The 56331-nt window shown below is 57.3% G+C and carries 59 protein-coding genes, 1 tRNA gene and 1 riboswitch; of the genes, 33 read left to right on the forward strand and 27 right to left on the reverse strand.

Annotated features, from left to right (window positions below; translation table 11 throughout):
• Window positions 1-42: 42 nt before the first annotated feature.
• The 13 genes from TX82_RS03890 to TX82_RS03960 all read right to left on the reverse strand — a co-directional run bounded on the left by TX82_RS03890 (window position 43) and on the right by TX82_RS03960 (window position 13196).
• Entirely contained in the window at window positions 43-1638 is a 1596-nt protein-coding gene (locus tag TX82_RS03890) for a caspase family protein (RefSeq protein ID WP_005007245.1), read from the reverse strand.
• A gap of 53 nt (window positions 1639-1691) precedes the next feature.
• The gene (locus TX82_RS03895) at window positions 1692-2060 is read right to left on the reverse strand and encodes a hypothetical protein (RefSeq protein WP_005007248.1); all 369 of its coding nucleotides are present in this window, start codon (window positions 2058-2060) and stop codon (window positions 1692-1694) included.
• A 328-nt stretch (window positions 2061-2388) separates the two neighbouring features.
• A complete protein-coding gene (gene ispF / locus TX82_RS03905; RefSeq protein ID WP_005007250.1) occupies window positions 2389-2865 on the reverse strand; it encodes a 2-C-methyl-D-erythritol 2,4-cyclodiphosphate synthase in 477 nt (158 codons plus the stop codon).
• An 87-nt stretch (window positions 2866-2952) separates the two neighbouring features.
• Window positions 2953-4107, reverse strand: coding sequence for a 1-deoxy-D-xylulose-5-phosphate reductoisomerase (locus tag TX82_RS03910; RefSeq protein ID WP_005007252.1), 1155 nt, complete (start codon window positions 4105-4107; stop codon window positions 2953-2955).
• Between the two features lie 77 nt (window positions 4108-4184).
• On the reverse strand, window positions 4185-4985 hold the full coding sequence (locus TX82_RS03915) for a phosphatidate cytidylyltransferase (protein WP_005007254.1): 801 nt from the start codon (window positions 4983-4985) through the stop codon (window positions 4185-4187).
• A 162-nt stretch (window positions 4986-5147) separates the two neighbouring features.
• Window positions 5148-5885: an undecaprenyl pyrophosphate synthase gene (gene uppS / locus TX82_RS03920; protein ID WP_042250497.1), complete on the reverse strand. Its 738-nt coding sequence runs from the start codon at window positions 5883-5885 to the stop codon at window positions 5148-5150.
• Window positions 5886-5988: 103 nt separating this feature from the next.
• Complete coding sequence (gene frr, locus TX82_RS03925; RefSeq protein WP_005007257.1) at window positions 5989-6543, reverse strand: ribosome recycling factor; 555 nt, start codon at window positions 6541-6543, stop codon at window positions 5989-5991.
• A gap of 3 nt (window positions 6544-6546) precedes the next feature.
• Window positions 6547-7284 (reverse strand): UMP kinase, encoded by a 738-nt coding sequence (gene pyrH / locus TX82_RS03930; RefSeq protein WP_005007259.1) that lies wholly within the window; start codon window positions 7282-7284, stop codon window positions 6547-6549.
• Window positions 7281-7874, reverse strand: coding sequence for a translation elongation factor Ts (gene tsf / locus TX82_RS03935; protein ID WP_005007260.1), 594 nt, complete (start codon window positions 7872-7874; stop codon window positions 7281-7283). Before tsf ends, pyrH begins: the two co-directional genes overlap by 4 nt.
• Before the next feature lie 197 nt (window positions 7875-8071).
• Complete coding sequence (gene rpsB / locus TX82_RS03940; protein ID WP_005007262.1) at window positions 8072-8914, reverse strand: 30S ribosomal protein S2; 843 nt, start codon at window positions 8912-8914, stop codon at window positions 8072-8074.
• Between the two features lie 1027 nt (window positions 8915-9941).
• Window positions 9942-11036 (reverse strand): 6-phosphofructokinase, encoded by a 1095-nt coding sequence (locus TX82_RS03950; RefSeq protein ID WP_005007272.1) that lies wholly within the window; start codon window positions 11034-11036, stop codon window positions 9942-9944.
• A gap of 74 nt (window positions 11037-11110) precedes the next feature.
• Window positions 11111-12442: a 30S ribosomal protein S12 methylthiotransferase RimO gene (gene rimO, locus TX82_RS03955; RefSeq protein WP_005007274.1), complete on the reverse strand. Its 1332-nt coding sequence runs from the start codon at window positions 12440-12442 to the stop codon at window positions 11111-11113.
• Between the two features lie 91 nt (window positions 12443-12533).
• A complete protein-coding gene (locus TX82_RS03960) occupies window positions 12534-13196 on the reverse strand; it encodes an MlaC/ttg2D family ABC transporter substrate-binding protein (protein WP_187291902.1) in 663 nt (220 codons plus the stop codon).
• A 222-nt stretch (window positions 13197-13418) separates the two neighbouring features.
• On the opposite strand from TX82_RS03960, the gene TX82_RS03965 reads away from it, so the two are divergent.
• Both TX82_RS03965 and recN read left to right on the forward strand, forming a co-directional pair.
• Window positions 13419-14105 carry a TRAP transporter TatT component family protein gene (locus TX82_RS03965; RefSeq protein WP_187291903.1) on the forward strand — a complete coding sequence of 229 codons (687 nt, stop codon included), beginning with the start codon at window positions 13419-13421 and terminating at the stop codon, window positions 14103-14105.
• 8 nt (window positions 14106-14113) lie between these two features.
• The gene (gene recN / locus TX82_RS03970; RefSeq protein ID WP_005007280.1) at window positions 14114-15835 is read left to right on the forward strand and encodes a DNA repair protein RecN; all 1722 of its coding nucleotides are present in this window, start codon (window positions 14114-14116) and stop codon (window positions 15833-15835) included.
• Window positions 15836-16033: 198 nt separating this feature from the next.
• Here the strand turns inward: recN and TX82_RS03975 are convergent, their stop codons facing one another.
• Window positions 16034-16753, reverse strand: a complete 720-nt coding sequence (locus tag TX82_RS03975; protein WP_005007282.1) for a tetratricopeptide repeat protein — start codon at window positions 16751-16753, stop codon at window positions 16034-16036.
• A 462-nt stretch (window positions 16754-17215) separates the two neighbouring features.
• On the opposite strand from TX82_RS03975, the gene TX82_RS03980 reads away from it, so the two are divergent.
• Together TX82_RS03980 and TX82_RS03985 are read left to right on the forward strand one after the other, a co-directional pair.
• Window positions 17216-19129, forward strand: a complete 1914-nt coding sequence (locus TX82_RS03980; RefSeq protein ID WP_005007295.1) for a histidine kinase dimerization/phospho-acceptor domain-containing protein — start codon at window positions 17216-17218, stop codon at window positions 19127-19129.
• Complete coding sequence (locus tag TX82_RS03985) at window positions 19042-19914, forward strand: response regulator (RefSeq protein WP_371828206.1); 873 nt, start codon at window positions 19042-19044, stop codon at window positions 19912-19914. The genes TX82_RS03980 and TX82_RS03985 overlap by 88 nt, the downstream gene beginning before the upstream one ends.
• 123 nt (window positions 19915-20037) lie before the next feature.
• Here the strand turns inward: TX82_RS03985 and TX82_RS03990 are convergent, their stop codons facing one another.
• Window positions 20038-20985, reverse strand: coding sequence for a MerR family transcriptional regulator (locus TX82_RS03990; protein ID WP_005007301.1), 948 nt, complete (start codon window positions 20983-20985; stop codon window positions 20038-20040).
• A gap of 131 nt (window positions 20986-21116) precedes the next feature.
• Here TX82_RS03990 and TX82_RS03995 point away from each other — a divergent pair, with 131 nt between their 5' ends.
• From TX82_RS03995 to TX82_RS04030, 9 genes are all read left to right on the forward strand, one after another.
• Complete coding sequence (locus TX82_RS03995) at window positions 21117-22172, forward strand: formylglycine-generating enzyme family protein (protein ID WP_222822962.1); 1056 nt, start codon at window positions 21117-21119, stop codon at window positions 22170-22172.
• A 127-nt stretch (window positions 22173-22299) separates the two neighbouring features.
• A complete protein-coding gene (locus tag TX82_RS04000; protein ID WP_005007308.1) occupies window positions 22300-22716 on the forward strand; it encodes a hypothetical protein in 417 nt (138 codons plus the stop codon).
• Window positions 22713-23576, forward strand: a complete 864-nt coding sequence (locus tag TX82_RS04005; protein ID WP_005007311.1) for a formylglycine-generating enzyme family protein — start codon at window positions 22713-22715, stop codon at window positions 23574-23576. The genes TX82_RS04000 and TX82_RS04005 overlap by 4 nt, the downstream gene beginning before the upstream one ends.
• Complete coding sequence (locus tag TX82_RS04010; protein WP_005007312.1) at window positions 23573-23956, forward strand: response regulator; 384 nt, start codon at window positions 23573-23575, stop codon at window positions 23954-23956. Before TX82_RS04005 ends, TX82_RS04010 begins: the two co-directional genes overlap by 4 nt.
• A gap of 34 nt (window positions 23957-23990) precedes the next feature.
• Window positions 23991-24461, forward strand: coding sequence for a hypothetical protein (locus tag TX82_RS04015; protein WP_005007314.1), 471 nt, complete (start codon window positions 23991-23993; stop codon window positions 24459-24461).
• Between the two features lie 48 nt (window positions 24462-24509).
• On the forward strand, window positions 24510-24848 hold the full coding sequence (locus TX82_RS04020; protein WP_005007316.1) for a hypothetical protein: 339 nt from the start codon (window positions 24510-24512) through the stop codon (window positions 24846-24848).
• A gap of 154 nt (window positions 24849-25002) precedes the next feature.
• Entirely contained in the window at window positions 25003-25386 is a 384-nt protein-coding gene (locus tag TX82_RS04025; RefSeq protein ID WP_005007319.1) for a cache domain-containing protein, read from the forward strand.
• Window positions 25386-25547, forward strand: a complete 162-nt coding sequence (locus TX82_RS16155) for a hypothetical protein (protein ID WP_005007320.1) — start codon at window positions 25386-25388, stop codon at window positions 25545-25547. Before TX82_RS04025 ends, TX82_RS16155 begins: the two co-directional genes overlap by 1 nt.
• A 558-nt stretch (window positions 25548-26105) precedes the next feature.
• Complete coding sequence (locus TX82_RS04030) at window positions 26106-28778, forward strand: ATP-binding protein (RefSeq protein ID WP_005007324.1); 2673 nt, start codon at window positions 26106-26108, stop codon at window positions 28776-28778.
• Window positions 28779-28875: 97 nt separating this feature from the next.
• On the opposite strand, the gene thiC is transcribed toward TX82_RS04030, so the two are convergent.
• Genes thiC through thiS form a run of 4 tightly spaced genes read right to left on the reverse strand, consistent with a single transcriptional unit; the run spans window position 28876 to window position 32555 of the window.
• On the reverse strand, window positions 28876-30789 hold the full coding sequence (thiC, locus tag TX82_RS04035; RefSeq protein ID WP_005007327.1) for a phosphomethylpyrimidine synthase ThiC: 1914 nt from the start codon (window positions 30787-30789) through the stop codon (window positions 28876-28878).
• Window positions 30789-31472 carry a thiamine phosphate synthase gene (gene thiE, locus TX82_RS04040; RefSeq protein WP_005007329.1) on the reverse strand — a complete coding sequence of 228 codons (684 nt, stop codon included), beginning with the start codon at window positions 31470-31472 and terminating at the stop codon, window positions 30789-30791. The genes thiC and thiE overlap by 1 nt, the downstream gene beginning before the upstream one ends.
• Before the next feature lie 22 nt (window positions 31473-31494).
• Window positions 31495-32292 (reverse strand): thiazole synthase, encoded by a 798-nt coding sequence (locus tag TX82_RS04045; protein WP_005007332.1) that lies wholly within the window; start codon window positions 32290-32292, stop codon window positions 31495-31497.
• 59 nt (window positions 32293-32351) lie between these two features.
• Window positions 32352-32555 (reverse strand): sulfur carrier protein ThiS, encoded by a 204-nt coding sequence (thiS, locus tag TX82_RS04050; protein WP_005007334.1) that lies wholly within the window; start codon window positions 32553-32555, stop codon window positions 32352-32354.
• Between the two features lie 88 nt (window positions 32556-32643).
• Window positions 32644-32748: riboswitch (TPP riboswitch) on the reverse strand.
• A gap of 72 nt (window positions 32749-32820) precedes the next feature.
• Between thiS and TX82_RS04055 the strand changes: the two genes are divergently transcribed.
• The 6 genes from TX82_RS04055 to TX82_RS04080 all read left to right on the forward strand — a co-directional run bounded on the left by TX82_RS04055 (window position 32821) and on the right by TX82_RS04080 (window position 37227).
• Window positions 32821-34455, forward strand: coding sequence for a tetratricopeptide repeat protein (locus TX82_RS04055; RefSeq protein WP_005007338.1), 1635 nt, complete (start codon window positions 32821-32823; stop codon window positions 34453-34455).
• A 5-nt stretch (window positions 34456-34460) separates the two neighbouring features.
• Complete coding sequence (locus tag TX82_RS04060; RefSeq protein ID WP_005007339.1) at window positions 34461-34718, forward strand: SH3 domain-containing protein; 258 nt, start codon at window positions 34461-34463, stop codon at window positions 34716-34718.
• 29 nt (window positions 34719-34747) lie between these two features.
• On the forward strand, window positions 34748-35494 hold the full coding sequence (locus TX82_RS04065; RefSeq protein WP_005007341.1) for a phosphocholine cytidylyltransferase family protein: 747 nt from the start codon (window positions 34748-34750) through the stop codon (window positions 35492-35494).
• Between the two features lie 345 nt (window positions 35495-35839).
• Window positions 35840-36133, forward strand: a complete 294-nt coding sequence (locus tag TX82_RS04070) for a hypothetical protein (protein ID WP_005007342.1) — start codon at window positions 35840-35842, stop codon at window positions 36131-36133.
• A 26-nt stretch (window positions 36134-36159) separates the two neighbouring features.
• Window positions 36160-36420: a hypothetical protein gene (locus TX82_RS04075; protein ID WP_005007343.1), complete on the forward strand. Its 261-nt coding sequence runs from the start codon at window positions 36160-36162 to the stop codon at window positions 36418-36420.
• Window positions 36421-36528: 108 nt separating this feature from the next.
• Complete coding sequence (locus TX82_RS04080) at window positions 36529-37227, forward strand: HAD-IA family hydrolase (protein WP_005007346.1); 699 nt, start codon at window positions 36529-36531, stop codon at window positions 37225-37227.
• Between the two features lie 146 nt (window positions 37228-37373).
• Here the strand turns inward: TX82_RS04080 and TX82_RS04085 are convergent, their stop codons facing one another.
• Together TX82_RS04085 and TX82_RS04090 are read right to left on the reverse strand one after the other, a co-directional pair.
• The gene (locus tag TX82_RS04085) at window positions 37374-38057 is read right to left on the reverse strand and encodes a DUF6794 domain-containing protein (RefSeq protein ID WP_042250516.1); all 684 of its coding nucleotides are present in this window, start codon (window positions 38055-38057) and stop codon (window positions 37374-37376) included.
• Between the two features lie 113 nt (window positions 38058-38170).
• On the reverse strand, window positions 38171-38569 hold the full coding sequence (locus TX82_RS04090; RefSeq protein ID WP_005007352.1) for a MerR family transcriptional regulator: 399 nt from the start codon (window positions 38567-38569) through the stop codon (window positions 38171-38173).
• 97 nt (window positions 38570-38666) lie between these two features.
• Here TX82_RS04090 and TX82_RS04095 point away from each other — a divergent pair, with 97 nt between their 5' ends.
• From TX82_RS04095 to TX82_RS04105, 3 genes are all read left to right on the forward strand, one after another.
• Complete coding sequence (locus TX82_RS04095) at window positions 38667-39386, forward strand: hypothetical protein (protein ID WP_005007354.1); 720 nt, start codon at window positions 38667-38669, stop codon at window positions 39384-39386.
• A gap of 30 nt (window positions 39387-39416) precedes the next feature.
• Entirely contained in the window at window positions 39417-39680 is a 264-nt protein-coding gene (locus tag TX82_RS04100; RefSeq protein ID WP_005007356.1) for a thioredoxin family protein, read from the forward strand.
• Between the two features lie 146 nt (window positions 39681-39826).
• Window positions 39827-40360 carry a hypothetical protein gene (locus tag TX82_RS04105; protein ID WP_005007357.1) on the forward strand — a complete coding sequence of 178 codons (534 nt, stop codon included), beginning with the start codon at window positions 39827-39829 and terminating at the stop codon, window positions 40358-40360.
• A gap of 15 nt (window positions 40361-40375) precedes the next feature.
• Here TX82_RS04105 and TX82_RS04110 read toward each other — a convergent pair whose 3' ends face one another.
• The 3 genes from TX82_RS04110 to TX82_RS04120 form a co-directional block, all read right to left on the reverse strand.
• Complete coding sequence (locus tag TX82_RS04110; protein ID WP_005007359.1) at window positions 40376-40639, reverse strand: hypothetical protein; 264 nt, start codon at window positions 40637-40639, stop codon at window positions 40376-40378.
• Window positions 40591-41889, reverse strand: a complete 1299-nt coding sequence (locus TX82_RS04115; RefSeq protein ID WP_005007361.1) for a glycosyltransferase family protein — start codon at window positions 41887-41889, stop codon at window positions 40591-40593. Before TX82_RS04115 ends, TX82_RS04110 begins: the two co-directional genes overlap by 49 nt.
• Before the next feature lie 127 nt (window positions 41890-42016).
• On the reverse strand, window positions 42017-43327 hold the full coding sequence (locus TX82_RS04120) for a class I SAM-dependent methyltransferase (protein ID WP_005007365.1): 1311 nt from the start codon (window positions 43325-43327) through the stop codon (window positions 42017-42019).
• 175 nt (window positions 43328-43502) lie between these two features.
• Between TX82_RS04120 and TX82_RS04125 the strand changes: the two genes are divergently transcribed.
• From TX82_RS04125 to TX82_RS04170, 11 genes are all read left to right on the forward strand, one after another.
• Window positions 43503-43841: a TraR/DksA family transcriptional regulator gene (locus TX82_RS04125; RefSeq protein WP_005007368.1), complete on the forward strand. Its 339-nt coding sequence runs from the start codon at window positions 43503-43505 to the stop codon at window positions 43839-43841.
• Window positions 43842-44006: 165 nt separating this feature from the next.
• On the forward strand, window positions 44007-46283 hold the full coding sequence (locus TX82_RS04130) for a DciA family protein (RefSeq protein ID WP_005007372.1): 2277 nt from the start codon (window positions 44007-44009) through the stop codon (window positions 46281-46283).
• 35 nt (window positions 46284-46318) lie between these two features.
• Complete coding sequence (locus TX82_RS04135) at window positions 46319-47104, forward strand: DUF4292 domain-containing protein (protein ID WP_005007374.1); 786 nt, start codon at window positions 46319-46321, stop codon at window positions 47102-47104.
• 14 nt (window positions 47105-47118) lie between these two features.
• Window positions 47119-47790, forward strand: a complete 672-nt coding sequence (gene ispE, locus TX82_RS04140; RefSeq protein WP_052338185.1) for a 4-(cytidine 5'-diphospho)-2-C-methyl-D-erythritol kinase — start codon at window positions 47119-47121, stop codon at window positions 47788-47790.
• Window positions 47772-48017: a 4-(cytidine 5'-diphospho)-2-C-methyl-D-erythritol kinase gene (locus TX82_RS15040; RefSeq protein WP_052338186.1), complete on the forward strand. Its 246-nt coding sequence runs from the start codon at window positions 47772-47774 to the stop codon at window positions 48015-48017. The genes ispE and TX82_RS15040 overlap by 19 nt, the downstream gene beginning before the upstream one ends.
• A gap of 201 nt (window positions 48018-48218) precedes the next feature.
• Window positions 48219-48295, forward strand: a tRNA-Gln gene (locus TX82_RS04145).
• Between the two features lie 33 nt (window positions 48296-48328).
• Window positions 48329-49291, forward strand: a complete 963-nt coding sequence (locus TX82_RS04150; protein ID WP_005007376.1) for a ribose-phosphate diphosphokinase — start codon at window positions 48329-48331, stop codon at window positions 49289-49291.
• A gap of 2 nt (window positions 49292-49293) precedes the next feature.
• A complete protein-coding gene (locus TX82_RS04155; protein WP_005007379.1) occupies window positions 49294-49950 on the forward strand; it encodes a 50S ribosomal protein L25 in 657 nt (218 codons plus the stop codon).
• 23 nt (window positions 49951-49973) lie between these two features.
• Entirely contained in the window at window positions 49974-50543 is a 570-nt protein-coding gene (gene pth, locus TX82_RS04160) for an aminoacyl-tRNA hydrolase (protein WP_005007382.1), read from the forward strand.
• Window positions 50540-52615, forward strand: a complete 2076-nt coding sequence (locus tag TX82_RS04165) for a sodium-translocating pyrophosphatase (RefSeq protein ID WP_005007389.1) — start codon at window positions 50540-50542, stop codon at window positions 52613-52615. The genes pth and TX82_RS04165 overlap by 4 nt, the downstream gene beginning before the upstream one ends.
• 271 nt (window positions 52616-52886) lie before the next feature.
• On the forward strand, window positions 52887-53699 hold the full coding sequence (locus TX82_RS04170; protein WP_187291905.1) for a menaquinone biosynthesis protein: 813 nt from the start codon (window positions 52887-52889) through the stop codon (window positions 53697-53699).
• Window positions 53700-53736: 37 nt separating this feature from the next.
• Here TX82_RS04170 and TX82_RS04175 read toward each other — a convergent pair whose 3' ends face one another.
• Genes TX82_RS04175 through hisI form a run of 3 tightly spaced genes read right to left on the reverse strand, consistent with a single transcriptional unit; the run spans window position 53737 to window position 56324 of the window.
• Window positions 53737-55029 carry a hypothetical protein gene (locus TX82_RS04175; protein WP_005007393.1) on the reverse strand — a complete coding sequence of 431 codons (1293 nt, stop codon included), beginning with the start codon at window positions 55027-55029 and terminating at the stop codon, window positions 53737-53739.
• Window positions 55030-55041: 12 nt separating this feature from the next.
• The gene (hisG, locus tag TX82_RS04180) at window positions 55042-55920 is read right to left on the reverse strand and encodes an ATP phosphoribosyltransferase (RefSeq protein WP_005007394.1); all 879 of its coding nucleotides are present in this window, start codon (window positions 55918-55920) and stop codon (window positions 55042-55044) included.
• A 32-nt stretch (window positions 55921-55952) separates the two neighbouring features.
• A complete protein-coding gene (hisI, locus tag TX82_RS04185) occupies window positions 55953-56324 on the reverse strand; it encodes a phosphoribosyl-AMP cyclohydrolase (protein WP_005007397.1) in 372 nt (123 codons plus the stop codon).
• Between the last annotated feature and the right edge of the window lie 7 nt (window positions 56325-56331).

A 56331-nucleotide genomic window follows, 5' to 3' on the forward strand; every position in this document is an offset into this window, starting at 1 on the left:
AAAGGATCCACCCGTTTCCTCCCCACGTCGTGGGGTGCGGTGTCAGGAGCTGGTGTTGAGGACGGCCATCGGCAGATTGCGGTCGAAGCGGCCGGAGGTGTCCGGGTGCTGGCCGCTCTTGGTGGCGCGGCGCACCTGCTCGGAGGTGTAGTCGATCATCTCGCCCAAGGACACGATGCCGTCGCCGTCGGTGTCCGCGGGACCCTGCAACCCTTCCAGCATGAACCAGGTGAAGGCGCCGTGCCCGCCGCCCCATTCCGGCGACTCATGCGACAGCTCGCCGGACTCCGACGCGGTGAAAATGGCGCGGCCCTTGCCCGCCTTGCTCAATTCCAAAAGGTAACGGTTGATGACGTTCTCGTCGCCGATGTTGCGGGTGGAAATTTCATCCCCGACGCCTGCACTGTGGCAGGCATCGACCAGCACCACTATGCGCTCGGAGGGGATGAACCGCTCCAGCGCCGTCTGCAAATCCCACATGGGGAACGCCGTCGAGCGCATCTGTTCGGGATCGGTGTCGTGCGTCAAAAGAAACAGGTTGCTCGGGTTCAGCGGATCCGGCGCGCCGTGTCCGGCGAAGTACACCACCACGAGGTCTTCGCGGATGGCCTTGCCGAGGAAATCGAACAGCGACCGTTTCAGCTCCGCCAGCGTCGCGTTTTCGTTTTCGAGGAAGATGATGTGGTCGTCGGCAAACCCGCCGCCCTGCGGCGATTTCAGGAATTCATAGAACATGCGCGCATCGGCATCGGCGTAGCGCAGGTTGGGGATGCCCTTCGTTGAATGCTCGTAGCGCGACACGCCCACCACCACCGCCCAGCGTTGGCCCTTGAAGTCCGCCGACAACTCCGCCGGGGCCTGGCCCGGCGCGGTACGGGTGACGTGCATGACGTGCTGTTTCACCTGGCCGGATTCATCGACCGCGTTGATGACGATGATGTTTTTACCTTCCTTCAACTCCACGTTGCGCGAAAACGCACTGCCCTTGGTGCCCTGCACGATGGACAGGTCGCGCGTCTGCGGCAGTTTCTCGCCGTTCAACAGAATCTGCATGTCCTTGATCTCGGCGTTGGCCTCGATGCTTCCCGACAACAGCACGTGATTGTCTTCGGTCTTGAAGTCGAACGGCGGGAATGAAATCCTGATCTTCATCTTGCCGCCGTTGGAAGAGGCCGGGGCCTGCACCACCACGGTGCCGTTGCCGTACTCCTCTTTCACGCGCACCCGCAGGTCTTCCAGCAGGGCTTTCGCTTCGAGGTACGGTTCGCCCTCGATCATCGGATTGCTCTTCTCGGCGGTCATGGAAACGTAGGAGCGGTTGCCGTTCTTGCCGGAGAGGGTCAGCGTGATGTCGGTGTTCGAAGCCACGCCGACCCAGCCGACGGAGTTCCCCGCCAGATCGCCGGTGGTCGTGATTTCATAAACGACGTCACCGCTTTCGAGCGCTTTTTTGGTGAAGGTGTACTGCCGGTCGTTCAGGTGGTGTTCCAGAATCTCGGCCAGCTGGTCCGGGGGCAGAGAGTAATTTTCCTTCAAAGACGTCGCCTTGAACGACGCCGCACAGCCGCCCGCCAGCAGGGCGACGGCGATGCCCAAAATGAAAGCCCATTGCATGCGTTTCCAAACGTTGCCAGTCATGATCCTGCACCTTGAGAACGGTTCATAATCCCGGAAAAAAACCGGGTCGATTATTACGCGTTGAGTTTGACCACCAGTCCCTGCACCGTCACGCAGGACTGGCTCCAGAAATAAAAGAACGGAAGCGGAAAATAGTTCTGCTCCAGGTCAGCCGAAGTCTGGATCAACAGGTCGCCATTGCGCGACTGCACGGCCTGATTCACCGCCTGCTGGTAGGTCTGCTCGCCGGACGGAAACCCGAAGAAGAAATTGGAACAGGCGGTTCCCGTACCCACACCGAGGAGGGTGTAATCCTGTTTGTCCATCTTCAACTGCAATGCGGAACTCGAAGGTTGCGACAACGGCGTGTACAGACTGCACGCCGACAGCATCATCAACATCCCCGACAATACAACCAAAACAGCAAAGCGTTTCGTGTTCATGTTCCCTCTCCCCCTGAAAATTCGTTTGCGGAACGGAGCCACGGTCCGTTCCCATCTCGGTTCCCCTCCGGCATCTTAGCCTTCCGCGCCCGGAAAATAGCGGGCCCGGGGCCATTCGTCCCTCTCTTTAATGTAAAGGCAATTTCCCCGAAAAGGAATAACTCGTTATACCAAATTTCCAACCTTCTGTCTTTGTGATTCGGCGTATCCGCGATACTAAAAAATCAGGATGGAAGCAAGCAGGGTAAAAATGGGAGGCCCGATCGGGCAGCTTTTTCAAAGCGGCTGATTTTGGGGTGATTAAAGGCGCGAAGAGGGATGGGGGAGCTCAGCGCGATTCGATGAGGGCGACGGCGTAGGCGGCGAGGCCTTCCTCGCGTCCGGCGAAACCCAATTTTTCCGTGGTGGTGGCTTTCACGTTCACCTGCGAGATGTCGATGCCCAGTGTGCGCGCGATGTTTTCGCGCATCTGCCCGATGAAGGGTGCGAGCTTGGGTTTCTGCGCAACGAGAGTGGCGTCGGTGTTGACCACGGTGAACCCTTTTTCGTGGAGCGAAGCGTTTACCTTTTCCAGCAGGACCAGGCTGGATATGCCCTTGTACTGGTCGTCGGTGTCGGGGAAGTGATGCCCCAGGTCGCCCAGCCCGGCCGCGCCCAGAAGCGCATCGCAAAGTGCGTGCAGAAGCGCGTCGGCATCCGAGTGGCCGTCGAGGCCGAGCGTGTGCGGAATCTCGACGCCACCCAGGATCAATTTGCGGCCTTCCACCAGGCGGTGCACGTCGTAACCGTTACCGATGCGAAACACAAAAGCCTCCGGAAGAAGCGAGTGGGTTGGGGCAGATCGGCTTTACGTTGGTTTGGATCGGGAAGGAGGGTGCGGCGTTCACAAAGTTCAGTGGGTTACGGTGACCAGCTTGCGGGTTTCTTCGCGCGCCCAGCGGTCCGCTTCCAGGACATCTTCGATGTCGTTCACCGCTGTCGGCTTGTGGTTGTTGAGCGCCATGCGGATGATTTCCGGAATGTCCTTGAACGGAATGAGTTCATCGAGAAACGCCTGCACCGCGATCTCGTTGGCCGCGTTCAGCACGGCGGGCATGGTCTGCGCGATGTCGAGCGCGTCGTGCGCCAGTTGCAGACAGGGAAAGCGCTGGAAGTCCGGCGCTTCGAACGTCAACGTGCCCAACTGCGCGAGATCAAGCGACGGCAGATCGCACTCGATGCGGTCCGGGTACGACAAGGCGTACGAGATGGGCACGCGCATGTCCGGCATGCCGAGTTGCGCCATCACCGACGTGTCCACGAATTCGATGAGCGAATGGATGATGCTCTGCGCGTGGACCAGGATGTCCACCTGCGTCTCCAGCCCGAACAACCACTTGGCCTCGATGTATTCGAGCCCCTTGTTCATCATGGTGGAGGAGTCGATGGTGATCTTCGCGCCCATGTCCCAGTTGGGATGCTTGAGCGCCTGCTCGCGCGTGACGTGTTCGAGTTGTTCGCAGGTGAAGGTGCGGAACGGTCCGCCGGACGCGGTGAGGATGATGCGTTTGATGCGATCGGATTTTTCGCCGTTCAGTGCCTGGAAGATGGCGCTGTGTTCGCTGTCCACGGGAACGATGGGGCAGCCGTGTACTTCCGCCGCTTCCATCATCAGCTTGCCCGCCACCACCAGCGTTTCCTTGTTGGCGAGAGCGAGGGCCTTGCCTGCCTTGAGCGCGCTGTAGGTGGGCACGAGTCCCGCACAACCCACCATGCCGGAGACCACCATGTCCGCTTCCGGCAGAGTGGCGGCCTGGATGGAGCCTTGCTGCCCTTCGACGACTTCGATGTTCAGTCCCTGGAGTTTTTTACGCAGAGCTCCTACCTTGCCGGTGTCGAACAGCGAAACCAGCTTCGGCCGGAATTTGCGCGCCTGCTCGGCGATCACATCCACATTACTGCACGCCGCAAGCGCGATGACCTCGAACCGGTCCGGATTACGCTCAATGACATCAAGTGTGTTGACGCCGATGGAACCTGTCGATCCCAGTATAGAAATTTTTTTCATTCAACAACCCCTGATAATCAACGTGGAGCCGAACGGCAGGGCGAAACGTGGGCCACTCGCTTTGAATAAATAAACGGTCAAACGGGGAGAGGATTGCGTATCAGGATTTCGTAGCAATAGAAAGCCGGTCCGGCGAACATGAGACTGTCCAGCCGGTCCAATACCCCTCCGTGTCCGGGAATCAGCGTGCCCGAATCCTTCACGCCCGCGGCGCGTTTGAACATCGATTCCACGAGATCTCCGAATTGCCCGATGATACCGCAAAATAACGCCATAATCAAACAATGGTTTAAAGCCAACTCGTGCCAGAACCCGTACTTCGCGATGAGCGCGCCGAGCACCCCGCCGAGGAGTCCACCCAAACTCCCCTCCACCGTTTTTCCGGGACTGATCTCGGGCGCAAGCCGGCTTTTTCCAATGCTTCGGCCGACGTAATAGGCCGCGGTGTCGCTTCCCCAGATCACGAGGAACAGGAAGTAGATCATGAAATGACCGGGGTCCAGCGCCCGGATCAGGATGAAAAAGCTCATCAGGCCCGCGACATAACCGACGCCGAGGAAGGTGTAGCCCGTTTGGTCCAGATTGTTCTTCAGGATGGGCCCCTGCGTGAGGGCGTGAAGAAGCAGGACCAGCGGCGCGACCGCCAGCCAGACCAAATAAAACCCGTTGATGTAGAAACACAGGGTGAGAAGCACACACAACGCCAGGCCCAGTTTATGAAAGCCGGGCGTGCCCATGGCGTTCAGCATGCGCGAATATTCGAACCACCCCGCCACCACCGCACCCAGCACCAGGATGGAAAACAGCTCCAGCGATCCGTACTGCACGATGCCCAGTACCACGGGGATCAATACGAGTGCGCTCAGGATGCGTTTCATGGTTGGGGAACTTTCATGAAAAGTTGGACCGTCGAATAAACTTTGGGGAGTAACCTGCGCAAATCAATTTGTTGTTTGGGCCAGCCAGCCATCGTTCGCCGCTAAATGTTTTGGTGTTCGCAGGCTCAAGCGTTGAACACGTTTGCTCCAGGCCTTGCCTGGTCAGGCTTGGACGATCTGGTCGCCGATCATGCCAAATCTGCGTTCGCGTCTCTGGAAGTCGATGATGGCTTTCAGCAGGTCGTCTTCGCGGAACTCCGGCCACAGCACGTCGGTGTAGTGCAACTCCGTGTACGCGATCTGGTAGAGAAGGAAGTTGCTGATGCGCAACTCGCCGCTGGTGCGGATGAGCAGGTCCGGCTCCGGCAGGCCGTGCGTCGCCAGGCTCGCTTCCAGCGCGGGGAAGTCGATGTCCTCGTAACGCAGTTTCCCTTCCTGCACTTGCTTGACGACATTGCGCACCGCATCGAGGATTTCCTGCCGCCCGCCGTAACTCAACGCGAGGGTCAGCACCAGTCCGTCGTTGTCCGCTGTGTAATCCTTCGCGTGCTGGATGAGGTTCTGGATGTCGCCGGGCAGTTCGTACACGCGGCCGATGGTGTTGAAGCGGATGTTCTCGCGCTTCATGCGTTCGAGTTCCTTGTGCAGGTACGTGTCGAGGATTTTCATGAGCGCGTTGATCTCGGTGCGCGGCCGGTTCCAGTTTTCGTCGGAGAAGGAGTAAAGCGTGAGCGCGGGGATGTGCATCTCCGTGCAGAGGGTGACGATGTGGTCCACCGACTTCACACCCTGACGGTGGCCTTCCACGCGGGGCATGTAGTTCTTCTTCGCCCAGCGCCCGTTGCCGTCCATGATGATGGCGATGTGCCGCGGTAGACGGTTAGCGTCAATCTGATCCATGAGTGGGGATTTGTACAAGGACGACAACCTCCGAAGGGTACCGGTTCGCCGGGCGGGCCCTGCCGGTGCGGGCGTCCCCGGTGCGACCATTATACGGCAACGGTCAGTCTTCCATCACATCTTTTTCCTTGGACTCGGCGATCTTGTCCACCTCTTCGACGTACTTGTCCGTCATTTTCTGGATCTGGTCGTGGCCCCGCTTTTCCTCGTCTTTAGAGATGGAACTGTCTTTTTCCATTGCCTTGATCTTGTCGTTGAAGTCGCGGCGGATATTGCGGATGGCGATCTTCGCCTCTTCCGCATACTTGCGCACGATCTTGGTCATTTGCTGGCGGCGCTCGGTGGTGAGCGGCGGGATGTTGAGGCGGATCACCTTGCCGTCGTTCGACGGGTTGAGCCCCAGGTCGGAGGCGGAGATGGCCTTCTCGATCACCGGCAGCATCGTCGGGTCCCACGGTGCTATGGAGATGGTGCGGCTGTCGGGTGTGGACAGCGTTGCGGTCTGGTTCAGCGGCGTCGGGTTGCCGTAAAACTCCACCTTGATGTCCTCGACCAGGGCTACGGAAGCGCGGCCCGTGCGCACCTTGCCGAACTCCTGGTGCAGGTGGTCGATGGTCGCTTTCATTTTGCGTTCGGAATCTTTGAGTAAGTTGTCCATGAATCAGCTTGCCCCCACCCGGGTTCCAATGGATTCGCCCATGATCGCGCGCTTGATCGCATCCGGATTGCTGACGTTGAAAATGACCATGGGCAGTTTGTTGTCCATACACAGGCTGACGGAGGTGGAATCCATCACCTTCAGCCCCTTTTTCAAAACTTCGAGGTACGTCAATTGTTCGAACTTGACCGCGGTGGTGTCGAGCATCGGATCGGCGGAATAGACGCCGTCCACCTTCGTGGCTTTGAAGATGACCTCGGCCTCGACCTCGATGGCGCGCAGGCTGGCGGCGGTGTCTGTGGTGAAGTAGGGATTGCCGGTGCCCGCGGCGAAGATGACGATGCGGTCTTTTTCGAGATGGCGGATGGCGCGTCTTCGGACGTAGGGTTCCGCCACCTGGCGGATGTCCAAAGCCGTCAGCACGCGGGTCGGCACGCCCGCCTGCTCCAGCGCGCTTTGCAAAGCCATGGCGTTGATCACCGTGGCCAGCATGCCCATGTAATCGGCGGTGACGCGCTCCATCCCCAGGTTGCTGGCGGTGGCGCCGCGTAAAATGTTGCCGCCGCCGATGACGATGGCGATCTGCACGCCCAGTTTCCTGGCTTCGGCGATCTCCTCAGCGATGCCTTGCAGGGCTTTTTGATCGATGCCGAAGCCGCCCACCTCCGCCAGGCTTTCTCCGCCCAGTTTCAGCAGGATGCGTTTGTAACGTGCTTTCGCCGGTTCCGTGTCGTCGCTCATTTAGAGATTTCCATGCGGGAAAACCCACCCACGGTGATGTTTTCCCCCAGCGTGGCAATCTTCTGCTTGATCAGCTCCTGAACGCTGATGGACGTGTCTTTCACGAAGGGCTGGTCGAGCAGGCAGTTTTCCTCGAAAAACTTGCTCATCTTGCCGTCCACGATTTTCTCGATCACGTTCTCCGGCTTGCCGGATTCGCGTGCCTGATGGGCGAAGATCTCGCGTTCCTTGTCCAGCACGTCCTGCGTGACGTCCTCGCGGGAGGTGAAGCGCGGCTTGGCGGCGGCGATGTGCATGGCGATGTCCTTCAGCAGAGCCTGGTACTCGTCGTTTTTGGCGACGAAGTCGGTCTCGCAGTTCAACTCCACCAGCACGCCGATCTTGGCACCGGGATGGATGTAGGAACCGATGGCGCCGTCGCCCGTGGTGCGGTCGCCTTTCTTGTCCGCTTTTGCCATGCCCTTCTTGCGCAGAAAGGTGATGGCTTCTTCGATGTCGCCGCTGGTTTCCTTGAGCGCGTTGCGGCACTCCAGAATCCCCGCGCCGGATTTTTCGCGCAGGGTTTTGACCATGTCTGCTGTCACTTCCATTGTGATTGCCTCTCTTGTTGACTGGATCGATTGAGTCCGGGTTTTTGATGTGTGCACGATCCGGGTCCGGGCGCGGACGGGCCACCTTCCCGTGGCTGGCTTTCAGCCGGGGTGTGCGCCGGCCCAGACCGGTCGTTGAATTTCGTTTTCTCTGGTTGACCTCAGGCAGGCCGGAAGGACCCCGAGGCCGGGTCGGTTCAAGCGGGAACGGATTTTTCCGCCTTCGGCTTGGCGTCCGCTTTGGTCTTGGAATCGGCGGCCCCTTCCTTCTTCTTGCCGGAATCGGAACCCGATTTGGAATCGCCCTTCTGGGCGTTTGCCTCCGCCTCTTCCTTCTTGTCCTTCTGCTTGGCCTTGTACACCTCGTGGCCTTCGATGGCGATGTCCGCCAGCCGCTTCGTGAACAGGCTGATCGACCGGATGGCGTCGTCGTTGCCCGGGATCAGGTAATCGATGCCGTCCGGGTCGCAGTTGGTGTCGACGATCGCCACCACGGGAATGCCCAGCTTGTTGGCCTCGGCCAGCGCGATGCGCTCCTTGCGCGTGTCCACGATGAACACCGCATCGGGCAGGTCTTTCATCGTCTTGATGCCCTGCAGGAATTTATTGAGTTTCTCGATTTCCTTGCGCCTCTGCTGAGCTTCTTTTTTGTGAAGCAGGTCGAACTTGCCTTCTTCTTCCATGCGTTCCAGCCCCAGCAGGCGGTCGATGCTCTTGCGGATGGTCTGGAAATTGGTCAGCGTGCCGCCCAGCCAGCGCTGGTTGATGTAAAACATGTTGGCGCGGGAAGCTTCGTCCGCGATCAATTCCTTGGCCTGCGTCTTGGTGGCGACGAAGAGAATCTTCTTGCCCTGCTGGGTCAGGTTCTCCACAAACTTTTCCGCTTCGCGGAATTTGTGGATGGTCTTCTGCAGATCTATAATGTGAATGCCATTTCGGGCAGTAAAAATATAGTCTCTCATTTTGGGATTCCAGCGGGTGGTTTGATGCCCGAAGTGAACCCCGGCTTCCAAAAGTTCTTTGACTGCGATGTTTGCCATGAAACAAAACTCCTAAATTGCGAATGGTTGAGCCTCCGCCTCCTTCTTCCCGTACCAGGAACCCGTCGAGGTATGTTCTGCCTGCCGCCGTAAAATGCGGCCGCGACTGCGAATCCACAAGGCTTCGCCGCCGCCATGTTCGGGCAGGACCCACCGGGTCACCCCTGGTCCAGTCCAGAGACGTGCGAGATAAATGATTACAAACAAACGACTTGCGCCGTTTTCAGGCCTATAGAGGGCTTCCAGATAGAGTATCATACCCCCCTGACCAAGACAAGGTAAAATAGCTTCTAAATGGCCCAGAAACAAGGCTCCGCTGCGGGAAGGCTGCCGGGCATCCGGGCCGGGCCTGTGCGCCGCAAGGCGCCTTCCTAAAGTTCACGGCCGGGTTTTCCCTTGCAGGGGGAGGTGGGTTCTCTTTATAGAGCGTTCCGGTACGAAGCGGGAATCTCGATGCCTGTCTTCGAAGTGAAGTGGGATAGGCGGGAATCGCCGGGTGTTTGGAAAGAAGTCTCGTTCTTCCTTCTATTTTTTTCAAAAATAAAAAGCCGGAAGAGGTGGACCAGGACGCCACCTCCCCGGCTTTCACTTCGCCGTTTAAGCGATTACTTGCCTTTGGACGGTTTCGGTTTTGCCGATTTGCGCTGTTCCGGCTGGCCGGTCTGCTGTTTCGGGTTTTTTTCCATCTGCGGCTTGTTGTTGCGAATGGTCTTGGACATGGGTCTCATTCTCCAGAAAAAATAAAGTTGCCTGTACAGGCGTTTTTAAATTTCTTGACGGAGAGTCCAATTTGGGTTGCCCGCATCCTGGTCGTGCCTTTTAGCGTTCCCATTTTGTCTCGATCAAGCAAAGAAAAGGAACACCAAAAAACCATAGGCGTTTCGGCCTACGTACTTTTGGATAACTTCCCAAAAACCGGGAGGTTATACAGAAAATATAAGATTGTCCGGGGCGGAAAGCAAAACAATTTTTAAAGAATTTTTTGGCCTTTTTTGCAGGGCGGATTCCAGAGGTTTTGGGTGCCCGCTCAGCGCCCCAGGCAGATGCCCACCGACTCGGCGGTGCGGATGAGCTGGGAGTCGAGCGGAACCTGCCGGACGCGTCCGGCCAGTTCCTTGAGCGGCACCAGTTTCAAATCCGGGGTGCGGAGCGCCACCATGGTGCCGAAGCGTCCTTTCAACGCCGAATGCAGGGCGAAACTGCCGAGCTGGGTGCCCAGCACCCGGTCGAAGGCGATGGGGGTGCCGCCGCGCTGGATGTGACCCAGCACCGTGCACCGCACTTCCAGGTCGATGTCCCGTCCCAGCCGGGTGGCAAGATGGTTGCCGATGCCGCCCAACTGCGGCACGCCTTGAAGCCGTGTGGTGGCGGCCTCCTGCGTGATCGGCCGGCAATCCTTCTCCATCGCGCCCTCGGCCACGACCACCAGGCTGAACGGCGCCTGCATGGCCTGGCGTTCCCGGATCTTCGCTGTCACCAGGCCGAAATCGAACGGAATTTCCGGGACCAGGATCACATGCGCGCCGCCGGCGATCCCGGCTTCCAGCGCGATCCACCCGGCACTCCGTCCCATGACTTCCAGGATCATCACCCGGTCGTGACTGCGCCCGGTGGTTTGCAGGCGGTCGATGGCGTCGGTCGCCACCTGCACTGCGGTGTGAAAACCGAAACTGTAGTCGGTGCCTTCGAGGTCGTTGTCGATGGTCTTGGGCACGGCGATGATGGGCAGGCCCATCTCGCTCAGCTTGTAGGCGATCTGCAGCGAGCCGTCGCCGCCGATCACGAACAGGCAGTCGAGCTTGAGGTCGCTGAAGGTCTGCACGGCGCGGGCAGAATAGTCGTGGGTGGTGATGCTTCCGTCTTTATGGAGTTCCTTGAAGGCGAAGGGATCGCCCTTGTTGGAGGTGCCCAAGATGGTGCCGCCCTGCGGCAGGATGTCGCGCACGCTGCGAGGCGTCAGCTCCTGAGAATGATTGAAGATCAGGCCCTCGAACCCTTTTTCGATGCCGATGACGCTCAGGTTGTGGTTGCGGATGGCGGAGAGGGTGATGGCGCGGATGACGGCGTTCAGGCCGGAGCAGTCGCCGCCGCCGGTCAGAATGCCGATGCGCTTTAAGGGCATGTCCACCTCCCTGAATCCCGGCTCAACCGGAGCCATTCTCATGTTAAGGAAAGGAGCGGGTCGGCCCGCAGGGATCAATCGGTGTTGTCGTCCACCGTGGCGACGAGGTCGTAGTCGAGCGATCCGGTGATGCGCATCGGGACGATCTCGCCGGGCTCCACCGGGCTGTTTTCGATGATCACCTGGCCGTCGATGTCCGGTCCCTGAATGGGCAGGCGGCCCATCAAAAGCATGCCCTCGTCATCGAGTCCCTCCACCAGCACCGGGTGTACCTGCCCCACGCGCGCGGCGTTGTTGCGCACCGCGATATCGTGCTGCACGGCCATCAGGCGGTCGCGGCGTTCCTCGCCGATGGCGGGATCGACCTTGCCGGCGTGGTCGTACGCCGTGGTGCCGGGTTCGTCGGAATAGGCGAACACACCCAGGTGATCGAACTCCATCTCGCGCACGAAGGCTTCCATGTGTTCGAAGTGTTCCTGCGTCTCGCCCGGAAAACCGGTGATGAACGTGGTGCGGAGCGCCACGCCGGGGATGCGGTCGCGCAGTTTCTTCAGCATGGCGCGCACGCCCGCTTCGCGTTCCTGACGCTTCATGCTCTGCAACATGACGTCGTGCGTGTGTTGCAGGGGCACGTCGATGTACTTGACCACCTTGTCGAGCCGCGCCACGGCATCGATCAACGCATCGTTGACCACCGTCGGATAGCAGTAGAACAGGCGGATCCACTCGATCCCTTCAATGTCCGACAGCTTTTCCAGCAGTTCGACCAGGCCGTTCTTCATGCGCAGGTCGTAGCCGTAGAGCGTGGTGTCCTGCGACACGAGGTTGATCTCCTTCACTCCCTGTTCGGCCAGCGCCCGCGCTTCTTCAAGAATGGAATCGACAGGGCGGCTCTTGATCGGTCCGCGCAGTTTGGGGATGATGCAGAACGCGCACTGGTTGGAACAGCCTTCCGCGATTTTAATGTACGCCGAGTAAAACGGCGTGGTGACGACGCGGTTATTGTACGCTTCGAAATACTGCGCCGGTTCGTGGATGAGGTTGCGCTGGCCGCCGTTGTTCCGGATCAGGTTTTTGAGCAGGGGGTACTGCTTGGTGCCCAAAAGGTGATCGATCTCCGGGATTTCTTTCAACAGTTCGTCCGGGTGGCGTTCCGCCAGGCAGCCGGTGACGATGAGGCGTTCGCACCTGCCGCCGTTTTGTTTGTGCCGCGCCATCTCGAGGATGGTGTTCACCGATTCTTCCACCGCCGATTGCAGGAAGCCGCAGGTGTTGACGATGAGCACGTCCGCCTCGGCGGAGTTGTCCGTCAGTTCGTAACCGTTCTGTTTGAGGTCGCCCAGCAGGCCTTCGGTGTCCACCAGGTTCTTGGGACAGCCCAGGCTGACCATGCCGATTTTTTTCATGCGGATTGACTGTGTTTTAAGGAATAATAAGGTTCCGCCATCATACCGCAGGGCGGGGGCGCGGGCCTAATTTTTCTGGTGAAAGAGGGGCTCATCCGCCGCCGCGGGCGGTGTCCAGCCGCTCCTGCATGCGGGCCATCAGGCCGGCGAAGTCTTCCTTCTTCAATATCTGGTAAAACTGCGTCCTCAGGTTGTTGCGCATGCTGACGCCGTCGAGGATGACGTCCACCACGCGCCAGCGGCTGGTGGATTCCAGCAGGTCGAAATCGATGCGGATCTCGCCTTCGTCTTTGTGGTGCACTAAAACCGGCACCGTGGCGGCATTGCCGTCTTTCGAATTGCCCTTGTACTCGATCTTCAGTTCGCGGAAGAATTTGGCCGAGTTGGGAAAGGCCACGTAGCGAAACAATTCGCCCAATAGCTGGGTGAACTGCTGGCGTTCTTCCGGTGAGCGCCGTTGCCAGTGTTTGCCAAGGGTTTGTTTGCTCACCTCCGCCACGTCCAGATAGGTCAGCGCCCGGTCCATGTGCCGGCGGTTGGCCTTCGCTTCCTCCGGCGACAGGGACTCGACCTCCTTCACCTGCTGGATGGTGGCGAGCAGGTATTTCACCGCTTCCTGAGGCGACTCCGCTCTTGCCGGAGTGGCAGTGAACAAGGCTGTCAACAGGCACAACCCCAGCGTCATTTTAAAAAGCGGGGAGCGGATTGGTTGCCTGCGGAATTTGCAGTTGTGGTAAATTGTGGGAAATTTCAAAGCGTGCGTAAGTCCTGCCATACAGTTTGCGACGTAATGCTACCGATTATATCGTAAACGCCCTTTCCACGTGGAAATGAAAAACTAAAGGTTGAATATTTCCTTATAGCCCAGCCCGCCAATTGGGCGGGCCCGTATCCTCGTTTAATAATGACATCCATCCCATTCAAAAAAGTTTTGCGAAGCGCGGTTTTCGTTTGCGCGTTCATCCTGGTTCCGCTCGTGGCCCATTCCTCCGTGGTGGAAGCCGCGCCGTGCACCCTGTACCAGGGCGAGGCGGGATGGGATGCGGTTCAGCGCGCCAAGATCGAACTGGTGAAACACTTTCAGTACCAGCCGCTGACGCACCGCGACTTCTGCCAGCTCGCCCACCTCGATTACAAGCTGGCGCAGTGGGAGCCGCAGGTGAAAGCCGAGCACCTGAAGCGGTGCCTGGATAACGTGGACAAGGCCATCGACCACAACCCGCAGGCGGGCATCGCCTACTTCCTGCGCGGCCTGTGCCTGGGAAGGCAGGGGCAGATGCAGGGACTGTGGGCCAGCCTGAACATCATTGATCCCGTCCGCACCAACATGGAACGCGCGCGGCAACTGGACCCGGGCCTCGACGGCGGCGGACCCGACCGCGCGCTCGGCCGCATGCTTTACGAATTGCCTTTCTTTTTGGGCGGCGATCTGGAAAAATCCATAAAGCATCTGGAAACCGCCGTCCAGCTGGGACCGGACAACTGGGAAAACCATTACTACCTGGCCCAGTCGTATTTGGCCGACCGCCGGTACCGCGAGGCACAGCGGGAACTTCAGGATGCCCTCCGGTTGGCCGGGACCGTGAACGAGGAACCCCAGATGGAGGACCACCGCCGGCACATCCGCGAACTTCTGCGCGAAGTCGAGCGCCGCTTGGACTGATCCCTTCCATGTTGCAGGAACTGAGAATCACCAACTTCGCCATCATCGACAACCTGACGGTGACGTTCGGCCCCGGTCTCAACATCCTCACCGGTGAAACCGGCGCCGGCAAATCCATAATCATCGACGCACTGAATTTGATCCTGGGCGGACGCGCCGACACCGACAGCATCCGCTCGTCGGAATCCTCCGCCACCGTCGAAGCCGTGCTTGCGGTGGACGACCCGGCGACGCTCGACGCCATCCGCGAACTCGGCATCGAAGTCGAGGACAACGAAGTCCTCATCAAACGCCTCATCACCCTTGAAGGCAAAAACCGCACCTACCTCAACAACAGCCCGCTCACCGTCTCCGCGCTGGCGACCGTCGGCCAGCGGCTGGTGGACATCCACGGCCAGCACGATCACCAATCCCTGTTGCACGCGGAGCACCATGTCGGCCTGCTCGACCGCTACGGCAAGCTCGGTAAGGAAAAGTCTGCGTACCAGGAAGCGTGGAGCGCGTACCGCAAGAAGGTCGAACAACTCAACCACCTGCTCAATCATCAAAGCGACCGCCTGCAACGGCAAGACCTCCTTCAGTTCCAGGTGAAGGAAATCGACGACGCGGCGTTGAGCGTGGGAGAGGACGAAGAACTGCGTGCGGAAAAACACAAACTCAATCACGCAGAAAAACTGAACGCGGCACTCGAACAGGTGCTCGCCATGCTGAGTGATTCCGATGGCTCCGTGATGGATCTGCTGGGGCGCATCGACCGCGAGCTGGGCAAGCTGCCGGAGATCGACCCGGCGCTGGAGCCGCAGGCGGTGCGCGCGGGCAACGCTTTCATCGAGGCGCAGGAACTGGAAGCGGAACTCCGCGACTACGTGAAGCGCATCGACTTCAGCCCGTCACGGCTGGAGGAGATCGAGGACCGGCTGGCGGAGATCAACGGTCTCAAGCGCAAGTACGGCAACGACATCGCCGTGATCCTCGAACACCGCCGGAAAATCGGGGAAGAACTGGAGTCGCTGTCGCTGGGCGAGGAAGCGGTTGACGGTCTCAAAAAAGAAATCGCCGAACACCAGAAGGACGTGGCCAAACTCGCCGTGGACCTGGCGAAGAAACGCGAGCAGGCGGCGGACACGTTGCAGAAGGCGGTGGAAAAGGAACTGAAAGACCTCAGCATGAAACACGTGCGGTTCGGCGTGCGCTTCGATTATGAACCCGATGCGGACGGGTTCACCACGTACAACAAGAAGACGGTGAAGGCACACGCCGACGGCATTGGCTCCGTCGAGTTCCTGTTCTCGCCCAACCTGGGCGAGGCGTTGAAGCCGCTGGCGCGCATCGCGTCGGGTGGCGAGTTGTCGCGCGTGATGCTGGCGTTGAAGTCGATTTTGAACGAGCAGGACGACATCCCCATCCTCGTGTTCGACGAGGTCGATGCGGGCATCGGCGGCAAGGTGGCGGAGAAGGTGGGCGTGAAGCTCAAGAAGATCGCCGCCACGAAGCAGGTGTTCTGCATCACCCACCTGCCACAGATCGCGGGCATGGCCACGGCGCATTTCCGCGTGCACAAAAGCGTCGCGGGCAAACGCACGCGCTCGACCATCACCGAACTTTCTTATGATGAACGCGTGGAGGAAATCGCGCGCATGTCCGGCGGCGAGACCATCACCGACGCCACCCTCCAGTACGCCCGGGAGATGATCCAGTCCGCCCCCACCGGAAAATCCAGAGCAAGTTAGAAATCATTTTCAACCCCAGATGAACACCGATTCATCCCCTCCTTGAAAAGGAGGGGGAAAAGGGTGGTCTGCGACCACAGATCATCGCCGGAATTGGGGAGCAGTAGCCATCCGCCTCGGACGCAGTCCGCGCCCGCAGACCATCGCAGTTACCGTTGAGCAGTAGCCTGTTCGCTCCCGGCCTGGCCGGGCGGCCCACTATTTTTCGTGCTGGAGGGCCTGGATTTTAGGCTTGAGGTTTTCGACGCCGTCTTCGTCGCCGATTTCTTCGCACAGTGCGAGCGAGCGCCCATAGTAATCGAGCGCTTTGGCGTTGTCACCTTCCGTCTCCCACGCCCAGCCGAGGTTGTGCAGCAGGGCGGCGATGACTTCGCGGTTGTTCCCGCCGTGTTCGTTGTTGAAGGAGAGGGATTTTTCGAACTGGTGGATGGCCTCGCCACTGCGCCCGGTTTCAGTGAGCGCGATGCCGAGGTTGCAGCGCAACTGCGCCGTTTCGGCCGTCTCTTCTGTAGAGTGTTTGAGGTGAAAGCCGAGCGATTTGAGATAGGATTCGGCGGCCTGATTGAAGTGCTTTTCCTCGAAGTACGAATGCGCCACCCCTTCCCAGAAGTTGCGTGCGAGGTCCTCATTGGTCGCATACAGGTCGCGGAAATGCACGCCCTGCGTTTCTTCCAGCTCGGCAAGCGGCCGTAAGAACTCCCGGTGTTCGTCCACGTCCACGCCCAGCACTTCCTCAAAAAATTTGCGGTCTTCGGCGGAGAACTGCGGCTCCGGTTTTCCCGGCTGTAGGGGAACCTCCCACGGCGGCTGTTCGCGGTCCGGTGGCGGCTCGTACTTGCGCGTGCGGAAAACATACACCGCCGCACCGAAAATGAGGATGCCGACAATGATGGAAAGGATGGTGTCGAGGTTGGTCATGACCGGTTTCCTGAGGCGTGTTGGCTCATCCTAACAAAAAGGGGCGGATTTGCGCCAGAATTTGAATGCAAAACATTCACTCCCTTTGGACGTAAGGAGTCTATCAGGATTCGGATATCATTTCGCGATGTTTTTATGGTTGTGGTTTTTGAATCGACCCGAAACTCTCGTATCCATAACTTATTTAATTTTAAACGATCCCAAAGTTTCCCTGGTTTTCAGGCGGCTTTTTTCTGTCATGAACGCATTACAGGGGGCTTGGAACGAATTGGATGGGTTACCTTAAACATGTTGGTTGTCTGGTCTTTAAAATAAGTTCTGAAGGGGAATCATTTTAACCCGGCCCGCCTGATTTCGGAAAAGTACCGCAGTGGGGTTGTTTAACCCCACGCGAGCGCGGGTTGTTTTCAGCACTGTGGTGCCGCAGGTCAACCAGGCACCGCCTTCTGGGGGGAGGCGTGTATGAAACTGGGGCAAAAACTCATTCTGTTTATTTTTTTGATGGGTCTCGGCATTGGAGTTGTCGGGTATTTTCTGTTCAATCATTCCCAGGGTGCCTTCAAAGAGCAAATCGGCACAGAAGCGTACAACCTCACCCGCAATTCCATGGAGATCCTGGAAAAACTCCTGAGGATGCGCATCGAAGCGGTCCAGGAGCTGGCCAGTGACCAAACGATTCTGAAAGATATCGAGAAGTCCAACCGGTTTTTCCAAAAGATGGACAACCGCCAGACGTTCATCGAGGAAATCGATCGCGCCTGGGCCAAGTGGGAGCGGCATTCCTTCATCGACCAGGTGGTGGACAACGCTCTTTCCTACACCCTGTTTCTCAAAACCCGTTTCTTCTGGAAGAAAAACGGCCACCGGGTGTTCAATAAAATGATGGCGGTCAACCGGTTTGGTACGGTTGTCGCCGCCTGGCCCAATCCAAGTGATTATTACCAGGCCGATGAGGAATGGTATAAAAACGGCCTGAATGCTCCCAAGGTCTGGCTGGATAAAGTGAAATTCGATTCCAGCACGAAGCGGGAGACCCTCCCTGTCATCGCCAAAATCCCAAATCTGGCCTACACCCTGGGTTACAAAATGGAAGGCCTGCTCAAGGCGGGGATCGATCTCGAGGAAATCCGGAAAAACCTCGACCATATCCAGCAGGATTCCCAGTACAAAAGTTTTCAGTACTACCTGGTAGACGAAAGGGGCCACCTGATTTTAAGCGGCCTCAACAGTTCCGGCGTCGCTTCCGATAACAACCAGAATAACCGGTTGTCTTTTGGAACGGACCTGTCGGAATGGGAACCGGTCAAGCGGGTCCTGATGGGTGAGAAGGGGGGATACCTTTACGAAAACACCAGCCAGAGGCGGGAACTGGTCGGTTATGTTCACTCCCTGGGTTACCTCGGGTTCGATGGCCTCGACTGGGCCCTTGTCCTGAAACTCGATACCGAGGAAGTTTTGGCTCCGTTGTTTGAACTCAAGCAATTTTTGCACTGGATGTTCGGCAGCAGCGTGCTGGTGTTTCTGGTTCTCGGTGGGCTTTTTGTCCGATCCATCACCCGGCCGGTCTCCGACCTGATGCAACGAACGCGGTCGCTCGGGGACGGCAACTGGAATGTGAAGGTTGCCATGGATACCAAGGACGAGATCGGTGAATTGTCCCGGTCGGTGCAAAATATGGCGATTCGCATTCGGGACCATGCGGTCGAACTGGAAAACCGGGTGAGGGAGAGGACCAAGGAACTGCGTGAGGCAAAGGAGAGCGCAGAACAGGCCAGCCGGGCCAAAAGCACGTTTATATCCAACATGAGCCACGAAATCCGCACCCCGTTGAACGCCATACTGGGCTACGCCCAGATCCTGCGCCGTGTCAAAACCCTGGACCAGGCGCAGATGGATAAAATGCAGGGCATTTACCGTTCCGGCAACCACCTGCTGGGGTTGCTCAACGACATCCTTGATATCTCCAAAATCGAAGCGGACAAGCTGAAATTTGTCGAACAGGATTTCAATCTGAGCGACCTCGTGATTGACCTCAAGCAAATCTACCAGTTGCAGTGCTATGAAAAGGACCTGGAGTTTGTTGTGGAGGGTCTCGATCTCGATGAACGGTTTCTGGTGCGTGGCGATCAGGGCAGGCTCCGTCAGGTTTTAATGAACCTGTTGGGCAATGCGGCCAAGTTCACCGACGAGGGCCGCGTCGTTTTAAAGGTCCAGGCATTGGAAAACCAGCAATTTTTTTCGAGGTGGAGGACACCGGACCGGGTATCCCAACCGATAAACAGGAAACGATTTTCGATCCCTTTGAACAGGATGAGTCGATATCCCGGGGTGGTACCGGACTGGGACTGTCCATCTGCAAGCGGCTTGTTGAGCTGATGAGCGGGGAGTTGAAAATGGATTCCAGGCCGGGCGAAGGATCGCGATTTTACTTCACCCTCACGCTGCCCCCGGCGGAGGGAGCTGTGCCCATTAAGGACCACCGTTTGAAATGGGCGACCCGCCTCGCCGACGGTTTTGACGTCAAGGCCCTGGTGGTGGACGACAATGTATCCAACATCGAGATCCTGGTGGATATGCTCAAACCCCTTGGCATCGACGCCCGGCCTGCAGAGGGCGGAGCCGACGCACTTCGTCTGCTTAAAGACTGGAAGCCGGACATCGTTTTAATGGACTACCGCATGCCGGAGATGAACGGCGTGGAGGCCTCCATCCAGATCCAGGAACGTTTCGGCAGGGACTCCATGAAAATCATCATTGTCACCGCCTCCCCGTTTGAGGCGTTGAGCAAAGTATGCTTCGAAGCCGGCATCCACGGTGTGCTGAAAAAACCCGTGGAGCGGGATGAATTGCTGGGGGTGTTGAAGAATCATTTGAATGTGGAGTACGTTTACGAGGACCCCACAGAGAAAAAGGACAGCCAGCAAAGCGGAAAAAAGGATTTCGACCCCGCCACTCTGGGCATACCGGACGAGTTGCATGCGAAAATCAGCAAGAGCGCCCGCCTGGGCATTCTTTCCCAGCTGGAGGTTCATCTGGATGAGCTGGAGCATTTGAATGCGGAGGCGGCCGAATGGGCTCACAAGCTGAAGGAACATGCCCGTCATTTTGAAATAAAAAAACTCCGGGACGAACTGAAAAAATTGATTGTCCCGAAAGATTAGTGGCCCCCGGCCGCATGCCGTCTCTTCTCGGCCTGAACAAAATCCGCCCGCACCTGGCAATCGGTGCAGGCGGGTTTTTCTTTATTGAGGTATTGAATGTTGGCAGGCGGGATTTGCCGCTTTCTATTCGGATTTCTCCGTATCGGTTTTGATTGTGGGAGGGTGAAGAAACTGGGCGATGCGTTTCAACCGGCTTTCAAGGTGATCCATGTCGTCGAGCACGTCAATGCCCACCGCTTCGAAATGGGAGCGCGCTGTTTTCATGGCCTGCCCTCCGGCCCACATGGGGCAATTCGGCAGGACCTGCTCCTGGTATTCCCGCGCCAGCGCTTTGGCCTCGTCGTCGCTCATCTGGTTGCTGGCGGATAGCAGGACGAGATTGGGATGCACCAGTGTGCAGAACGCGGCCAGTTCCTTGACCGGCAACTGCGCACCCAGGTAATGCGGGTGACAGCCGTGCAGGGCGCACAGGTAAGCCGCGGTCTGGGCCCCCATCTCGTGCAGTTCCTCCGGCGGACAGACGACGACGATCTTCGGCCCGTCTTCGCTGGTTCGCAGGTGATTGAGCACGGCCATGAACTTCTGGCGCACCTGCTGGGTGACAAAGTGCTCCACGCCCACCCCCACGATCCCGTCCGCCCACATGTCCCCCACCCGGTGCTGTAAGGGGATCAGGATTTTGAAGAACACTTCTTCGAAGGGCAGCAGGGCCACCGCTTCATTGAAACGGCGATCGAACTGCTGGCGCTGAAACGGAGACAGGCTGTTTACCAGGTCGTCCAGAATGCGGTCGTGGGCGGCGCTGGAACGTTCCCGATCCTTCTTCTGCGCGGCACGCATGCGGCGTAACAACTCCCCCCGGCCTGCCGCCGCCAGCTCACCGATGCTGTATCCCTGCCCGATCTGCTCATTGAGGTAGATCAACAAATCCACGTCTTCCTGGTCGTAAGCCCGGTAACGGTTCTCGCCCCGTTTGGGCTCCAGGATACCGAACCGCTTTTCCCAGGAACGGATGACGTGCTTGGAAAGTCCCGTCAATTTAGCAACATGATCGATTCGAAAGCTGTCCATAAACGTAAATATAATAGTTATTTCTAAAGTTTGTCAAATTTATTTTGAAAATTTATTTGACAAACTTTAATTACAAGCATATCTTTAGACAAAGATTAAAAAACATTAAACGGGAGGCGGAGATGATTAGGATGCGTTCTTATAAAAGAGCAGTTTTGGCGATGGTGATGGCCGGATTGGTTGGGGCGGGGGCCTCTGGATCCGGGGTTGCGGGCGAGTCGATTGAAATTCCGGAAGCCATGGTCCTGGTCCCGGGTGGTCCGTTTGTGATGGGGGTGGACCGGGAGCCGCAACCCCCGAAGCCCAATATGTCCGCGGCGCAGAAATTGAGGTACCGGGTTTCCCGTGAAGCGTTTCACGATGAAGGTCCGGCGCACCAGGTGATTCTCGATCCTTACTACTTCGACAAGTATGAAGTGTCGAACCGCCAGTATGCCGATTTCCTGAAAGCCACCGGACACCCGGCTCCGGCTTACTGGGACGACCACAAGCGCAACCAGCCGGACCAGCCGGTGAGCGGCGTGAACTGGCATGATGCCGATGCATTCTGCCGCTGGTCGAACAAGCGCCTGCCCACGGAAGCGGAGTGGGAAAATGCCGCGCGCGGGCCGGAGGGTTTGAAGTATCCCTGGGGCAACAAGCTGGATGCCACCAAGGCTAACTTCGGACGTAAAAAGGAGTTCACCGCCAACGTGGGGGACTACCCGGGAGGCAAAAGCCCTTACGGAGCGTACAACATGGCGGGAAACGTCTTCGAATGGGTCTCGGACTGGTATGACCCGCACTACTACAAAAGCAAGGACAACATGATGAATCCGGAGGGGCCGGTCGAAGGCGTCATGCTGGGTTCCACGGGGACCTATGTCGACCGCCTGACCACCGGAAAGAAAAAAGTCATTCGCGGTGGTTCCTGGTACGCCCCGGCGGAAAGCACGACCACGACGCACCGGTTCTGGAACGATCCGATGAACAACAGCTACGGCGTGGGTTTGGGTTTCCGCTGTGCCCGGACGGTGGAAAGTGAAGGCGTGATGCAGGCCCGGACGTTCTACATGGAAGCGCTGATCCAGATGGGAGCTGAGAAATACGGGAAGGCCATGCACTCCATTGGCAGGGCGATCAAGATGGATCCGCAGAACGAGGAGTACCGGACCTTGGAAGGAATGATCAAAAAGCAGGTAAATTGATCAGGTCGGATGAAAGATCTACGGGTTCCAATCTCCCTCTTCGCAAACCCTCCCCTTCGTAAGTTCCCTTGCGGAGACGGGAGGTTGGAACATCCTTCAGACTTTTGTTAATCAGGGGGGCTGCATCATGAAATCCAAAATTCCAAATGAAGCAGAGGCGACCCGCACCCGCGATTTCATCCTGCTGGTTTTCTGGATGATCCTGGGAGTTTTTTTAGCGACGGTGGCGACGTCACCTGCAGAAACTATGCACAAGAACCCGGTGGGAATCGGCGATCCCTGGTCGAACAAGAAAATCATTGAAGCCCGAAACGCGGTGGAATTGGCTTGGGAGGTGTATCACCACGCGGCTCTGGGGGGGACTCTGGCCTCGCCCTCCATTCAGACCCAGTTGGAAAGCAATCTGCACGAATGTCGTCATCTTCTGGCTGAAGCCTACACGGCGGCTGAAAACCGGGATTGGAAACAGGTCGGGAGATTCCACCAACAAATATTAACCCTCAGCCACCACGTTGTGGAGGCCAGCCAGGAACCCAAACGATGAAGCCGGAACGCAACCGACAAATGGTGAAGCCCGCCATTCAACAATGGTGGGCCGTTTTGATCTGGACGATGTGCATGTTCGGAGCGGGCCTGTCGCCTGCCAATGCGGGGCAGGTGGAACTCAGCCGGGATCCGGTAAAAATGGTCTGGGTTCAGGAAGGACCGTTTTTGATGGGCAACGTCGAGGGCTCGGGCCGCGACGACGAGCGGCCCCAGCGGGAGGTATTCGTGGACGGTTTTTACATCGATTCGGTGGAGGTGACCAACACCCGTTACCTCGCCTACATAAAATCCGCTCACCGCAAGGAACCGCCCAATCCTTATGGAGACGGGCCCCTTTCCGGGGAAAAGGACATTGGGAAACGGCCGGTGGTGCAGATCACCTGGTACGACGCGGTGGACTACTGTCTCTGGGCGGGAAAGCGTTTGCCCACCGAAGCGGAGTGGGAAAAAGCGGCACGCGGCACCGATGGCCGCATGTTCCCCTGGGGCGGGGACCCGCGTTTGCAGAATGCCGCCAACTTCGCCCACAACTGGGAGGACCGCAACACCCTGTGGCCGGTGGGATCCCAACCGCAAAACGCTTCTCCCTATGGCGTGCTCGATATGGCGGGCAACGTCCGCGAATGGGTGGCCGACTGGTACAGCCCGGATTATTACAGGTGGGGACCCGTGCGCAATCCCCAGGGGCCCGGGCAGGGCATTCTTAAAGTCATTCGGGGCGGCTCCTGGCACAGCTTTGCGGCAGATATTCGAACGGCAGCGCGCGGCAAGGGCGGGTTCGCGCTCAAAACCGACGGCATCGGATTCCGCTGTGCGCAAAGCGTGAAAGACAAGGAAATGAAGGAGGCCAGACCATGAACATTTTACTCATTGGACCTGACAGGGAGCAGGGAACCATCCTCGAACAATACCTGAAACTGGGACATTACGGAAAGCAACTTGAATTTTCGCATGCCAACACCATGAGAGAGGTGGTGCTGTGCGTGCTCCATGAAACCTTCGACCTGATTGTGGTGGACCCGGATTTTCCCACTTTGGGGGGCCTGGGATTGATCAAGGTCTTGGAGGACAACGTACCGAATACGCCGATTGTGGCGGTCCACCTGAATCCTGTAAATCGATGCGATTTTAAATGCCCCATGTTGTGCGTGGAGTACGGGGCTCAATGGCATTTCAACCGGGTTGCGGACCTGGAAAGGGTCATTGAATGGCTGAACGTGGCTTGCCAATCAAATTGAAAGCGTTTTCTAAGCGGAGGGCAAGGAGAAGGCTTTGGGGGCTTTTGTTCACAATGCAGAAATAGGGCTTCGCAGGGAAACCCATGGCTTCATCGGAGCGGAAGCGAAAGACCTTGAAATGAGAATTCTGATCCTGGATCGAAACAAAGATTACGGAGCCTTGCTGGGTGATTTGCTGGAGATGTCCTGTGAGTCAAGCAGTTTGGAAATTTTACACGCTCATTCGATGGAGGAGGTGATTCTGTCCATCAATGCCTTGAACATTAACTTTGCCGTAATCGAGCCCGAAGTTCCACAAGGGGAAGGGATGAGTCCCATCAAGATCGTGAAAGACCACAAACCGAATGTCCATGTGGCAGCGGTGCATATGAGTGAGAGAAATCCCTGCCTTCCCGGATGCCGGGCCCGGTGCTTGGTGGACGGCGCCACTTGGCATTTTGAATCTCCAAGGGAAGTGAATGAAGTGATACAGGTCATCAAGTTTTGCATTCATTTTGATGTTTGATATCCGGGAAGCCCAGGAATCCGGATTGTACAGGGGGGACACATTACCATGAAGCTGATTTGGAAACTGAATTTGCTTATTTTATTGTTTGGGTTCGGCATTGGAGCGGTTGGATTTTTCCTGTTTGATTCATCGCAGCAGGTTTTCGAGGAGCGCGCAGGGCAGGAAGTGCTCGGTCTTGCTCAAGACCAGATTGAGATCCTGAATCAAATGCTGTCAAACCGGATTGAAGAGGTGGAGAGGATAGCGAGCGGGAAGGATTTGGTTCAGCTGGCTGAAGAATCCAATGCGTTCTTCTCGGCAAGAAAAGATGTAGAGCAGGTCATGGAGGCGAGGGATCAGGCCTGGACGGGCAAGCCCTTTCTGCGTTTTCAAGGAGCGTTCTGAAAAACGACGCTTCAGCAATGTTCCGGAAGTAAGTCGAATATTACCGGAAGAAGCACGGCTTTCCCGTTTTCACCGAGTTCATTGCCGTCGATGCCTTTGCGGGAACCGTTGGAGTGTATCCGAAAAGCAGCGATTACAACCAGGGAGATGAGGCGTGTTTCAGGAATTCATTGAAATCCTGAACACCCGGATTGAGGTTGTAAAGTTCGATTCCAGTACGCAGTCCTATTCCCTCAACGTGATTGCCCAGATCAAGGATGATCTGAATCGGGTCATCGGCCTGCTCAAGGCGGGATTCAACCTGCGTTTCGTCAGCACGGCTCTGGATAATTTGAAGAAGGAATCGAACTATCACAGCCTGCAGTATTACCTGTTGAACGGACAGGGCCACGTGGTCCTGACCAGCCGCCATACGGGCCTGACCCTGGAGGAAAGGTCCGACCCCGAGAGCCCTTACCATCAGGAAATCCGTGAATGGGAACCGGTAAAGCGGGTTCTCAATGGCCGAAATGGATTCCATCCCGCCTGGGAAAGGTGATGGAATTGGAAAATGAACTCAACCAGATTGCAAAGCTGGGAGAGCGCGAAGCGCTTTCTGTGGAGCAATTGAAAAAACATTTGAAGCGGTTCGACAACAGAAAAATAATCGAACTTTTAAGGAGCGTTCAAAACGCCGATGGCGCGATGAGCCAGTCCTGAATGCAATGCGGGTTTCCCCATTCCGGGTGGGATGCATTCACTGAAAGATTTGACGGTCGATGAGGAAAAATCGGTGCCCCGTGGTTCTCAAGCGGGCGAACAGGGCGGTATGCCAGAATGGCTGGGGCAGCTCCCTTCCCGATGTATCCGATTACCAGATCAGCCTAAAGGCTGTAACGGGATACATGGGGATTATTGAAAAAGCGCCGGTTAGGGGTTTTCGCGGCCCTTTTTGAAAAATTAAATTTTAAGAATTATCAATTAAAAAGTAATTGGTTTTGGGTCAAAGCGAATTATACTAAAAAAGGTAATCAAAAAAAATGAATGACCTACCCGGGAAATATTTTGGTGTCCCATCAATGAAAATTTGAGAAACTCTTTACTGCAAGAGTGCAGGTTGGAGACGAAATAATTCCAAAAGCGTGTTTCTCCCTGCTTGGCGAAAAAAGATGCAGGGTATTGAGTGAATACCTTAAAGGGAACCAAAACCGATAATGGTTCGGGCCAATAATATTTTCGGATCCAAAAATGACCCTTTTCCTCAAGGGGAGGGACACAATGAAAATCAAAAATGTATTGGTTTTGGTTGTTGTCATTTTTATTTTATTTATTGGCCTTTTTACCGTAGTGTCCCTTGATAATTTCAAAAAACTCTATGTTGACCAAAACGCACACAATGTTGAACTGTTGAGCCAGGAAATCCTTGAACAAATCGGGGAATTACTCGATCTTCAGGTTCAAAAACTCCAGTCCCTGGCCAGCAACCCCATCCTGGTCCAGCATGCAAATGCTTCCAACAAGCGCTTCAATTCTCCCGATGGAAACGCACTGATTGAAGAGGTTTCCGATTCCTGGAACGGTCGGCAGTTGCACCCCCATATCGGCCGGGTTCTGGATAACAAGGCTTCCGACCTGATATTTCACTTCATCCGGTTTCCCTGGCGGATCTCCGGACACCGCGTTTTCGATTCCATCATCGCCATCAATAACCAGGGCGTTGTTTTTGCCGGGTGGCCCAAACCGGACAAGTTTGTTTACTCACAGGAAGAATGGTTCCAGACCCGCCAAAACTATGGGTACCTGATCAAACCGGAAGTGAGTAATGGGTCCAACCAGGTCGAATCCCTGTCCGTCATCGTCAAAACCCCCTTCCGGTTGGAGCGCAGACTGGGACAGGAGTTTGGAATGCTCAAGGCGGAAATCATGGTGGACGAGTTGGGACAAAACCTGGTGAGGGAACTGAGATCACATTCGTATAAAAACATCGAATTTCTATTAACTTTTGGCCGGGACCTGGTGATCGGTTCCGGTATCAAGGGACCTGATGGTTTTCAAGAGGTGCCGGCGAAAAGAAACCTGGAGTCCATAAAAAGTTTGGAGGAAAAACTCGAGACCCTGCAACATGGCTTTGAGATCAATCTGGATAACCATGTTTTGAGAAGTTATGCTTTGCAACACCTGCAAAATGATTTCGGCGACTTGAGACTGGTGCTTACTTTCGATACCGATGAAATCTTGGCTCCCTATTATCAATTAAAGAAAAACATCTTGTCAGCCATTGGGGTTGCCGCCGTTTTATTGATCGTTTTATGCTTCATCTTGTTCCGCTCGATCACGAACCCCATTCAAAAACTGCTGACGGGGGTGGAAGCCTTTCGGCAAGGCAAGTGGAAGAAGGCGGACTTTGCCCTCGATGCGAACAATGAGATGGGGGAACTGGCTCACGGATTCCAGGGCATGGCGGACGAAATCTCAAACTACACGGCCAACCTTGAAAAAATGGTGGACGAGCGGACCCGTGAATATCTCGAAGCCAAGGAACACGCTGAAAAAGCAAACCGGGCCAAAAGTATATTTTTATCATCCATGAGCCACGAAATCCGGACTCCCCTGAACGCCATCATGGGCTACACCCAGATCCTGAAACAGGATTCACAACTGGACCCGGTCCAAAGGGAGAAAATATCCAACATCTTCCGGGCGGGCAATCATCTTCTGGGTTTGATCAACGACGTTCTGGACATTTCCAGGATCGAGTCCGGCAAGCACATGCTCAATGAAGAAGAGTTCAACCTGGCCAACCTGGTCGGGGACCTCACCATCATGACCAAGTGGAAATGCGATCAGAAAGACCTGGCCTTCGTCGTGGAATTCGACGAAACCCCGGAAAGTTCCCTGGTGACAGGCGATGTCAACAAACTGCGCCAGGTTTTGATCAACCTGCTGGGGAACGCCGTCAAGTTCACGGAAAAGGGCCGGATTGTCTTCCGCGTCAAAACCCGGGACCAGGATCGTTTCTATTTCGAAGTGTCGGATACGGGGGTGGGCATTTCAGAGGATATGAAGGAATCCATCTTCGAGCCTTTTGCCCAGGAAGAGGTTGGTCTGAAAAAGGGAGGAACCGGACTGGGGTTGACCATCAGCCAACGCCTTGTCGAAATACTTGGAGGGAAGCTGGAAATGGAAAGCCGGCCCGGGGAGGGGTCGAAGTTTCACTTCACGCTCACCCTGCCACGGGTGGGTGAGGAAGAATCGGAAAAAAGTACCGATTCCCTGGAACTGGTCAAAGGCCTGGCCCCGGGCGTGCACGTCAAGGCTTTGGTTGTGGAAGACACCGACACCTGCGCCAGGGTTCTGTCGGAAATCCTTTCCGGAATCGGAACGGATGTCAAGGTGGTCAAAAGCGGCAGAAGTGCGCTGGAAATACTCCAGTCTTGGAAGCCGGACATCATCTTTCTCGATTATTACATGCCGGAACTGAATGGTTTGGATGTGTTCGAAAAAATTATGGCCAACCCCGTTTTGAAAGGCATCAAGGTGGTCATGGCCACCACGGCCGCCTTCAACCACTATCATGAAAAGTTTTTTGAAAAAGGGGTTCATGATGTGATCGTCAAACCTCTAAGGCGGGAAAAGGTATTCGACGTATTGAAGAGACTGCTGGGAGTGAGCTTCGAATTCAAAACGGACGAAGAGTTGGCGCAAAACAACCCCGAGTTCATGCCCATCGATTTCGAAAAAATCTACATCGAGGAGTCGATTTTCACTCAAATCGACCGTTCCGTCAGGTTGGGAATCGTTTCGGAAATTGAAAAGAATTTGACCAAGATGGAAACCCTGGGAAGCGAAGCCGCGAAGCTGGCGAAAAAATGGAGGACGCTCGCCAGGAAGTTCAATTTCAAAAAAATAAAGGAAGATTTTGAAAAGGTCTCGGTAGTTATTGGCCGCTGACCCTCCCACCGGTAACTTTTAAATCGAAAGAACCGTCACCGATCAACCCCTTCAGTATCTCCGTCTGAGAAGAAGATACTGAAGGGGTTTTTTGATTTTACATCTGGTGGTAGATTTCCGCGCCCTTCTTCTTGAAGGTTTCGGACATGTCTTCCATGCCCTTCTCCAGCGCTTTTTCTTCTTCCACACCCTGCTGGGCGGCGTAGTCGCGCACATCCTGCGTGATCTTCATCGAGCAGAATTGCGGCCCGCACATCGAGCAGAAGTGCGCCAGCTTGTGGCCTTCCGCCGGCAGCGTCGCGTCGTGGTACTTGAGCGCCGTCTCCGGGTCGAGCGACAGGTTGAACTGGTCGGCCCAGCGGAACTCGAAGCGGGCCTTGCTGAGCGCATCGTCGCGCACCCGGGCGCCCGGATGCCCCTTGGCGATGTCCGCCGCGTGCGCGGAGATCTTGTAGGTGATGACGCCCTGCTTGACGTCGTCGCGGTCGGGCAGGCCGAGGTGTTCCTTCGGCGTCACGTAACACAGCATGGCGCAACCGAACCAGCCGATCATGGCGGCGCCGATGCCGCTGGTGAAATGGTCGTAACCCGGTGCGATGTCCGTGGTCAGCGGCCCCAGGGTGTAGAACGGCGCTTCCTTGCACTCCTTCAACTGCTTGTCCATGTTCTCCTTGATGAGGTGCATGGGTACGTGGCCCGGTCCCTCGATCATGGTCTGCACTTCGTGCTTCCACGCGATCTCGGTCAACTCGCCCAGCGTTTCCAACTCGCCAAATTGCGCCGCGTCGTTGGCGTCCGCCCCGGACCCCGGCCGCAGGCCGTCACCCAGCGAAAAGCTCACGTCGTACGCTTTCATGATTTCGCAGATGTCCTCGAAGTGCGTGTAGAGGAAGTTTTCCTTGTGATGCGCGAGGCACCACTTGGCCATGATGGAGCCGCCGCGCGACACGATGCCGGTGACGCGCTTCGCCGTCCACGGCACGTAACGCAGAAGAACGCCGGCGTGGATGGTGAAGTAATCGACGCCCTGCTCCGCCTGCTCGATGAGGGTGTCGCGGAAAATCTCCCACGTCAGTTCCTCCGCCTTGCCGTCCACCTTCTCCAATGCCTGGTAGATGGGCACGGTGCCGATGGGCACGGCGCTGTTGCGGATGATCCACTCGCGCGTCTCGTGGATGTTCTTGCCGGTGGACAGGTCCATGACCGTGTCGCTGCCCCAGCGCGTCGCCCACACCATCTTCTCGACTTCCTCCTCAATGGACGAAGCGATGGCCGAGTTGCCGATGTTGGCGTTGATCTTCACCAGGAAGTTGCGGCCGATGATCATCGGCTCGATCTCCGGGTGGTTGATGTTGACCGGGATGATGGCGCGGCCGCGTGCCACTTCGTCGCGCACGAATTCCGGGGTGATGACATCCGGAATGGCCGCGCCCCAGCTGTTGCCCGCCAAGCGGCCTTCGCGCTCGGCGTCTTCCAGCAACTGGCGGCGTTTGGCGTTTTCCCGGATGGCGATGTATTCCATCTCCGGGGTGATGATGCCTTTTTTCGCGTAATGCATCTGGCTCACGTTACAGCCCGGCTTGGCGCGGTACACTTTGCGTCCGGCGCGGTCGAAGCGCTCGATGTCCTGCATCTGCTCTTCGGACTTGTAGCCGTTGTCTTCCGGGCGGATGCTGCGGCCCTCGTAGGCTTCCACGTCGCCGCGGTCGAGAATCCATTTCTCCCGCAGAGGCGCGAGGCCCTTGCGCACGTCGATCTGAACATCCGGGTCGGTGTAGGGTCCGGAGGTGTCGTAGAGCAGGATCGGCTCGTTCGGCTCTTCCGTCGGCTGGCCGGGTTGCGGGTTGTGGATGGCGGTGGGCGACAGCGTCACTTCCCGAAACGGCACGCGGAGGTCCGGAAACAGTTTGCCGGTTTCGTATACTTTTCTGCTGTTGGGGGAAATGGGGTCCCGCGTGATGATCAGTTCTTCCTTCTGGGCGGAGCCGGAAGGGCGCTTGGGCATATTCATCAGAACTCTCCTTTGATGGCTTGCATGTATTGCAAAGATGCGTCTTCGATATGTGTGCTGTTCCAGATCCCGCGAATGAGGGCGACGCCATGGGCGCCGCTCCGCATGACTTCCGGGATGCGTTCCAGGTTGATTCCTCCTAAAGCCAGGACGGGAATCTTCATCCCTCCGGCAACTTCTTTCAGCGCGTCCACTCCCTGCGGCGCGCCGTACTCCCGTTTCGACGGCGTATCATAAATGGGGCTGAAGGTGATGTAATCGGCCCCGGCTTCCTCCGCCTGCCGGGCCGCCTCCCACGAATGGGTGGAGACGCCGACCAGAAGGTGCGGATAGCGCGCTTTCACCTCGCCTGCAGGCAGTCCGGATTCCGGCAGGTGCACGCCGTCGGCATCGACCATCAACGCCACGTCCACCCGGTCGTTGATGTAAAGCCGCGCACCGTAGTGCGACGTCAGTTGCCTCAGCACCAGTGCCAGCGAAAACAGGTCGGGCAGAGGCAACTCCTTTTCCCGCAGTTGCAGGTCGCGCACGCCGCCTTTCAGCGCGGCCTCGACCGTATCCAGGTGCCGGTCACGCGGAAACTCCTTCAAGTCCGTGATCAACAGCAACCGCAGTTGGTCTTCTTTCACTTCCGCCACGTCTTTAATGAGCCGCGTTTTCATCGGTTGCTCGTCTTCGGTCATCGTGCCTCCGTTTGCAACCCGGCTACACGTCGATCATGCCGTCCAGGGGACTGCTCGCCGTGGCGTACAGTTTTTTCGGGATGCGCCCGGCCTCGAATGCCAGCCGTCCGCTTTCCACGGCCAGCCGCATGGCCTTGGCCATCTTGAGCGGGTCTTTCGCCTGCGCGATGGCAGTGTTCATCAAAAGGCCATCCACGCCCAGTTCCATGGCGCGTCCCGCGTCGGATGCCGTACCGACGCCGGCGTCGATGATGACCGGCACCTTCACCGCTTCGAGGATCAGTTTCACGTTGTAAGGATTGCGGATGCCGAGACCGGAACCGATGGGCGCGGCCAGCGGCATGACCGCGGCGCAACCCGCGTCTTCCAGCTTCTTGCACAGCACCACGTCGTCCATGCAGTAAGGCAGGACGGTGAAGCCGTCCTTCACCAAGAGCTTGCACGCCTCCAGCGTGGCTTCGTTGTCCGGGAACAGGGTTTTCTCGTCGCCGATGACCTCGACCTTGACGAAGTTGCCGAGCCCCGCCTCGCGCGCCAGCTGGCAGGTCATCACCGCTTCTTTCACGTTGAAGCACCCGGCGGTGTTGGGCAGAAGCTGGTATTTTTCCGGGTCGATGTAGTTGAGGATCGATTCCTTTGTCTTGTCCAGCTCGATGCGGCGCACGGCGACGGTGATCATCTCCGCGCCGGACAGTTCGAGCGCCTGCTTGTTCATCTCAAACGACGGGTATTTGCCTGTGCCGACGATGAGGCGCGAGTTGAACACCTTGTCGCCGATTTTGAGTTGGTTCGTTCCGGATTCAGTGGCTGTGGTTGTCATAATGATATTTTCTCAACAATGCGTTGCGTTACGGGTTATCGGGTGCGTGGGAGAAAGGGTCACGTCCCGCCTCCCACGGCGTGAACGATTTCGATCTTGTCGCCTTCCTTGAGCAGGGTGTCGGCGTAATGGGAGCGCGGAATGACTTCCAGGTTGATGGCCACGGCGATGTGCGGCGCGGTGATGTCCAGTTCCTTCAGCAACTCTTCCAGGTTTCCGCTGGAATCGGTCTGCCTTTCCTCGCCGTTGATGACCAGCCGCACTTTCCGTTTCCTCGATTTCATTAATAAGGATGGACAAACAAAAAAAGCCGCACCCTCGTCGAAGAGAAGGGTACAGCTTAATGACAGTTCATTATGATGGGTGCCTTCCCTTCGCTGGCATTACCCAGATCAGGTTCAGAGGGTTGCCCTTTAAGAGCTCTCAGTTCTGACGAGAACACCCCCGGCAAAATTTCGTCCAGATTACTGAAAATAAAATCTAAGTCAAGAGTTATTGACCTTTCCAAAAAAAGGTTATTCTTTTAAGATGTTCCCTTTAAATAACAAATACATATGGGCCCTTTCGGGCCTGCTGATCCTGTTGGTCGCGGCCTGCGCTCCGAAGCGCCTGACGCCTCATTATGAGACTCCGCCCCCCGATCTCAAGGTCGAGGACAACCGGCTGTATTACAAAGCACTGGATGCTCAGAACCGGGGCCGCCTGAAGGAGGCGGAGGAGTTGTGGCAGGTGTTTCTGAAACGCTACCCCGATTCGGTTCACGGTCATAACAACCTGGGCCGCGTCTATTATCTTGAAGACAAGCTGACGCAGGCCACACAGCAATTCGAACAGGGTCTGGCATTGGAACCGACCGATCCGCGGCTGCGCCAGAACCTGGCCGACGCGCTGAAACTCCAGGCCAACCTTCTGTATGAGGACAAGCGTTTCGACGCCACCATCCAGAAACTCGACCGCCTGCGCGAAATCTCCCCGCAGGAGGAACAGCAGGGCATCCAGATCCGCATCGAAAAGGTGGAGGACAAGATCTACGAACAGGTGCGGAAAGTGGACACGCCTGAGAGCTATCGCGATTTCCTCCAGAAGTACCCGGAAGGCATCAACGCCCAGCGCGCCCGCCAGCGGTTGAAGGAACTGGACGGCGGTGTGGAATCGTCCGGCCTGTCGTCCCTCATACCCGGCATGCCCGACCTGTTCGGTACGGAGCCGAAATCCAAGGAAGTGCCCTCGGGTTCCAAGACTCCGCCCGTGACGCCGGAAACGGTGACCCCGCAACCCGAGGCGAAGCCGAAGGAGGAGGTGGCCATTTTCAAGGACCCGTTTACGGAAGAAACCCTGCCGGAGGTTCCCGTCAGTGGCAAGATGACACCTGAAAATAAGGGGATGATCGAGGAAAAGCCTGTCGCGCCGTCCGGTGATTCCTTTTTCGACTCCGAGAGTTTCGGCAAGGCGGGCGTGCAGAAGCCGGTACAGGAGAAACCGGAATCGACGGAGGTGGCAAAGACCGAACCTGAAAACCCGATTCAGAAAAAAAAGGTGAAGCCGTATGGCTCGGAGGTCACCGACGAGGCGCTGGATGATTTTTTAAAGAGTCTCGACGATCAGGATATCCAGGTTCAGCCATCCGCGCCCAAGCCTGAGGCGGTGGAGCCGATGGACCAGACCAGCGAGGTTCCACTGGTGCCGGAATCCAGGGAAATTCCGGTAACGCAGCTGACCGAGCCCGTGGAAATGCCCGGAAGCGTGCCGCCCTCCAACAGCAACGTGCCGTCGCTTCAAACCGAGGTTCAGGACGTGCCCGAAGAGCTGGAGATGATCGCTCCCTTTGAAGCCCTGGCGAAGCAGGAACCGAAGAAAATGGTTCCGGACAAAACCAAAAAGGTGCCCCTACCCAAACCCAAGCTACCCGTTCAGGTAACGGAGAAAAAGAAAACCGGACCCGGCGACCTGCCGGTGATTTCCTCTGTTGAGGTGGAAACCCAGGCGCCCCCGCAGACCGCCACCCTCGACAAAATAAAGCCCACCCCTCCCCAGACACTGAAAAAAAACCTGAGCCGGTTCCAGGCAAACTCTCCACTTCGAAAGAAAAATCTCTGGCCAAGAAAAAAACCGAAGCCGAAAACAAAAAGCTGGCTAAAAAGGAACCTGCGTCCCCCGCTATAAAAATCATGGTGGAGGTGGACGTTGAGCCCGGCACTTACCTGAACGTGCGCTCCAGGCCTTCGGTGGAAAACGGCAAGCTGATTGGCAAGCTCAAGAACGGCGACACCGTGCCGCTGGTCAGGGAAACCACGCTGTGGTTCCAGGTGGAGTACCAGAAAGGCAAGCAGGGGTGGATCAGCCGTACCTACTCGCACAAGTTGTCCAGTCTTCCAGGAGGCGAACTCATGAATTACAACGACGCCCCCTCGGCCGTTGCATCCTGAACGGTGTCCTAGTACAATTCCCAGTTCTTATGCAAGCCATCATTTTGATTGCCGGCTACGGGTCCCGCCTTGGCCGCGACGACATACCACATAAAAGCCTGTTGCCGTTTGGCGAGGACACCCTGCTGTCGCGTCACTTGCGTATCCTGCAAGACATCGGTCTGGAAAAAGCCGTGCTCGTGGTGGGGCACAACCGCGACGCGGTGAAGGACTACGTCGGCGGCCTCGACCTGACGCTCCCCGTCGAGTTTGTGGACAACCCGGAGTACCGCACCACCGGCAACACGCTGTCGCTGGTTCTGGGACTGCGCGGCCGCGAGGGCGACCTTTTGGTCATGGACGGCGATGTGCTCTACCCGCGCGAAGTGCTGGAAAAGTACGTCTCCAACTGCCCCCCGCCGTCGTTTGCCATTGTGCCGGTGGACATCGACGACACCGAGGCCACCAAGGTGCTCCTCGATGAGACCGGGTACATCCATTCTTTCGTCACCAAGCGTGACCTCACCGACGAAGAAAAATCACGATACCAGTGCGCCGGCGAGGCCATCGGATTTTTCCTGCTGACACAGGAACTGACCCAGCGGCTGATCACGCTCTACGATGCACGGCCCGGGGAATTCATCTCCACCCTGTGGGAGATCCCGTTTTCCGAGGTGGCTCCCGGTGGTGAGATCAAGCCCTTCTTCGTCGTGAGTGAGGGGTGTATGGAAATCGATACACCGGAGGATTACAACGAAGCCCTCTCCCGCTACAACGCGAACCCCGCAATTTACTGAAAAACCCTCATTTAAATACAAAATCCGGTCTTCTGAAGCGAACCGTCCCCCCTGCCACCTGTTCAAAACTTTATAAAAGTAAATATTGTGTATGAAAATTTATTCATTAAGGCAGGGTAGTTGTATAAAATTTAATAATTTCTTCGATCTTAAGTTTTTCCCCCTGCCGATCCTCCCTTCCCCATGAAATTTATAACCTTTTGAAAATATTTTAGTTAATAGGTTCAGACGAAAAACACACGCTACTTTCCCGGCCTTTGGCACATGGCTTGCTCCTTTGCGGGCATAGAACTTCGTTCAAACCTGACTGTATTGGTTTTCTGTTTTTGGGAGATGTTTCAAGCCATGGACGTAATGGTAGAAGTCGCAAAATATCTCAGCCAGTTGAACCTGTCGTTTCCGATGAACCAGCTTGGCCCGATCCTTGCGGTGGTGGGATTGCTCCTGGTATGGGGCAAATACAAAACCGCGGTGTGGATGGGGTTTTTGTCCTGGATGTACCTGGCGGTCACCACCAACAAGCTGACCTTGATTGCCATGTTGCAGTCGCCGCCGACCAGCGTGATCGTGGTGATGTTCCTCACCATGACCACCGGGTTCCTTCTGCTTTTCACTGTCGTGCATCAAGGGCATCGTTGAGCGCGGATAGATTGGAGGGAACGACCATGTGGCCGACGCATTGTGAAGTGACTGTTGAAGGAACCATCATCGTGCTGGGTGTGGTGTCCATCCTCTGGCTGTTTGGCCGGCTGTACCTGGGACTCTCGGTTCTGTACTTCTTTGCCATGTTCTGGTTTTACACCGCAAACCAGACTCCCTTGATCAACCTTTTCGGCAAAAACGCCCTGGGCTGGTACGCGGCATTTTCCGCCGTCCTGTTTGGCGTGCTTGTCACCATCAGGAACCTCTTTCCAGACCGGCACTGAACGCATCCTCCTCCTTGCATTTGGTGTTATACTTGCCTTCGCGGCAAGCGGGCGCGCACCCCTTGGGTGCGCGTCTTTTTTTTCGGCAGGATTTCAGGAGGCGTTGGCGTGATTCAGGAATTCAAGGCGGTGTTTTTTGATGTGGGCGGCACGCTGTTGCGCGTCCACCCTTCGGTGGGCGATGTCTATGCGCGGCACGCGCGGGGTTACGGATTCGACGGCGAGCCGGACGCGCTCAACAAAGCTTTCCGTTCCCACTGGAAAAGCATGGGCGGCATGGAATCGCTGGGCACCGCCAAGGGACCGGAAGTGGAACGCGGGTTCTGGAAGGAACTGGTCAGGCGCGTGTTCGAGCCCTACGGACTGCAACGCTTCGACGCCTACTTCGACGAGATTTACGACGTGTTCCGCAGTGACGAATGCTGGAAGGTGTTCGAGGACGTCACCGAGTCCGGCCTGCTGGACCGCCTGCAAGAACGCGGCGTGGTGCTGGGAGTGATTTCCAACTGGGATTCGCGCCTGCCGGAGATCATCGACAACACCGGGCTGGGAAAATACTTCCAGTTCGTGCTCGCCTCCACCGTGGTCGGCTCGGCCAAACCCGATATCGGCATCTTTCAGGAAGCGTTGAGATTGAGCGGCGTCCAGCCGCACGAAGCCTGCCACATCGGCGACGAGGTGGGCACCGACGTCACCGGCGCGAAGAACGCCGGCGTGCACCCCATCCTGATCGACCGCAGCAACCGCTTCCCCGACACCCAACCGCGCATCCAATCCTTCCACGAACTGGTGCTCGAAAACGTCTGATTCACTGCGTGGAAAAGGCGCGTGGAGGATGCTTTCAAGACAGGCGGGGCGTGGTGGCCCCATCTCAGACGGGTTCACATTTTCCAGAATCAGAACATAGATTCTTCACTGTGTTCAGAATGACAGACCGGCCTTGGTGTTGTCATTCACTTCTCTTTCAGGTCTTCAATTTCCTCGGGCAGGGCGGGTTCGATGTGTTTTGGAGAAGGGTATTCGAACCGCCAAAACGAATTGTCCGATTTACTGACTCCCAGATGGATTACTTGCAACGGGTTGCCGCCTTTATGGATTTTTAGTATCCAGTCAATCTCAGCTCCATCTGTGGGGCTGACTCTATCGGGTGGTGTGTTGGCTTCCCAGAACTGCTTATAGTAATGAATCCTTTCTTCCAGCCGGAACGGTTTGTTATTTAATCGGCACCAGAAGGTATCAAGAATAATTCCTGACATATCGTCGGGGTGAAAAATGCCCCGTTCATTAAAGTATTTTTTAAGGCGGGTATCCGGCCACAACCAAAGGTTTCGGATTCTTGTTCCTACCCCGTGGTGGTAAAAAGCCATTTCTGCTTCGGTCCCATTTTTAATTTTGGCAATGAGATCCGTTGGAAGCATTCTCTCTAATTCCAGGTGAGCCTCTTCAAGGTTTTCAGGGACGTAAATTTCCTTGTTTGTTTCGGTGGCATATAGAGGCGGAGGCAGGAATAGGATGCCCAAGAGGAAGATGGTATTTAACTTTGCAAACACTGTCTTACCCATAAAAACAGAATAAAAGCCTTGAAACACAATATCCATATGAAAAGCATGAAGACCTTTTGTTTGGCCTGTTTTCATCGGTGTTCATCTGTGTGTATCTGTGGCAAATTTTCTTTTCTTGTAATGGGTGCAGACGGCGGTTTCGATAAGCAAGGAGGGCAGAGCCATACTTTCCACATCCAAACTGTTATTCAATTCTGCAGGCTGTCGATGATGGGGCAGTCCGGGGCGGTGCGTCCGGTGCACTGGCTTACCAGTTGTTTCAGCACTTTTTCCATCGCCTTCAGGTCGCGGATGCGCGATTGAATGTCCTCCAGGTGCCCCTCCGCCAGCGTTTTCACCTTGCCGCAGGATTTTGGTTTGTCCTCCGATAAGGCCAGCAGTTTGCGCACCTCGTCGAGCGGAAACCCCAGCGCCCGCGCCCGGCGGATGAACTGCAACCTGCGCGCATGGGTCTCGTTGTACACGCGGTGTCCGCCTTCGGTGCGGCGCGGTGTGGGCAGCATGCCGATCTTTTCGTAATAACGGATGGTTTCGATGTTGCAATCCGTCTGTTTGGAAAGCCCGCCAATGGTCATTGGGTCCGCCATGACTCGCCTCGAAAAAAATTTAAAAATTCTCTTGATCCTGTAGTGACTACAGGTTCTATGCTAGACCCATGACGAACGAAAAGGAAGTCGAATTTTCATGAACTGGATCGAACTCGTTTATGACAAGGATTGCCCCAACGTGGACGCCGCCCGCGCCAACTTAAGGGAAGCGCTGGCGTCGTGCGAGTTGCCGCCCACTTGGCAGGAATGGGAACGGAGCGCGGCGGACGCGCCTCCTCGTGTAAAGAATTGTGGCTCGCCGACCCTGCTGGTGCATGGCCGCGACGTTGCCTTGTCGCCGGACACGGAAGCCGGGCATTGCCGGTTGTACGCCGACAGCAAAGGCGGATTCCACGGCGCGCCGCCGGTGGATGTCATCGTGCGCAAGTTGAAGCCGCACACTGAAAACGCCGTCACACGTTTTTCCGGCGTGGCGCCTGTATTGGGCGTGGCGTTGTTGCCGAAACTCACTTGCCCAGCATGCTGGCCCGCGTATGCGTGGCTGCTGGGGGTGATGGGATTGGACTTCATCAATTACACGCCGTGGCTCCTGCCCATGATGGCCGTGTTGCTGGTGCCCGCGCTGGGTGTGTTGGCTTACCGGGCCGAACGGCGGCGAGGCTACGGTCCTTTCATTTTGGGCCTGGTGGGTTCCGTCTTTCTTCTTGCGGGAAAATTTTATTTCAACCAGCCCATCGTCGAATACGGGGGCATGGCTATTTTATTCACTGCCTTTGTCTGGAACGCTTGGCCCGTAACAAAGAGCCGGTCGGAAGCAGGCTGTCCGGCTTGTTTCGCTCCTGAAAAGGTTTCCTGATGTTTTCTATACAAACGAAAGGAGGTCGTCATGACCGCTCAACGAAACGTCGAAATTTACAGCGCCGGGTGCGCGGTGTGCGAGGACGCCATCGCCACGGTCCGCGATCTTGCCTGCGATGCCTGCGAGGTGACGGTGCGGGACATGACTCAGCCTGAGGTGGCGGAGCAGGCCCAACGGCTGGGCATCCGGTCGGTGCCCGCAGTGGTGATCGACGGGCGGCTCGCCGCCTGCTGCGGCACGGGGCTGGATACCGCGGCGCTCAAACAAGCCGGGCTCGGCCAGCCGCTTTAAAACCGGCCGGTATCGCAATCGCACCCGGTCGCCCCGTTCGGGTTTCCGCCGACTGGAGTAGAAAATCCCCCTTCCCTTTCTCTCTTTTCGGCGGAACACCCACCGGATTTTTTGTAGGGGAGGGACTGATTGGATAGGGCCTAATTATGTTTAAAAAATTCGCGGCGCTCACCGGTATGATTTTTTGTTTCATTTCTCTTGCGGCAGGAGCGCAAGCGGAAAATGGGAATGAGAGTTTTACCCAAAAGCATTTTTTAATTCATGTCAAAACTTCATTGGATGAAGACGATGCGCAAATTTGTGTTGCACCCAATGTGGCCCTTGCGGCATTGCGCAAAGGACACCGGGTGACGTTGTTGTTCGATGGAAGCGCAGTCACGTCCGTCAAAAAAGGCGGATGGTTTGGCGCGGATCAAACACCTATGGACAAGGCGGCCCTTCCAGAAAGAGAACGCATGACGCTTTCCGAACAATTCGGAATGGATTTGAGCCGCATCCCTTCTGACTACGGAGAATACTTGGCATTTCTTAAAAGCGAGGGCGCGGATTTGAAAATAAACCGGACCATGATGCTTCTTTACAAAATCGAGCCCGAAGACATCGACTCCAATCTGACACCCATCATGCTTTCGGAAATGTTAGAAATTATCCAGAATGCGGATCATTATCTGGTTTATTGACTACCGTAAGGCTGGCTAATGTGGCTTTGTTTCATGGCTTCGTCCCCTCACCCAAAACTCATACACAAAGGCGAGGTAGAAGGGGGTGAACTCGATCCACACGATCCACGGGATGAGAGGTTTCATGTCCTGGTACTCGAAATAGAAATCGAGGTAGTAGAAGCCGAGGAGTCCGGTCAGCAGAACCCACGACCGCCACGGAAAGAAACACAGGTACGGCACCACCCATATCAGGTACCACGGGTTCTGCACCGGGCTGAGCAGAAACACCAGTCCCATGATGACGAACTGATCGCCGAGGCAGGCGCGGTCGGCGTCCTCCCCCTGTGTGCCTTGCGGAAAAACAGGTACGCCAGCACGGCGAGCACGATGATGAGCACGGTGATCTTGGCCAGCAATGACGGCAGGTCGTACGAAAACCCCACGGGCAACTCCGACGACACCCCCAGCACGGTTCCGTAAAACCACAGCACCAGCGCGAACAGGCTGTCGTTGTTCTGCCAGTAGGTGGTGAAGGTCTCGAGGCCCTCAAACGCGTCGCGCCCAATGTTCACAAACGGAACGTAACCCACCGCCACCACGCCCGCAAACAGCGCCACGCCCAGAGCGCAGGCTTTCCACGGCGGGTTTCCCTTTGCTTTTAAACTCTGGAACTGGCGCTTGAGGTAGAGCGGCAGCAGGATCGCCGGGTACAGCTTGCCCAGCACGCTGAGCGCGAGAAAGAAGTACGCGGCGTAATAGCGCGCGCGCACGAGGAAATAGATCGCGCCCGTCAAGAAGGCGATGCCGATGATGTCGAGGTGCGTCGAGTTGAACGTCTCTTTGATGACGAGCGGGCACCAGTAATAGACGAGGCAGAGGTTCGGGTTCCTCCCCAGCGCGCGTAGCGTGAGAGCGATGAAGGCGACCGCCATCAGGTCGAACACGAAAAACGCGAGCCGCATCATGGCGATGCTGTCGGGTTTCAGCGTGTGCACCAGGCGGAACACGTACTGCGCCATCGGCGGGTAGATGGTCGGCACCGCCGGGTGGTTGATCCGTTCCATGTACACCAGGCTGCGGTCGCTCGCCCATTTCAATTGATACAGTTTTGTCAGCTCGCGGATTTGATCCGGCGTGTAGGTGGCCTCGAAGCTGGCCGGGTCGCGGATCATGAACTCCTTCATACGGCTCACTTCGTTGGGCGAATACTTGAACGGGTTGATGCCGTGGGCGAACACCTTGCCGTCCCAAAGATACCGGTAAATGTCGTCTTCCTGGATCTGGTTGGCGGGCAGGATCGCGCCGCGAAACAGCAGGCCCAGGATGAGGATCAGCCACAACGTGTTCCAGTCGTACTGCGTCTTCAAAATGTTCCATGCGGCCCAAGCGTAAAGCCCGAACAGCGCGGCGTAGAGCGCGAGGTAGGCGAGGATCGGCCGTTCGGCGTAGCCTTCGCCCCAGTTGAACTGGAGCGAGAGCCGCCACAGGCCGAGGTACAGCAGGATGGAGCCGATGCCGGTTATGAGGAGGACGGTGCGGGTGCGCATAAGGACTTCAGTAAACCACAACTATAGCCGCCGCGCCACGCGCGGAGGGAATGGGGTAATGCGTTCCAGGGCGGAGCGATGATCTGAGGGCCCAATTTCAAATCGAACCCGTTGCCTTAGGTGCAACCTACCGGTACAGGTCGTCGCGGGTGAGGGGCAGGCCGGAGGGGCCTTTCGGGCCGCGTTTGGTCGCCACCACCTGGCAGATGTGCATCGAGCCGTCGCGGAACCCGGTGGACACCCCGGCGAGGTACAGCGCCCACATGCGAAACCGCTCCACACCGACGAAACCGATGGCCTCCTCCCGGCGCGCTTCCAGCCGCCGGTACCAGTGCTGGCAGGTCAGCCCGTAATGTTCGCGCCAGGCCTCGATGTCGCGCACCTCGAACCCGGCGATCTCCATCACGTCGGCGGTGTGGCCGATGTTGTCGAGCTCGCTTCCGGGAAAGATGTATTTCAACAGCAGGCGGCGTTCGGGCCGGACCTTGAGCGCCTTGCGGCGCGACGCCTTGGCGCGGCGCGAGATGCCGTGGTTCATCAGGATGCCGCGGTCCTTCAGCAGGGAATGGATTTTTTTGAAATACGCGGGCATGTTGGCGATGCCGATGTGCTCGAACATGCCGACGCTCACCACCTTGTCGTAGGTGCCTTCCAGCGTCGAGTAATCGCGGAGTTCGATCGTGACGCGGTCTTCCAGGCCGAGCCGTTTGATTTTTTCCGTGGCGAAGTCGAACTGTCTCTGCGACAGGGTCACGCCGTGCGCCGTCACCCCGTAATGGCGGGCGGCGTAACAGATCAACCCGCCCCAGCCACAGCCGATGTCGAGCAGGGTTTCGCCCGGCTGGAGGCGCAGTTTGCGGCAGATCATTTCCAGTTTGTCCTGCTGGGCCTGGTCGAGAGAGTTTTCCGCGTCCTTGAAGTAGCCGCAGGAGTACTGCATTTCCTCATCGAGAAACAGCGCGTAAAACTCGTTGCTGATGTCGTAATGAAACTGGATGAACTTTTTGTTGTCGCGCCGCGCTTCGTCGCGGCCGATCGCATCGTCGGTGTATTCGTGTTGAACCGTTTTGTCGGCGGCGGGTGCGAACAACAGTGGCAGAGCCTGCCGCAAAAGGAAAAACTTGTCGAGCTTCTTCAGGTTTTTCTTCATCTGCCGGTCGCGCAGGAGGGCGATGAAGTCGATCAGGTCGCCGTGGATTTCGAGGTGGCCCTTGACGTATTCGAGGAGCAGGTTTTCCAGCGTCGGTTTCCGCAACAGTCCCCCCAGCACGCCGGGGCCGTTGATGGCGATGAAAAACCGCTCATCCACCTCGCGGCCCAGCGGGATCACCGATCCTTCCCAGAGGCGGACGGAGAAGCGGGCATTGAGGGTTTCGCCCACGTGTTGCAGGATCCGCCGGGTGGCGGCCAGCCTGTGTTCTTCGGAGAAAAAGGACATCGCCCGGCATTATAGTCGGAATCCCCGTGTATGAAATGGCAAATGTGGAGGCACGGTCACGGCGCAAGGTGGCGGGGATTGAGTGTGGATTTTGCCGTCGGATTGCGTTACACCTGACGGCACACGGCGAATGTTCACCGCAAGCGGTCGCCGGTGCCGCAACGGAGGGATCCTCATGAAACCCGAAGACCTCGAACGCCTGCGCCACCAGTTGCTCACCCTGCAGGAAGAATTGACGGCGCTCGACGCCGCGTCGAAGGCCTCGACGAAACCGGTGGAGCTGGACCAGGCGCGCATGGGCCGCCTGTCTCGCATGGACGCCATGCAGGACCAGCAGATGGCACAGGAAGCGGCCCGGCGCAACCAGCAGATGCTGGTCCGGATCGAAGGCGCGCTCCGCCGTATGGATACCGGGCGCTTCGGCGACTGTTTTGTGTGCGGCGAGGCCATCGACCTGCGTCGGCTGGAGTTCGATCCCACCAGCACCCGCTGCATCGACTGCGCGGAGAAGTGAACGGGCATTCGAATCCGGCAAACCTTCCCGATTCCGAATTCATCGATTTAGAAGCCATTTCGCGTGCCATTCACCCGCGTGCGCGAGACTTCGCACAATAAATGGTTTCAAAAGGGTTCCGGTCCCATTAAAATGGTTCAATAGATGGAATCAGGAGTGTTGATCATGAAAGACGGGTCCGGCCGCACGCAGCGTTGGACGTCGATTCGCAACGTGCTTCCCGACGTGCTCACGGCCATCCCGGAGCAAAGCGATGAAGACGTGACCGAGCGCATCGGTTTCGCGTGGGAGATCCTGGTTGGCGAAAAGCTTGCCTGCCACACAACCATCACCCGGGTCACGGAAAAAACCCTGTTCGTCCAGGTGGAGGGCCGCGAATGGCTGGCCCCGTTGAAGGCGCTGGACACCCGGATTCTGGAAGGGTTGAACCGGTCCCTCCGGACCTCCCGTTTCACCCGCATTCACTACGACATCCAGCCGGAGACCCTGCCGCCGTCCACTAAAAGGAAACCCAAACGTATGCCAAACACAAAGTTGCCACACCCCAATCCCGCTTTACCTGTAGACGCGGGTTCGCTGGACCGCATTGCGGATCCGGCCCTCAAGGAAACCCTCACCCGGCTGGCGCACAAGTTCCGTTTTGTGGCCTTATTGTTCGCCGCAACGGTCGGGTTGTCCAATTGTGCCAACCTCTCCGACTCGGTGCCCGGTTTCGATATCCAGATTGCGGAAGGCACCCCGGATTTCGAAGACAGCTACGCCGTCCGCCACATCAGCAAGCTCAACGAACAGAACCCCGGCCGCTTTCGTGACCCGCGCGCGTACTACCACTTCATGATGGACCTCAAGTATGAGCGGGAAGGCGATTTCGACCGCGCCGCCGAACACTATTCGAAGGTGGTGGAATTAGAACCCGAGCACGAACCGTTTCTCACCCACATGATGGTGCTTTACCAGCGGATCGGAAAACTGGAAGAGGCTCTGCAGCTGGGACAGCGCGGCCTGCGCAAGTTCGCGGACAACACCCGCATGCACACCATCGTGGGCGACATCCTGGCCAGCCGCGGCCGCTATAAGGAAGCCCTGGAGCATTACCAGAAGGTTGCCGAACTGGATCCCAAAAGCCCGCGTGCGTTTTTGATGGCCGGCGCCGCACTTCGGCAGTTGAACCGGTTTGACGAGGCGCGTGACTGGTTCCACAAGGTATCGGTGATCGATCCCGCCAACACGCTGGGATTTTATTACTACGGTCGCACGCTTCTGGATACGCAGGATTTTGCAGATGCCGAGGACAAGCTGAAAAAGTCGGTTTCGCTCCGGCCCAGCATGTTCGAGGCGCGGCAGGCCCTGGCGCTGACATTGGAACATCAGGAAAAATACCAGGAAGCCATCACCCAGTACCGCATTCTCAAAAAACTGGATCCGTCCAATGTGGCTGTGGCGGACCGTTATGATTCTCTCAACCAGGCATGGGACCCGGTATCCGAAACGCTTTCGGGGAATGTGACGCTTTCCGAGATGCCCCTGCCGGAGCCGGACATTCACCGCATGATCGGCGCCATTTTTTACCAGCAGGTCATGTACCTGGAAGCGGTCGATGAATTCCGCCTGGTGCTGGCGAAAGGCGAGGACAGGGAAGTGCGCTTCACCATCGCCCGCATTTACGAAGTGCTGGGTCGCCCGGACAAGTCCATTCAGGAAATCGAGGCCTACCGCCGTCATGCCGGTGAGGCGGATTCGGTGGAAGTCCTGCTCAAACTGGCCCGGCTGTACGGGCTCAATGCAAACATGCCGCAGTCGGTGAACCTGCTTGACCGCGCGGTGGAACTGGATCCGCACAACCACCGCCTGTACCATGCGCTGACTTTGGCTTACATGTCGCTCAACCGCAACAAGGAAGCGTTGAAGGCGATCGACCGCGCCATTGCGCTCAACAAAACGCACGATGCCTATTATTTTGAAAAGGGCGCTTTGCTGGAACGGATGGGACGGTACGAGGACGCCATCGCCAACATGACCAAGGCGCTGGAAATCAACCCGAACCACTCCAACGCGCATAACTTCATCGGCTACATGTACGCGTCGCGCAACATCAAGCTCGACCGCGCACTGTACCATCTGGAGCAGGCACTCAGCATCCAGCCACGCAACGGGTATTTCCTCGACAGTCTGGGCTGGATTTATTACAAGAAAGGCGAGCCGGAAAAAGCCCTCACCCACATCAAAAAGGCGCTCATTTACACCGAGCCGGACCCGGTTTTGTATGACCACCTGGGCGATATCCACTTTTCGCTGAAAAACATCGGGGAAGCCCGCAAGGCGTGGAAGACCAGCCTTGTCCTCACCCGGCAAAAGGAGAGCGCTCCCGGCGGCGAAGTTCCGGACCTGGACCAGCTTGAGGAAAAAATCCGCAAAGCCGACGAGATGTTGGGGGCACGCTGACCCCGGCCGGGTGGCAACGAATTCCGGTTCACTCCATGACAGTCTTTCATACCGCTCGCAGTTGTTTTTTCGGTCTCGCTTTGCTGGCGCTGTCCGCCTGCCAGACCACGCCCCCCACGTCCGGGCCCCAGCCGGTCCAGGCCGTTTCCGATGAAACCATTCTCCAGGCGCTCGCCCGCCATCACAACAGCGTTCACAGCGTTCGTTCCTTTGTCACTACGCGTATCCGCACGCGGCTGGTGGACCACGTACTCCGCCAGACCGTGGTGGCGAGGAACGACCGGTCCATTCGACTGGACACGCTGAGCAATTTCGGCCAGCCCCTGGGCGTGTTCATCTTCAATCCCGGCAACATCCAGATCTACGACCCGCAGAAAAATGTCGTGCATACCGGCGCCGAAGCGTGGTACATGATGGCCGACCTGTTCGGCACGTCGTTCGATTTCGCGGAATTCATCAGCGTCTTTCTGGGAAAGGTGCCGCGCTACGACCGATTGAAGGTGGAACGAATCACCGCCCGCGCGGGCAACCTCTACGTGATGGATGCGGAAGACCCCATCCGCAAAGAACGCACCCGGATCGAGATCGATGCCGACACCCTGCATCCCGTTGGCATGACACGGTTCAAGAACGGCGAAGCCTTGTATTCGGTGGTGTGGACGGAGGCGAAATGGATCGGTGCCGTGTACTTCCCGCACCGGGTCACGGTCCAGCGCCACCATGAAAACGATGAAGTGATATTGAGTTACCGCAACCCGCAGGTGAACCCGGCCATCTCCGATGACGTGTTCGAATTGTTCCCCGGCCGCGCCGCACCCTGACCCGAAAACGTTCCATGAAACTGAAATTCCGCACACCCGCAAAGATCAACCTCGGCCTGTTCGTCCTGGGCAAGCGCGACGACGGCTTTCACGAACTCGAAACCCTGTTTCAGATGGTGAGCCTGTACGACCAAATCGAACTGGAATCGGAGGATGGGGGCGTTTCGCTCGATTGCGACGCCCCCGGCATTCCCACCGACGGCAGCAACCTGGTGGTGCGCGCGGCGGAGATGTTGCGCGACTCGGTTCCGGCCGCAGCGGGCCGCGGTTGCCGTATCCGCTTGAAAAAACAAATCCCCGCCGGTGCCGGGCTGGGCGGCGGCAGCGGCAACGCGGCGTACGTGCTGTGGGCCCTCAACCGGCTGTGGGATCTCAGATTGGATCGATCCGCCCTGCATGAATTTGCTGCCCGATTGGGCTCAGATATTCCGTTTTTCCTGTCTGCGCCGCAGGCCGTGGGGCGCGGCCGGGGGGAGGTGCTCGAGCCTTTGGAACCCTCTGAAAAAATGCACATTGTTATTATTTTTCCGCGCCTGGTGGTGCCTACCGGAGAGGTCTATCGCGGCCTGAATTTAGAATTGACAACCCCCCGAAAACGATTAGTATTTTGCAAAAATTTTTTTCTCGATCGGATGTCGCCGGTCTGGCCGCCCATCTCCACAATGACTTGGAACCCTATGTCTTAGAACGGTTTCCGGTCGTCAAGCAGGCCCGGGACGCGTTGAGTGCGCTCGATGCGGAGGGGGTGCTCCTCTCCGGCAGCGGTTCCGCCGTGTTCGGCGTTTTCACCAGCCGGGAGCAGGCTGAGCAGGCCTTTGCCCGTCTTCAGGCAACCGATTGGGACGTCTTTGTGACCGAGACGGTTTCCCGGTTCGCGGAGTTCCTGCCTGAAGAGATGCTCGATTATCCCTGACAGGCAGAGGACCGAACGCCAACCTGCGGGAAACCCCAGTCGAACCCGGGCTCAATATCTCCTGCCCATTTTGTCATAATTTAAATTTCACCGGACAACCAAGGCGAATGCGGGGAGCCGGACTGTTTCGGCGGGGTGCACACAGCTTTTTGCGTGAGGGAAGCGGAGCGCGAAAACCAGGTTTCAGGTTGAACGAATTTTTGGGGCGTCGTCAAGTGGTCTAAGACACAGGATTTTGGATCCTGCATTCGGAGGTTCGAATCCTCCCGCCCCAGCCACCACTGTTTCCAAGGACAGGGACCGATACAGGCATGAGTGATAACGGAAGAGTGCGGGTGTTCTCCGGCCGGGCCAACACGGATCTGGCACACGAGATCTGCCAGTACATGAATATCGAGTTGGGGAGGACGGTGATCAAGGATTTTTCCGACGGCGAAATCTATGTTCGCATCGGGGAGAACGTCCGGGGTGGCGACGTGTTTGTCATCCAGCCCACCTGCTCGCCGGGCAACACCAACCTGATGGAGTTGCTCATCATGATCGATGCGCTCAACCGCTCCTCGGCGAAGCGGATCACCGCGGTCATCCCCTACTACGGTTACGCCCGGCAGGACCGCAAATGCGAGCCCCGGGTGCCCATCACCTCGAAGCTGGTTGCCGATCTCGTGCACACCGCCGGCTGCGACCGGGTGCTGACCATCGATCTCCATGCCGGGCAGATCCAGGGATTTTTCAACATTCCCGTCGATCATTTATTTGCAGTCAATGTCCTTATCAGTTACATTAAAAGCCTTAAATTGCCCAATATTGTCGTGATTTCCCCGGATGCGGGCGGTGTGGAACGGGCGCGGGCGTACGCCAAGCGCCTCGGTTCTTCCCTGGCCATCATCGACAAGCGCCGGGACGGGATCAACGTGGCCAAAGCCATGCACATCATTGGCGATGTCCGCGGCAAGGTCGCCATCATCGTGGACGACATGATCGACACCGCGGGCACGTTGATGGAGGCGACCAACGCGTTGCTGGAAGCGGGTGCGGCGGAAGTGCACGCCTGTTGCACTCATGCCGTTCTTTCCGGGCCGGCCGGGGACCGCATCCGTGAATCGCCCATCAAGTCCGTCATCGCCACCAACACGATTCCGTTGCGGGATGATTTGAAATCGATCGACAAAATCAAGATTCTGTCCGTTGCCTCCCTTCTGGGCGAGGCCATTTTGCGGATTCACAGTGAGTCATCGATCAGTTCGCTGTTCGATGCGGAGGATAATTTGTAGTCATGTCAAAAGATCTGAAAGGCACCATCAGGGAACAACGCGGCAGTGCCGCAAACCGTCGTTTGCGTACGGAAGGACTTCTGCCCGGCGTCATTTACGGTCAGCAGGACCCGGTCTCGATCACCGTCAACCACAAGGACCTGCGCAAGCTGATCGAAGCATACGGCATCAACACCCTCATCAACCTGTCCGTGGAGTCCGACTCCGTGCCGAAGCGCACGGTGATCGTGAAGGACCACCAGAGCCACCCCATCCGCGAGGGCTGGGAACATGTGGACTTCTACGAAGTGGACATGACGGAAAAAATCAAAACCGTCGTTCCGATCCTGCTCGACGGCAAATCGCCTGCGGAAAAACTGGGCGGCATCGTTGAGAAGTCGCTGGACGAGTTGCACATCCGCTGTCTGCCGGGCGACATCCCGCACGACATCAAGGTGGACATGACCAAAGTGGGAATGGACCAGGTCGTGCATGTATCCGACCTCACCCTGCCTGCGGGCATCGAGGTGATTGACGACCCGGAAGAAGCGGTGGTCTCCATCCACGAGGTCAAGGAAGAGGTCGAGGCTCCGGAAGGCGAGGAAGCCCTGGAGGGTGAACAGGCCGAAGCAGGTGAAAAGGCCGCCGATGAGGGTGAAGGCGGTAAATCCGACTCGTGACTTCGTCACATTCTTGAGACGTTGTGTATCTGATTCTTGGGTTGGGCAACCCCGGGCCGCAATACGAACTGACGCGGCACAACGTGGGGTTCATGGTGGTGGACAACCTGGCGGAAAAGCACCGCATTCCACTCAACCAGCACAAGCACCGTTCCCTGTATGGACAGGGAAAGATCGGGGGGCACCCGGTGGTCATCGCCAAACCCATGACCTACATGAACGAAAGCGGCCGTGCCGCACAGGCGCTCCTCGATGCATGGAACATCCCCCCGCACCGCATGGTCGTTGTTCATGACGACATCGACCTTGTGCTGGGCAAGATCAAGCGCAAGTTTCAGGGCGGCGATGCCGGGCAAAAAGGCGTTCTGTCCTGCATGGAACGGTTGGGCACCGATCGTTTCGCCCGCATCCGGGTGGGCATCGGACGCCCCGAGAACAAACATCAAATCGTGGATTACGTCCTCTCTCCGTTTTCTGAGGGGGAAATGGAGCCGCTCAACCACATGATTGAAGAAGCGGTGGAAAGAGTGGAAGCGATTCTCACGGAAATCGAAACGCAAGCCAATCAAACGACGGAGGAAAATACGGAATGATTCAGGAATATAAAGGGGAGGTTATCTTTGTCGGCCTGTCCCTTCTGCTCTATATCGTGTTCGCGGCGTTTGATGCGTCGTACAATTTTGCTTATCTCGGATTTGTGTTCGGCATCTTCGGCCTGTGGGTTGCGCTTCGCACCTACGAGTATGTGGACGACCAGCCGGAAGGCAATGACAAAATGGTCGAAATCGCCGAGTCGATTCACGAGGGGGCGATGGTATTCCTGGGCCGCGAATACAAAATCCTCGCGTATTTTGTGGGCGCGGTGTTCATTCTCCTGACCTTCGTCATCGGCTCCCAGAAGGGATTCTGGATCGGCATCGGCACGGCCATTGCCTATCTCATCGGCGCGGCATGTTCCATGGCTGCAGGCTACTTCGGCATGAATGCCGCCACCACCGCTAACGTGCGCACGGCGGCGGCGGCCAACGATTCCGGCCAGGCCAAGGCGTTGGACGTCGCATTCAACGGCGGCGCCGTCATGGGTCTGTGTGTGGCCAGCCTGGGTCTCCTTGGCGTGGGCGGCCTGTTTGCCCTGTTCGCACGCGGCGATGCGGCCAGCGTCATCAGCGGTTTTGCCATGGGTGCGAGTTCCATCGCCCTGTTCGCCCGCGTCGGCGGCGGCATTTACACCAAGATCGCCGACGTCGGTTCCGACCTCGTCGGTAAGGTGGAAGCGGGCATTCCCGAAGACGATCCCCGCAACCCCGGCGTCATCGCCGACAACGTGGGCGACAACGTGGGCGACGTGGCGGGCCTCGGCTCTGACATCTTCGAATCCTACGTCAGCTCCATGATCGCCACCATCGCCATCGCCACCAGCATGACGGTCATGAAGTTCGAGTACATGGCGCTTCCGGTCATCATTGCGATGGTTGGGTTGATCGCTTCCATCATCGGCATCCGTTCCATCCGCGCCATGACCAACCTCGACCCGGCGGACGTTTTACGCTACTCCACCTTTGTCAGTGCCGGCGCGATGCTGCTCGTTGCACTCATCGTCATCAAGGTGATGGGTCTGCCGACGGGCGTGTTTGTCGCCCTGGCGTTCGGCTGTCTGGCGGGTGTGGCGATCGGGTTGATCACCGAATACTATACGGCGGGCAAACCGGTGGTGAAGATCGCGGAATCCAGTTCGACCGGCGTCGCCACCGTCATGATCACCGGCCTCGCCATCGGCATGGAAAGCTGTGTCGCCCCTATTTTGACCATCGCTCTCGCCATCTTTGTTTCCGCCAGCGCGGCGGGCTTGTACGGCGTGGCCCTCGCCGCGGTCGGCATGCTGGCCACGGTGGGCATCACCATGTCGGTGGACGCGTACGGTCCGGTTGCGGACAACGCCGGCGGTATTTCGGAGATGGCCGGACTGGGTGAAGAAACCCGCAAGATCACCGACGGCCTCGATGCCCTGGGCAACACCACTGCGGCCATCGGCAAAGGCTTCGCCATCGGTTCGGCGGCTTTGACGGCGCTGGCCCTGTTCACGGCCTACACGCAGGCCGCTGGACTGCAAACCATCAATATCACCGACAGCACCGTGGTCATCGGCGTGCTCATTGGCGGCGGCATTCCGTTCATGGTCGCGGCCATGACCATGACCTCCGTCGGTCGCGGCGCGTTCACCATGGTCGAGGAAATCCGCCGCCAGTTCCGTGAAATCGCCGGCCTGATGGAAGGCACGGGCAAGCCGGACAACGCCCGTTGCATCGACATCAGCACCAAGGCGGCATTGAAGGAAATGGTCGCTCCCGGTGTGGTCGCCATTGTCATGCCCATCCTGATCGGTACCATGCTCGGTGCCGAGGCGTTGGGCGGCATGCTGGTCGGCGCCACCCTGACCGGCGTCATGCTGGCCCTGTTCATGGCCAACAGCGGCGGCGCCTGGGACAACGCCAAAAAGTACGTCGAAAGCGGCAACCTCGGCGGCAAGGGTTCCGATGCACACAAGGCCACTGTGGTCGGCGACACCGTCGGTGACCCGCTGAAAGACACCTCGGGCCCGGCGATGAACATCCTCATCAAGCTGATGTCCATCGTCTCGCTGGTGCTCGCGCCGCTGTTCATCTGAGGCGGTATCCTTTGATTGACTTCAAACCGGGATGGGTTCGCCCATCCCGGTTTTTTTCTGCGCCGGACTGCGTCCGGAAGCAAAAGGCTTGTGCCCGGCAGTCCCGGCGATGGCCGTCGAGCTCACAAAGAAATTTTCCCTGTTGCCTCCGGGTGCTACCCGGCGGGCTGCGTCCGAAGAAAACGGGTTGTATTTGGGATTGGGGGGAACATTCCGCCGTTGTTTCCTTGACCCGGCTTGGATTGCCCTTGCCTTTCTGTCTCACAGAGTCATGCCTTCACCTTTGAAATTCGGGTTCCACGATTTCCTGAACGCGCAACCGCTCCTCGTGCCCTTGGAAAAAACCGCACGGGAAGCGGGATTCGAAATCGTCAAAGACGTGCCCGCCCGCCTGGCGGACCGCCTGCATGCCGGAGAACTCGATCTCGCCATGATTCCGTCGATCGAGTACCTCAGCCACACCGACCGATACCGCCTCGTCCCCGGCGCCTGCATCGCCTCACGCGGTGCGGTGGACACGGTGCTTCTTGTCATGCGCGGGGGGGTCGAATCGGTGCGCACGGTGGCGCTCGATGAACGGTCGCGCACGTCGGCAACCCTGCTTCGAATTCTGTTTGAGGATGTGTTTCCGCCGGAGGTGCAGTACTCGCGCACACACCCGGACCTGGCGCACATGATGCGCACCTGCGACGCAGCTTTGGTGATCGGCGACCAGGGCTTCTCCGCCCGGGCCAACAACGAAGGATGGACGGTGATCGACCTCAGCCAGCGCTGGTGGGAGCAGACTGGATGTGCATTCGTCCATGCGGTGGTGGCGGTGCGGCGAGAAGTGAAACTCACACCGGAAGGGCTCGAGGTCATTGCCGATGCCCCGGCGCAAGGCCGTGCCGCGATGGATGCGATCGTGGGTGATCAGGTGGAGAAGACAGGACTCGAAGAAAGCGTGGTAAGGGATTACTTGGAGAACAAGATCCTATACACGCTGGGTGAGGAGGAGGTGGCGGGCCTCACCTTGTTCCGCGATTTGTGTTTCCAGAAAAATATCCTGAACGTGCGTCCTGAATTGGAGTGGGCTTCGCTTTAGGCGGGATGATCCATGCGGGGAGCGGCTATCTGGTGGATCAGAACTTTTCTTTGATGGAGTCCCACAATTTTTTCGAACCTTCCTGGACCCACCCCCATGCTTTGGCGGCGGAGTCTTCCACGAAGTCGATATAACCCTGCGCTTCTTCACTGCGCTTCGGACCGCGCGGGGTTTCCGGCGGCTGCGTCGATTCGGGTTGCTGGGAGACTTCCGGTTGCGGCGGCGCTTCGGCCGTCTCGACGGAGGGCGTCGGTTCGGGTTGCGGTTCCGGTTCCTGCATGACGGCCTCTTCCGTCATCTGTTCTTCTGTTGTTTCTCCTGCGGTTTCTTCGGCGACGCTCTGCTCCATCACCTCTACTTGTCCGGCGACCTCTTCCGTGCTTTCTTCAACGGGAGCTTCTTCAGCGGATTCTTCCGGCCCTTCCGCTTCCATCGGGCCGGCTTCACCTTCCATTTCTTCCGGTGTTTCTTCTGCGGATTCTTCAGGGGCCGCTTCGCCGATTTGCTCTACCGGGGTTTCCTCAGTGCCTGCGGAATCTTCCGTAACAGTTTCTTCGGTTTCCCCGGTGGGCATTTCTTCCTGCGGCGCTTCCTCCGGTTCTTCCACCACCTCACCGGAGACGGGTCCCAGTTCCCCTTCCGCTCCGGGCACTTCTTCCGTCGATTGCAGTTGAATGGTGCCAATCTGCACGCCTTCTTTCAGTTGATCGACTTCCCTTTGCAACGCTTCCAATGCCGCGCGCTGGGCTTGGTTGTTCTCGTCAATCCGCGATTGCGTATCTTCGATGCGCGCCTGGGTTTCCTCAAACCGGGCGATCAACTGCTCCAGTTGCGCCGCGTTTTTCTGGGGAAGTTGATTCACCAGCTCCCGCAGTTTCTGGATGTCTTGTCCCAGTTGGTTGGACTGCTGGTTGAGGGAGGCGAGCGATCCCTGGTGGCCGCGAAGCATGAGGAATCCTTTCCATCCGAAATACCCGCCCGCAACGAGGATCAGCAGGAGCACAAACCAGATCTTGCCCGTGCCTTTGGTTTTGACTTTTTGGGGAGGGGTGTCGTTTGTTGCGGGTTTGGTTTCTTCTCCCGAAGGAGTGTCTTTGGCTTCCGCCTCGACGGATTCTCCGACAGGAGATTCACCGGGGTCGGTGGAAGGGTCTTCGCTTTCGGGTTTTTCAGAATCGAGGGAATCGGACTCGCCCGTGTTTTGCTCTGCGCTTGGGTCCGCAGGGTCCACGGACGGAGAGTCCGCCTGGCCTTCAGGCACCTCCGGCGGTTGGGACCGGGATTCCGTGGATTCGGAATCCGCTTCCTGTCGTTCTTCGTCCCTGGCCAATGGATTTCCGGTTCAGTGGATGATTTTGTTGAGCGGGAACTCGACGATGTCTTCCGCCCCCGCCTTTTTGAGATCCGGCACGATCTCGCGCACCAGTTTTTCTTCCAGGATGACCATCAGGTCGGCCCAGGCGTCGTCTGTCAGGCTGGAGATGGTCGGCTTGGTATTGGGAGGCAGGATTTTCATGACCGCCTCCATCGATTTGCGCGGCACGTTCATCATGATGCCGACCTTGCGGTTGGCGGCCATCGCGCCTTTCAGCATCAGCACGATGCGCTCCACCTTGGTGCGCTTCCATTCGTCCTTGAAGGAGTCTTTGTTCATGATGAACTTGGTGTTCGACTCCATGATGGTGTCGATGATGCGCAGGTTGTTGGCGCGGAGCGAACTGCCGGTCTCGGTGATCTCGACAATGGCGTCGGCGAGTTTCGGCGGCTTGACTTCCGTCGCGCCCCAGGAAAACTCGACCGAGGCGGTGACGCCGTGCTGCTTCAGGTAATCGATGGTCATGTTGACCGCTTCGGTGGCGATGCGTTTGCCCTGCAGGTCCTTGACGTTGTTGATGGGGGAATCGTTGGGCACGGCGATGACCCAGCGCACCGGCCGATCCGACGTTTTCGAATACACGAGGTCGGCGATTTCTTCCACCTCGACGCGGTTTTCCTGCACCCAGTCCTTGCCCGTCAGGCCCGCGTCCAGCACGCCGTCGGCAACGTAGCGGGCGATTTCCTGCGCTCGGATCAGCAGGCATTCGATTTCATCGTCATCGATGGTGGGGTAATAGGAACGGCTGCTGAATTTGATTTTCCACCCGGCTTTTTCAAAGAGGGCGGCGGTGGCGTCCTGCAGACTGCCCTTGGGGATTCCCAGTTTCAATACGTTTCCACTCATTCACTTTCCTGTGGTTGAAAAGGTTGCGATTCTTACTTTTTGTAAACTTTGTCGGGGTCGAAGACTTTTTCCTCGACGGTGGTCAGCTCGCCGTTGAGCTTGCGGAAGAAACAGCTCTGGTAGCCCTTGTGGCAGGCGGCCTCGCCGACCTGTTCCACTTTCAAAAGAACGGTGTCGTCGTCGCAGTCGATGAACACTTCCTTCACCTTCTGCACGTTGCCGCTTTCTTCACCCTTCATCCACTGTTTGTCGCGGGAGCGGCTGTAGAACCAGGCGTTGCCGGTTTCCAGCGTTTTCTCCCAGGCGATCTGGTTCATGTAGGCGAGCATCAGCACTTTGCCGGATTTGGCATCCTGAATGATGGCGGGCACAAGACCGCCCATCTTGTCAAAATCAAGCTTCATTGAGGGA

Source organism: Nitrospina gracilis 3/211, from assembly GCF_000341545.2.
GTDB classification, from domain to species: domain Bacteria; phylum Nitrospinota; class Nitrospinia; order Nitrospinales; family Nitrospinaceae; genus Nitrospina; species Nitrospina gracilis.

Excerpts from the sequence above, each read along its gene's own strand:
- TX82_RS03995 (WP_222822962.1), top strand. The coding sequence starts at position 21,117 with ATGCGTTCTTATAAAAGAGCAGTTTTGGCGATGGTGATGGCCGGATTG.
- TX82_RS04115 (WP_005007361.1), bottom strand. The coding sequence starts at position 41,889 with ATGCGCACCCGCACCGTCCTCCTCATAACCGGCATCGGCTCCATCCTG.
- TX82_RS03915 (WP_005007254.1), bottom strand. The coding sequence starts at position 4,985 with ATGAAACGCATCCTGAGCGCACTCGTATTGATCCCCGTGGTACTGGGC.
- TX82_RS04020 (WP_005007316.1), top strand. The coding sequence starts at position 24,510 with ATGAAGCTGATTTGGAAACTGAATTTGCTTATTTTATTGTTTGGGTTC.
- TX82_RS04085 (WP_042250516.1), bottom strand. The coding sequence starts at position 38,057 with ATGAAAACAGGCCAAACAAAAGGTCTTCATGCTTTTCATATGGATATT.
- TX82_RS04000 (WP_005007308.1), top strand. The coding sequence starts at position 22,300 with ATGAAATCCAAAATTCCAAATGAAGCAGAGGCGACCCGCACCCGCGAT.
- TX82_RS03895 (WP_005007248.1), bottom strand. The coding sequence starts at position 2,060 with ATGAACACGAAACGCTTTGCTGTTTTGGTTGTATTGTCGGGGATGTTG.
- TX82_RS03980 (WP_005007295.1), top strand. The coding sequence starts at position 17,216 with ATGAAACTGGGGCAAAAACTCATTCTGTTTATTTTTTTGATGGGTCTC.
- TX82_RS04060 (WP_005007339.1), top strand. The coding sequence starts at position 34,461 with ATGGTGGAGGTGGACGTTGAGCCCGGCACTTACCTGAACGTGCGCTCC.
- TX82_RS04100 (WP_005007356.1), top strand. The coding sequence starts at position 39,417 with ATGACCGCTCAACGAAACGTCGAAATTTACAGCGCCGGGTGCGCGGTG.
- TX82_RS04010 (WP_005007312.1), top strand. The coding sequence starts at position 23,573 with ATGAACATTTTACTCATTGGACCTGACAGGGAGCAGGGAACCATCCTC.
- TX82_RS04045 (WP_005007332.1), bottom strand. The coding sequence starts at position 32,292 with ATGACAACCACAGCCACTGAATCCGGAACGAACCAACTCAAAATCGGC.
- TX82_RS04165 (WP_005007389.1), top strand. The coding sequence starts at position 50,540 with ATGATTCAGGAATATAAAGGGGAGGTTATCTTTGTCGGCCTGTCCCTT.
- TX82_RS04030 (WP_005007324.1), top strand. The coding sequence starts at position 26,106 with ATGAAAATCAAAAATGTATTGGTTTTGGTTGTTGTCATTTTTATTTTA.
- hisI (WP_005007397.1), bottom strand. The coding sequence starts at position 56,324 with ATGAAGCTTGATTTTGACAAGATGGGCGGTCTTGTGCCCGCCATCATT.
- TX82_RS04155 (WP_005007379.1), top strand. The coding sequence starts at position 49,294 with ATGTCAAAAGATCTGAAAGGCACCATCAGGGAACAACGCGGCAGTGCC.
- TX82_RS04090 (WP_005007352.1), bottom strand. The coding sequence starts at position 38,569 with ATGGCGGACCCAATGACCATTGGCGGGCTTTCCAAACAGACGGATTGC.
- TX82_RS03910 (WP_005007252.1), bottom strand. The coding sequence starts at position 4,107 with ATGAAAAAAATTTCTATACTGGGATCGACAGGTTCCATCGGCGTCAAC.
- TX82_RS04065 (WP_005007341.1), top strand. The coding sequence starts at position 34,748 with ATGCAAGCCATCATTTTGATTGCCGGCTACGGGTCCCGCCTTGGCCGC.
- TX82_RS03990 (WP_005007301.1), bottom strand. The coding sequence starts at position 20,985 with ATGGACAGCTTTCGAATCGATCATGTTGCTAAATTGACGGGACTTTCC.
- TX82_RS04095 (WP_005007354.1), top strand. The coding sequence starts at position 38,667 with ATGAACTGGATCGAACTCGTTTATGACAAGGATTGCCCCAACGTGGAC.
- frr (WP_005007257.1), bottom strand. The coding sequence starts at position 6,543 with ATGGACAACTTACTCAAAGATTCCGAACGCAAAATGAAAGCGACCATC.
- TX82_RS04120 (WP_005007365.1), bottom strand. The coding sequence starts at position 43,327 with ATGTCCTTTTTCTCCGAAGAACACAGGCTGGCCGCCACCCGGCGGATC.
- pyrH (WP_005007259.1), bottom strand. The coding sequence starts at position 7,284 with ATGAGCGACGACACGGAACCGGCGAAAGCACGTTACAAACGCATCCTG.
- TX82_RS04130 (WP_005007372.1), top strand. The coding sequence starts at position 44,007 with ATGAAAGACGGGTCCGGCCGCACGCAGCGTTGGACGTCGATTCGCAAC.
- TX82_RS03890 (WP_005007245.1), bottom strand. The coding sequence starts at position 1,638 with ATGACTGGCAACGTTTGGAAACGCATGCAATGGGCTTTCATTTTGGGC.
- ispE (WP_052338185.1), top strand. The coding sequence starts at position 47,119 with ATGAAACTGAAATTCCGCACACCCGCAAAGATCAACCTCGGCCTGTTC.
- TX82_RS04105 (WP_005007357.1), top strand. The coding sequence starts at position 39,827 with ATGTTTAAAAAATTCGCGGCGCTCACCGGTATGATTTTTTGTTTCATT.
- TX82_RS16155 (WP_005007320.1), top strand. The coding sequence starts at position 25,386 with ATGGAATTGGAAAATGAACTCAACCAGATTGCAAAGCTGGGAGAGCGC.
- TX82_RS04170 (WP_187291905.1), top strand. The coding sequence starts at position 52,887 with ATGCCTTCACCTTTGAAATTCGGGTTCCACGATTTCCTGAACGCGCAA.
- TX82_RS04125 (WP_005007368.1), top strand. The coding sequence starts at position 43,503 with ATGAAACCCGAAGACCTCGAACGCCTGCGCCACCAGTTGCTCACCCTG.
- rimO (WP_005007274.1), bottom strand. The coding sequence starts at position 12,442 with ATGAAAAAAATCGGCATGGTCAGCCTGGGCTGTCCCAAGAACCTGGTG.
- uppS (WP_042250497.1), bottom strand. The coding sequence starts at position 5,885 with ATGGATCAGATTGACGCTAACCGTCTACCGCGGCACATCGCCATCATC.
- TX82_RS03950 (WP_005007272.1), bottom strand. The coding sequence starts at position 11,036 with ATGCCCTTAAAGCGCATCGGCATTCTGACCGGCGGCGGCGACTGCTCC.
- TX82_RS04150 (WP_005007376.1), top strand. The coding sequence starts at position 48,329 with ATGAGTGATAACGGAAGAGTGCGGGTGTTCTCCGGCCGGGCCAACACG.
- TX82_RS04070 (WP_005007342.1), top strand. The coding sequence starts at position 35,840 with ATGGACGTAATGGTAGAAGTCGCAAAATATCTCAGCCAGTTGAACCTG.
- thiE (WP_005007329.1), bottom strand. The coding sequence starts at position 31,472 with ATGACCGAAGACGAGCAACCGATGAAAACGCGGCTCATTAAAGACGTG.
- tsf (WP_005007260.1), bottom strand. The coding sequence starts at position 7,874 with ATGGAAGTGACAGCAGACATGGTCAAAACCCTGCGCGAAAAATCCGGC.
- TX82_RS03975 (WP_005007282.1), bottom strand. The coding sequence starts at position 16,753 with ATGACCAACCTCGACACCATCCTTTCCATCATTGTCGGCATCCTCATT.
- TX82_RS04110 (WP_005007359.1), bottom strand. The coding sequence starts at position 40,639 with ATGGGACTGGTGTTTCTGCTCAGCCCGGTGCAGAACCCGTGGTACCTG.
- recN (WP_005007280.1), top strand. The coding sequence starts at position 14,114 with ATGTTGCAGGAACTGAGAATCACCAACTTCGCCATCATCGACAACCTG.
- TX82_RS04005 (WP_005007311.1), top strand. The coding sequence starts at position 22,713 with ATGAAGCCGGAACGCAACCGACAAATGGTGAAGCCCGCCATTCAACAA.
- TX82_RS04075 (WP_005007343.1), top strand. The coding sequence starts at position 36,160 with ATGTGGCCGACGCATTGTGAAGTGACTGTTGAAGGAACCATCATCGTG.
- TX82_RS04055 (WP_005007338.1), top strand. The coding sequence starts at position 32,821 with ATGTTCCCTTTAAATAACAAATACATATGGGCCCTTTCGGGCCTGCTG.
- rpsB (WP_005007262.1), bottom strand. The coding sequence starts at position 8,914 with ATGGCAAACATCGCAGTCAAAGAACTTTTGGAAGCCGGGGTTCACTTC.
- hisG (WP_005007394.1), bottom strand. The coding sequence starts at position 55,920 with ATGAGTGGAAACGTATTGAAACTGGGAATCCCCAAGGGCAGTCTGCAG.
- TX82_RS04135 (WP_005007374.1), top strand. The coding sequence starts at position 46,319 with ATGACAGTCTTTCATACCGCTCGCAGTTGTTTTTTCGGTCTCGCTTTG.
- thiC (WP_005007327.1), bottom strand. The coding sequence starts at position 30,789 with ATGAATATGCCCAAGCGCCCTTCCGGCTCCGCCCAGAAGGAAGAACTG.